Origin of the sequence: Methylobacterium aerolatum (genome assembly GCF_022179085.1) — a bacterium.
In the GTDB taxonomy this organism is placed as follows: Bacteria; Pseudomonadota; Alphaproteobacteria; order Rhizobiales; family Beijerinckiaceae; genus Methylobacterium; species Methylobacterium aerolatum.
Window position 1 is genome coordinate 1 of sequence record NZ_BPQE01000013.1, and the last position, 57,671, is coordinate 57,671.

Consider the following 57,671-nt stretch of genomic DNA (forward strand, 5'->3'; position numbering starts at 1 on the left):
AAGCCCGACGACAACGACCCGATCTGGCTCGCCTGAGAGCTCAGGCCCGAGGACAGCGAGGCCACCGAGCTATTCGTCACGCTCAGGCCCGACGACAGGGAGCCGATCTGGCTCGCCTGAGAGCTCAAGCCCGAGGACAAAGACCCGATCTGACTTCCCTGAGAGCTGAGACCCGACGACAGAGAAGCCACCGAGCTGTTCGTCACGCTCAAGCCCGACGACAGGGAGCCGATCTGGCTCGCCTGCGAACTCAGGCCAGAGGACAGCGACGAGACTTGGCTCGCCTGTGAACTCACGCTGGAGGACAGCGAGGCCACTTGGCTTGCCTGCGAGCTGACGCTGGTCGAGAGGGACGAGGCCGTGCTCGCGCTGGTATTGCCGATGGCCGTCGACAGCGAGGCCACCGAGCTGTTGGTGGCGTAGAGCTGCGAGCCGTTCACCGCGTCCGTCGAGGTCGCGCTGATCGTCCCGTTGGCGACGTTGGTGATCTTCTGCGGCGAACCGCTTCCATGGCTCGCGTCATAGGCGTTGAGCGACGAGTTCCACTGCAGCGCATCCTGCTTCAGCGAGGACACGCCCGTGGAAATCGATGCGATCTGGCTCCCCTGGGAGCTGACGCTCGTCGACAGCGACGACACCGTGCTCGCCTGCGAGCTCACGCTCGAAGACAGCGACGAGACGGTGCTCGCCTGTGAACTCACGCTGGAGGATAGCGACGAGACTTGGCTCGCCTGCGAGCTGACGCTGGTCGAGAGGGACGAGGCCGTGCTCGCGCTGGTATTGCCGATGGCCGTCGACAGCGAGGCCACCGAGCTGTTGGTGGCGTAGAGCTGCGAGCCGTTCACCGCGTCCGTCGAGGTGGCGCTGATCGTCCCGTTGGCGACGTTGGTGATCTTCTGCGGCGAACCGCTTCCATGGCTCGCGTCATAGGCGTTGAGCGACGAGTTCCACTGCAGCGCGTCCTGCTTCAGCGAGGACACGCCCGTGGAAATCGATGCGATCTGGCTCCCTTGGGAGCTGACGCTCGTCGACAGCGACGACACCGTGCTCGCCTGCGAGCTCACGCTCGAAGACAGCGACGAGACGGTGCTCGCCTGCGAGCTCACGCTGGTCGAGAGGGACGAGGCCGTGCTCGCGCTGGTATTGCCGATGGCCGTCGACAGCGAGGCCACTGAGCTGTTGGTCGCGTAGAGCTGCGAGCCGTTCACCGCGTCCGTCGAGGTCGCGCTGATCGTCCCGTTGGCGACGTTGGTGATCTTCTGCGGCGAACCGCTTCCATGGCTCGCGTCATAGGCGTTGAGCGACGAGTTCCACTGCAGCGCGTCCCTCTTCAGCGAGGACACGCCCGTGGAAATCGATGCGATCTGGCTCCCCTGGGAGCTGACGCTCGTCGACAGCGACGACACCGTGCTCGCCTGCGAGCTCACGCTCGAAGACAGCGACGACACCTGGCTCGCCTGCGAGCTGACGCTCGTCGAGAGGGACGACGCCGTGCTCGCGCTGGTGTTGCCGATGGCCGTCGAGAGCGAGGTCACCGCGCTGGCGGTGCTGCTGAACCCGGTCGAGAGCGAGGTCACCGCGCTGGTCTGCGTAGAGGCGACAGAATAAAGCTGGCTGCCGTTGATCGCGTCCGTAGAAGTGGACGACACCCGGCCCGCCGCGACGTTCTGGATCTGCCGTTCGCCGCCGGACGTGCCGACGGACACTGAGCCCACCGGCGAATTACCGGCGAAGCCTCCGTAGGTGACGCTGCCGATGGTGACGGAGGACACGTTCGTGGCGGCCGTGGCGACCGATCCGGAGCCGAGAGCGACGCTGTTGACGACGTTGACGTTCGCCCCGGAGCCGAGGGCGACGCTGCTGTCGGGCGTGGCGAGCGCCCCGCTGCCGATCGCCACGGCGTTCGCCCCGGCTGCGATAGCGCCGTTGCCGCCGGCATAGCTTGCCATTCCGGATGCGTTCGCGCTGAAGCCGACGGCGGTGGACACGAGACCTGCCGCGTTGGAACCCGAGCCGACCGCCGTGCCGAAGCGGCCCGTGGCGTTGGCGAAGGAGCCCAGCGCCAAGCCGGCGACATCCGTGGCATTGGCTCCGAGACCCAGAGCGATGGCGGCCGAGCCCGTCGCGTTCGCGGCGGGGCCGATGGAGATGGCGGCCGACGCCGTGGCATTGGCGCCCGCACCCAGGGCGATGGCGGCGGAATCTGTCGCGCTGGCGCCAACGCCCAGGGCCGCAGAGAAGGTGCCGGAGGCCAGTGTGTGCCCGCCGAGCGCCGTGGCGTCCTGCCCGGTCGCCGTCGCCGCGTTGCCGTGGCTGCTGGAGCCGACCGCAGTGGAACCCGAATTGCTGGCAACGGACTTGTAGCCGATCGCCGTGGCGTAGCTGTTGGACGCGTTGGCCAGGGTGCCGACGGCGATCGCATTGCTGTTGCTGGCGTTCGCATTCAGGCCGAAGGCCACCGAGTCGGTGCTCGTGGCGTTGGCGCCGTTGCCGATGGCGTTGATGTTGGCGAGCTTTTGCGGCTGGCCGGTGCCGTGGGCGCCGTCCCAGGCGTTGATCGCCGAATTCCATGGCAAACCGCCGCTGCCGCCGGTGCTGCTGCTCAGCGTGGCAATCACCGAGTACAGCTGGCTGCCGTTCACCGCGTCCGTCGACGTGGAGGTGATCCGGCCGGCCGCGACGTTCTGGATCTGCCGCTCGCTGCCCGCGCTGCCCACCGAGACGACGCCGACCGGGCTCGTGCCGGCGAAGCCGCCATAGGTCTGGCCATTGATGACCGCCTGGGACGTCGCCGTCGCCGTCGTAGTCGTCGCCCCGTTGCCCAGCGCGACACTGTTCGCCACGCTGGCGACCGAGGCACCGCCGAGGGCGAGGCTGTCCTGGGCGGTCGCATTTGCACCAACGCCGCCGCTGCTGCTGCCCAGCGCCGCGGCCCCAGAGGCCAGCGCCCAAGCGTTCCGGCCGACGGCAACCGCAAAACCAGCGGTCGCATTCGCCCCGGTCCCTAAGGCAGTCGCGTTTGAGCCGGAGGCTAAGGCGTTTGTTCCAACAGCAACCGTGAACGAACCAGAAGCATTCGAGAGCGTGCCAAGACCCGTAGAAAAGTTCCCCAGGGCATTCGCGGAATTGCCGAGAGCAGTAGCGCCCTGGGCGGTGGCCTTCGATTCGCCGCCGAGGGCGGTTGCATCCTGCCCCGTAGCGGAGGCTCCCACATTGCGCCCGCTCACACCAAGCGCGACCGCACCAGTTACGCTCGCGACTGTCCCGCGCCCGACGGCGGTCGTAAAATCTCCATACGCCTGGGCAGTGTCGCCTATTGCGACACCGCTTGATCCAGTGGCATTCGAATTCAAACCAATTGCTACTGAGTACATACCTGTGCTAGTTACATTAGCTCCAATCGCGACAGCAAAATTACCTGCACTCCGTCCAGTTGTTTGAGTGTTCCCCAGTTGCAATGAGTTACCACCTGCAACGTCTTGTACAATAATGCGACCACTGTTGACATAAAGTTGGCCACCAAGGCTGAGACTTGTACTTATTCTATTTGGATCATTGTTTGCCGCAAAACTAAAAAAAAGAGCCTCGTTTGTTTGTGCAGCAATATTCGGGCTGCACTTGGAAGCGTCTTTCACAGCGAAAGTTGGTGTATCGCTACCATTATCGCTAACTGTTTGACATTGCCCATCCAACCCATCGTTGAAATAGACCGTGACAGCTCCCGCGAGAGCCTGCGAGGGAGCCAGCAACCCCACCATCCCAAACGTCGCCGTCACCGCCCCCGCGCCGAGCGCCCCCAGCTTCGACCGCCGGCCGAAGGCCACGTAGAGCGAGGACAGCCGCAGGGCCGCCATGATGCGGCGGCGGAGGCCGTCGGTCAGCTCGCCGCGCAGGCCCACGGCGTTGCCGGCGTGGGAGAAGCGGCGATCCCGGCGGTTGGTGTCCCGGTCGTCACGGTGCGTGTTCATGGTGGCCCCGAATGGTTGTCGCGCCGACGGTCCGTCGCGCAAGGATGTCCGAAAATGTTCGTTTGTCGTTCAGGGCGGCTCCCCAGCCGCCAATGGTTCGTTCTCAAGATGACAGCGCGCTCTGCGCGACGTCGTCATTCGCGAAGGCGCGGATCGGGGGATCGGCGGCGCGTGGACATTGGGGCGAGCCGGCGAGCCCCGGCATTCAGCCCGTGCAATACGCTGCACACATCCCGCGCACCCATCCTGAGGTGCCGGAGCGCAGCGCAGGCCTCGAAGGAGACCTTCGGACCGCGCAGCGCCCTCTTGAGCCCTCCTTCGCGGCGGCTGTCGCCGAACCTCAGGATGAGGGGGGTGAGTGGAACGAGGGGCTTCTCGGTCAGGCTCTCGGGATGAGGGAGCCCGAGGGGACGGAGGGGCTTCTCGGTCAGCCTCTCAGGATGGGGTCGCGGCGGGGGAGCGAGAGCGTTTTCGGCTTGATCCAGGACGTCGGCTTGACCGTCTTCGCGAGCGAATCGAAGGAATCCAGGGATTCGCACCGTCCGGGCTGGTCCCGTTGCCCAGCTTTGCTTCGCTAGTGCCAGAGCGATTTCGTTCGAACCTGAATCGGCTTTGCACGACGCGCTCTCCTCCCCCTTGCGGGGAGGAGTGGGAGGTGGGGGTGGTGCCGAACGAAGCGCGGCGGTGCCTCCTGCACCACCCCCACCCCTTCCCCTCCCCGCAAGGGGGAGGGAGCCCGCGTTCCCCATTGGGGCGCGACGATCCGAGTCAAACCGAAACCGCTCCAGCACCGACGGGGGCGGCGCCCGATCCAAGTCCTTCCGAGAACGCCGCACGTGTTTCAGCCGGGCCTCGACCGGCTGCGGATCGACCCCGCGCCGAGGGGCGCGGGGGGCCGGCGCGGTCACGTCGCGGCCGGCGAAGGGCGTGGTGCGGACGGCGCGCATCACCGCAGCCCCCGCAGGACCCAGCCGGCGGTGCCGGCGACGAGGACGAGGGAGGCCACGAGGGCCGCGCTGGCCCAGCCCTCGTGCACCAGCAGGCCGACCACGAAGCCCGAGATCGCGCAGGCGGCGAAGCCGAGCACGGCGGGCGCACGCTCCTCCTCGCGGCCGGTGAGCCCATCGGCCACCGCCGCCTGATCGCCATCAGGCCGAACCATCCGACACCCCCAACCAACGCCCGCGATAACGCACGCAGGTGGCATTCCGAAGATCAGCGCAAGTCGTGATTGCCGTTCACGCGCTTTCGAAAGGCCGTGACAAAAAGGGTCCCTTGCGACATCAAGACTTCAGACGAAGAAGACCGATAAATTGCACACCGTAAGTTGTTGTTCTTCTTCTATACGCCCTTCGGTCGCGCCGCCAGCGGTTGCGCGGCCAGAAGGGACCCCTTCTGTCAACGCAAACGGAGTCCCGGAGCGGCAAAAGTTAAGAAATCCCGACCGAAGTCCAAAAATTAACGATTATGAAAGCACCAAATGACCACAAAACATCAGTCGTCAACGCCACATATTATTGGATATGCTCGGGTTTCTACCGAAGAACAAAGGCTCGATCTGCAGGTCGGGGCGCTGGAGCGGGCTGGATGCGAACGGATATACACCGATCACGGTGTATCCGGCTTTCGCTTTAGTCGTGGCGGGCTGAAGACTGCCATGAAGAACTTGCGACCGGGTGGCACATTGGTGGTGTGGCGGCTAGACCGGCTCGGCAGATCGCTATCCGGATTGGTTCTGTTGATGGAACAGCTGGGATCGCGCGGGATTCATTTCCGGTCAGTGACCGAAAATATTGATACGAGCTCCTCCGGCGGCCGGCTAATGTTTCATATGATGGCCGCTTTGGCTGAGTTCGAGCGGTCCCTGATCAGCGAACGGACCCGCGCGGGCATGGCTGCGGCCAAGGCGCGGGGGTGCCGGGTGGGGCGCCCGCGGGCGCTCGTTCATCAGCAGATCGTCGCGGCCCGGTGCGCGCTGCTCTGTCATGGGATGGCGGCCGGGGCGCTGGCGCGGGATCTCGGCGTCTCCCCGCGCACGCTTCAACGGTCTATCGCCGCGCTGGATGGCGGGATGTGCCGGGATTGTCCCGGCGCCGGGGTGGACGGCCTGGGCGATGGGCGCCGCCAAACCAGTCTATCGGGGGAAACGGGGGGGCCTTGATCGGGGTCCGGCGGGAGCGCTCCGGCGGTGTATCCGAACTGCAACAAGCCCGAGTTTTGAAGTTTTCCACATCTCTGTCGGGCGGCGTGGAAGGCTTTTCGCCGCCGCGCCCCGTGGAAGCCCCGGTCTTCGGCGCGGTTCCTCTTGGACGGGCCGGAACGACACTTCGGCCGGGGCCGCGTGGCCGCGGTTCCACTTGCCGGGGGAGTCGGGTGATTCTCCCGGGTCTCGCGCCCGCGGTCTCAGGCCGCGTTGGTCATGCCCTCCTCCGACCAGACGATGGTGCGCCCCGCCCCGTGGATGTAGCGGGTGAACCGCTCGATCGGCTGCGGCTTGCCGACGAGGTAGCCCTGCACCTCGTCGCAGGATTCGTCGGTGAGGAAGCGCATCTGGTGCGGCGTCTCCACGCCCTCCGCCACCACCCCCATGCCGAGGCTGCGCCCGAGGCCGAGGACCGCGCGGACGATCACCGCCGCCTGCGGGCTGCCCTCCACATGGCCGACGAAGGCGCGGTCGATCTTGATCTTGTCGAAGGGGAATGCCTGCAACGTCGCCAATGACGAGTATCCGGTGCCGAAATCGTCCATCGCGATGGAGATGCCCAGCGCCTTGAGGCGGCGCAGGATGCTGAGCGCCCGCTCCATGTCGTTGATGATGACCGATTCGGTGATCTCCAGTTCGAGCCGCGTGGGCGAGAGGCCCGCCTCGGCCAGGATCGCCAGCACCCGCTCCGCGAGGTCCGCCTGCTGAAATTGCAGGGGCGAGAGGTTCACCGCGATCTTCAGGGGCCGGGTCCAGGTCGCCGCCTCGCGGCAGGCCGCCCGCAGCACCCACTCCCCGAGGGGCATGATGAGGCCGCACTCCTCCGCGAGGGGCACGAAGGTGCTCGGCGGGATCAGCCCGCGGGCGGGGTGCTGCCAGCGCACCAGCGCCTCGAAGCCCACGAGGTCGCGTCCGCCGGTCGTCACCTGCGGCTGGTAGTGGAGCGTGAGCTCGTTCTCCTCGATGGCCCGGCGGAGGTCGCTCTCCAGCTCCCGGCGCTCGGCCGCGGCGGCGTCCATCGCGGCGGCGAAGATGCGGTGGGTGTTCCGGCCCTCGGCCTTCGCCCGGTAGAGGGCGAGGTCGGCGCGCTTCATCACCTCCTCGCCGTTGGTCCCGTGCCGGGGCGCCAGGGCGATGCCGATGCTGAGGCCGACCTCCACGGCCTGCCCCTCCACGCGGATCGGCTCGCCCACGGAGGCGATCAGGCGCCCGGCCAGCCCTTCGAGGGCGTTCATGTCGGCGGCCTCCGCGATCAGCACGGCGAACTCGTCGCCGCCCAGGCGGGCCACCGTGTCCTCCGCCCGCAGCTCCAGGCGGATGCGGTGGGCGACCGCCCGCAGCACGGTGTCCCCCGCGAGGTGCCCCAGCCGGTCGTTCACGGCCTTGAACCGGTCGAGGTCGAGGCACAGCACCGCCGCCGCCCCGCCGCGCGCGCGCAGCTCGGCCAAGCGCTCCTCCAGCCGGTCGTAGAACAGGGCGCGGTTGGGCAGGTCGGTGAGGCCGTCGTGGCGGGCCATGTGGGCGATCTGCCGTTCCGCCGCCTTGCGCGCGCCGATGTCGATCTGGGTCGCCACGAAGCGCAGCGGCGTGCCGTCCGCCGCGCGGTCCACCACGCGGCCCCGGGTGAGGAGCCACGCCCAGGTGCCGTCCTTGCGGCGCATCCGGTGCTCGACCTCGTAGGTCGCCGCCCGGCCCTCCAGGTGGTCGGCCAGCACCCGCTCCGTCAACGCCGCATCCTCCGGGTGCAGGAGGCTACGCCACGTGCGGGCGTGGGCCTCCATCTCGCCCGGCTCGTAGCCCAGGAAGCGCCACCAGCGCTCCGAGCACCACGCCGCCCCGGTGGCGAGGTCGCAATCCCACAGGCCGTCGCTGCCCGCATCCAGCGCCAGGGCGAGGCGGGCCTCGCTCTCCGCGATGCGCCGCTTGCCCTCACGCAGGCTCCGGTTCGTCTGGCGCAGGTGCTCCGCCACGAGGGACAGGGCCAGGATCGCGAGCACGGTGAGCATCCCCACCGCGATCCCGCTCGCCAGCATCGCCTTGGGGAAGTCGCCCGCCTCGGGGGCCCGGGACGGGTCCGGCTCGATCACCACGGCGGTCATGGCGATGAAGTGCAGGCAGGCGATCGCCCCGGTCAGCACCGTCGCCGCCTCCAGTTGCAGGCGGCGCCCGCCGGGCCGCGTCGCCAGGAGCAGCGCCGCGCCCGAGAGGCCGCACCCGGCCGTCACCGCCGCCGCCACCAGGGGCCAGTGCCAGCCGATCGTCCCGGCGAGCCGGATGCCGGCCATGCCGGTGAAGTGCATCGCCGCGATGCCGAGGCCAAGGACGATCCCGGCGCCGACCGTGGCGGCCGCCCGCCGGGTGGTGCGCGCGAGCGCCAGGGCACCGCAGGCCGAGGCCGTGCCGACGACCAGCGAGAGCACCGTGAGCGCCGGATCGTATCCGATCCCGAAACCGGGATCGTAGCCCAGCATCGCGATGAAGTGGGTGCTCCAGATGCCGATGCCGGCGGTAATCCCGGCGCCGCCGACCCAGAGGATATGTCCCGCCGAACTCTCCGAGCGCGACTGCCGCAGCAGATACACGGTGGTGACGCTCGATAACCAACACACCAGGGCGGCCAGGGGCACGGCCCAGAACGTATGCTCTTGCGTCAGGCAGGTGATGGCACGGTACATTGGAACGTTCGCGCGAATCCCGATGCGCTCACCATCCCCCGCCACAACTTTCGGATGTGTTTACGTACAACCTGTAAGCGAAATAGCCGACTTCGGATCGAAAGCGGATGCGCATCCGGCCGAGCCCCGGCGGCGCGTCGCCGTGGCCGGGAACGGACCGGTCGGTCCGACGCTTGGACCGGGGACGCACCGGCCCCCCTCGCTCCGGATCACCCATGGCCCGCACCTCGCCGCTGATCGCCCTCCTCCTCGCCCTCGGCTTCACCGGTCCCGCCCTCGCGCAGGAGCCGACGGCCGCCGGGTCGGAGGCCCTGAAGCCCGTGCTCCAGAGCGACAGCCTCGTCTTCAACGGCGTCACCCGTTCGAAGGACGGGAGGGTCTTCTCGCCCTTCCAGCGGCAGACCAAGGACACGGGGATCGAACTCGGGGAGTGGAAGGACGGCAAGGTGGTCGCCTATCCGGACGAGGCCTGGAACGGCTGGAAGACCGGCGACGATCCCACAAAGGCTTTCGTGACCGCGAACGCCATCCGCATCGGACCGGACGGCGATCTCTGGGTGGTGGACAAGGGCTTCCAGGGCATGGGCGAGACGCCGCTCCCCGGTGGCGCGAAGCTGGTGCAGATCGACCTCGCGACCAACACCGTGCGGAAGGTCTACCCCCTGCAGGCGATCATCCGCGAGAAGAGCTTCATCGACGATTTCCGCTTCAACGGCCGCAAGGTCTATCTCACCGATGCCGGAAGCCCGGGGATCGCCGTGCTCGACCTCGACTCGGGACAGCTGCACCGGGTCCTCGACGGGCATTGGTCGACGGTCGCCCAGCGTCCGCTCACCGGCCAGGGCCGGGTGCTGCGCGACGACAAGGGCCGGCTGCTCGCGATCCACGCCGACCAGCTCGAAGTCTCGCCGGACGGGAAGACCTTCTATTATCAGGCCTGCACCGGGCCGCTCTACAGCATCGAGACCCGATGGCTCGACGACGAGACCGCGAGCGACGACGAGCGCGGCAAGCACGTGAAGCTCCACGCCGCCACGGTGTCCACCGGGGGCACGGCAATCGACGCCGCCGGCAACATCTACGCGAGCGACACGGATGGACTCCGCGTCCTCAAGATCGCGCCGGACGGGACCATGAGCACCCTGGTGCAGGACCCGCGCCTCGTCTGGGTCGATGCCATGTGGATCGACGAGTCGGGCGGCCTCTGGATCCCCGCCGCGCAGATGAACCGGACCCCGGCCATGAACGGCGGCGAATCCTCGGCGGTGAAATTCCCCACGACGATTTTCCGCCTGGAAATCGGCGCCAAGCCGGTACCGAACTGACGCCGCGATCCGGCGGTGGATGGCCGCACCCGTCCCCCTCGTTCGAGCGCAGGTTGTTCGGGTAGATGGAGGTTCCGCGGCGACTCGACCGCCGCCCCATTCTGCGCGGGACGATGGCAGGACACGGATCTGGTGACCCGACCGAGCGCCTCGCTCAGGTCCAACGCCTCGCGACGGAACTCGCCGCCCGGGTCCGCTACGCGCAGATCGTTGAGCGTGCCATCCCGCCGGAGCAGATCACGGCCCTCGTCGAAGCCGCCCGCCTGCTTCAGGAGCGCGGCGAGCCCTGGCCGCATCTGGTGGCCGAGGTGCTCCAGCGGATCGTGGACGAGATGGAGCAGGCGCCGGAGGACGGGACCGGAGCGTCCTGAGAGTCCGGCCGGAGGGGTCGTCGCCCCGCTCGCAAAGACGAAGTGGCCTTCAGGGGCCGCCGGGGGCTTTCCGACCAGACACTGAGGGCAGCGGCCTCGGGTGGCGCCGCGCCGCAGCACGGAGCGTGGCACCGTTGCAAGCCCGGCGCGTTGCTGTCCGTCACGACAGAAGGCCCACGATGTTCCGTTCCGAAACGCCCCCGCCGCCCGGCAATTTGGAAGTCGCCGAGCCACCGCCCTCCGAGTCGCCCACCGTCGCCCAGCTCAAGGGCGACATCGACAGCGGACGCACCGGTGACAAGGTCCCGCATCTCGACGTGGGCGCGGCGATGCTCGGCACCTGCGAAGAGGCGGGCGGCGCCCCTCCCACCCCGCAGCAGGTGAAGCTCGCGCGGGCCAACGAGGCGGCCTCGCCCCGTGTGCGCGCGGCGGCTGATCCGCATGGGCAGCGCGCCTGGACGCTCCCGCTGTTTCTCGGAATCGTCGGGACCATCGGCGCGGTCCTCGTGGCGGGTGTGTGGGCAATCCACTGATCGGCCGGCGTCGGCACCCGGTTCTTTAGTACCACCCGGCGGTCTAGCGGATCGCCGTTCGCCGTATTCGCGACTGTCGCGCGCCCTGACGCCGCCTCGCGCCGCCCTCGAATGGCGCGCCAAGCTTGACCATGACGAGATTCCTTGGAAAGGTTACTCACTACCGAGGGGGGACGTAGCGGCGTCTCAGTAGTTTTCACCGACCCTTAACCATTGCCTTTTCTGCGCCTGGTGAGTTTGACATAAACTCGTGAGTTCAGTGTCGAGCACGCTTCCGATGCCCTACCTCCGCACGTCCTTCCTGGCCCTGGCCTTCGTCAGCCTCGCGGTTCCGGCCGCCGCGGCGGGTGCGGATGATCTCGACCCCAAGGTCCTGGTCGCCGACACCAAAAGCTGCGGATCGGCCAAGACCGGGAACGGCCCCTCGGACACCATCGAATTCAAGGCGCTCGGCGGCTCCATGGCCCTCGAAGGCGCCAAGAACCTGTGCTTCGGCAACACCTCGAACTCGGCGATCGCCGTCGCCGCCCCCGTCGGCGGTCCTTCGGCCCAGGGTTCGATTACGCCCACCGCCATCGTCGGCGGGACCGCGGGCGGCGGTGGCGGCGGTGGTGGCGGCACCAGGGACGCCACCCCCACCACCGGCAGCCCCGCAGGGTCCGGCCAGTCGACGCTCGCGAACCTCCTGTCGAGCGACACCGGCAGCAGCTCCTCTCTGTTCGGCAGCAGCAACTCCCCCTCGACCTTCTTCGGTGGCGGCGGCGGTGGTGGCGGCTCGAATGTCGGCGCCCCTGGCCCCGAGGCGGGTGCCGGCCTTCCGTTCCTGATCGGCGCGGGCATCTACGCCCTCGTGCGTCGCCGTCGCGCCCGCATCCGTTCCTGATCGACCGGGGCCCGCGATGACCCGCATCCGCGCCATCGGCCGGATCGACGCGCTGTCCAGGCTGGCCATCATCGGATTCCTCAACGCCATCTCCTTCAACATCGAGAAGGCGGTGCTGGAACTGGGCGTCACCGGCGCGATCACCAGTACCTTCGGCATCAGCGTCATCGTCTGGGTCGCGGCCTTCGTCGCGGTGACGGAGTTGCGCAAGGAGCCTGACCGGCCCCTCGCCGCCGGCGAGGAATGGCGGCTGATCGCCCTCGCCGTGTTCTTCATCCTGCCCGTCAAATACGTCAGTTGGGTCGGCCTGACCCTCCTCGCCCTCGACATCCTGTCGGCCTCCGAACGGGATTCGGCGGCACGGCGGGCGGGCTGGATCCTGCTCGCGGTGACGTTCCCGATGTTTTGGAGCAAGCTGATTTTCTCGCTGTTCAGCGATCTGCTTCTCCAGGCCGACGCGATCCTCGTGAGCACCGCCCTCGGCTTGCCGAGGGAAGGGAACGTGATCACCCTGTCGGACGGCGTGAGCCATCTCTGGATCGCGGCGGGCTGCTCGTCCATGGCCAACGTCTCGCTCGCGGTCCTCGGCTGGACGCTCTTCCTGCACATGCGGCGGGAGACGGGATCGCCGGGCCTGCGCTGGGGCCTGCTCTGCTGCGTGGTGATCGTTGCGCTGAATGTCGGGCGCATCAGCCTGATCGGCCTGTACCCGGCGCATTACGATCTAATCCACGGCGCGGTGGGTGCGAGCATCGCAAGCTGGCTCATGGTGGCCGCCGTCTTCGGGACGCTGAGCTACGGGGCCCGCCATGCGGCTTCGGCCTAGCAGGGTCCTCCTGCCCGTCGTCGCGCTGGGCCTGCTGGTCTCCGTCCCCCTCAAGGCCTGGACCATTGTCTCCAACCATTCGCAGCAAGGCCCGGAGGCCGAGGTCGCCCTAGCGGACGCCCTGGAGCAGGCGGGCTACCGTACGAGCTACGAAGACCGCGTCCTCGGCCGGAGGGCGGTGGTGGCCGAGGCAGGGTCCTGCCGCATCTGGCTGGGCATCGTCTCCGGCGAGGGCTGGCACAGGGACATCGCCGTGAAGAGCGCGTCGCCTCAGGAGGAGGTCGCGTTCTTCTTCAAGGGGCACGCCTACCCCGACCAGCCGATCTGGGACACGTGGCTCGACGAGAAGGCCGCCGTGCTCGCCCGCTCCTTCGCCTTGCCCCTGCACCCCTCGCCCGTCGTTGCCGCCCATCTCGGCCCCGGCTGCGCCATCGACAGGGAAGGCTTGGCGCAGCGCCTGAACGCGCCGTCCGGCGGGCAGGGCAAGGGTCCGGCCGAGCGGATGTGACGGGGCGGGCCCGCCGCCCGCCATTCCAGCCCCGTCTCCGCAGCACAGATCCCCTCTCACGACGAGCGAGGAATTCGGTCACACCGGAGGAGCCGGCTCGGCATGCCCGGCAACTCGAAGCGGGATATTTCGGCACCGACAGGCCGCCGGACGAGACGTCCGCACCGCCCGAGACAGGAATACCGGCATTGGTCTAGATCAGCGAGAATGCATTTTCTTGCATTATTCCGGCAAGCCTCTCCGGGACCACGGATCACATCATCTTGAGTGATCGCGAGCTAAGCAAATATCCGCATTCACAAGCAAAGAAATTTAATTTACTTGCCGGGTCCAGTCACGCTTGGCAGCTATCTTGAGCCGCGATGGCCGGCACGAAACCGGGAAGAAATGGAATGTCCGAAGAATTCGAGGCCACGTCTCCGTCGCTGCACCTCATCGTCGCCGATCTCGTGGCAGCCTACGTGTCGAACAACCGCGTGCCCTCCAACGAGCTGCCCGCCCTGATCGCCTGCGTGCGCGACGCCCTGGTCAAGCTGAGCGCGCCCGTCGCCGAGGCCGAGCGCGAGACCGTGGCGAAGCCGACGGCGGCGCAGATCCGCAAGTCGGTCCAGCACGGCGGGATCGTCAGCTTCCTCGACGGACGGAGCTACAAGACGCTCAAGCGCCACCTCGCGACCTACGGGCTGACCCCGGACACCTACCGCGAGCGGTTCGGACTGCGGGACGACTATCCGATGGTCGCGCCCGCCTACAGCGAGCGGCGCTCGCAACTCGCCAAGGATTTGGGCCTCGGCATCCGGGGCGGTCCCGCGGCGCCGAAGGCGGCGCAGCCCGCGAGCCTGCGGAAGCGCAGCCAGGCGGCCTGAATCCTTCCGCCGAACGGGCTAAGGAATAGCGCCGGTCCGACTTGGTCGGCTCCGCCCTAAGGGCAGTTCCGATCGGATTCGGATCGCCGCTCTCCCGTCATGGCTTCGCTCGCAATGACGACGGAGCGGAGGCGGCCCGGAGATCCCGGACAAGGTCCTATCCCTGCAGGCTTTCCACGAAGTCGTCGGGGATTTCGCCCCACGAGCCGAGGACGGTGACGCCCTCCAACTCGCCGGTCTCGTCATCAGCAACGACCTTCAGGGCGGCGGCGCCCGGCATCCGCTTGGCCAGATTCTCGGCCTTCTTGATAGCGCCGCTCTCCGTCGAGGCCGACTCCTGTCGCCCCGGCCGGAGCCGTTTGCGGTGAAGTTCGAAGGGCTGCACCACGTAGCTCGTTCTCATCGCCATGGCGGGACTCCTTCGACGCCCCGCGCGGCGGCACCCGTCCAAACTCCCGTAAGAAGGGGGCGACGCCTTGCGGACCCCCGCCCTATAGGGCCGCGACGCCCGCCGCGCCATCGGCCGGGCGCATGAAGGCGCATCGCCCGCGAGGGACCGATGGCTGGGCCGCTACAGGCTGCCGGGCCCCCGCGCCGCGCCCGCCAGGGTGAACAGGTCCACCGACAGCTTGGCGCCGATCACAAAGGCATCGGGGATGTTCTTGCGGTAATAGGGAAACCGTGTCTGGTCCGGATTGACGATATACTGCAGGTTTGGCGTCAGTCGGATGGCCGGCGTCACCTGAATACCGTAGTTCAACTCCATCATCACCTGCTGCTTCGGAATGCTACGAAACAATCCAAGGGTGTTCTGTGCCAGAGCGATGTTCGAGAGGGCCAGCGGGCTGAAGGCCTGCGTGTTGACGACGAAGCCCACCGTGTCGAAGGGCCGCCCGGCGAAGGTGCCGGTTTGTACGGCGCCGAGTTCAAGGAAATAATCCTCGACGAGGCGGCCCGAGGTGCCCGCCATCGCCACGCCGAAGATCGTCAGGCCCTGGATCCCGGTGGGATCGGGGCGCCAGACCATCTGATCGAAGCGCGCGAAGACGCCGGAACGGCCGAACCGGGTCTGAGCCGGCAGTCCGGTGAGCACCGAGGGGCGGCCGGTGACGTCGCGCACCGGGTCGGCGTAGTCGGAGGCGTCGTACCAGCCGCCGATGCCGTAATTGCGGGGCAGCGCGTCGTTGGCGAAGGTCGTGGTGTAGCCGAGCTCGAAGGGCATGATCGCCCCGGTCGCGCCCCGGAGGGAGAAGTCGAGCCCGTTGTCGCCGGGCTGCTGGTGGCGCGGGTTCACCTCGTAGGCACCCGCATGGAAGAACACCTTGTCGGTGAGCCACGCCTTGGCATGCGCCCCCCAGCTCGAGACCGGCCAGAACGTGAAGTTCGAGGTCTTGAACACGAATGTCGGGTTGCCGCAGGCTGAATTCGACTGGAAATTGCAGTACAGCGGCGAGTTCAGGAAGCTGATGTTGGCGACGAGCCGCCCGATCTCGACATCCAGGCGATTGTCGAACAGCTTCTGCTGGTACGACAGCAGCGTCAGCCGCGTGGTCTGACCGCCGCCGAAGATTTCCTGCACGCTGGTGTTGTTGCCGATGAGGTCGTTCGACAGGCTGCGCCCGTGGCGGTTCGTGACCGCGATGTGGAACGAGCCTCCGTCGATGCCCGCCAGCCGCTGCAGGTCGCCGTCGATGCCGAAGAAGAGTTGCCCCGCATAGGCCGAGCCCTGGCGGATGCCGCCGATGGGGTTCCCCGCCGCCTGCCCCGTGTAGTTCAGGAGGAAGCTCAAGCCGTTGCCGAGGTCGAGGGTACCCGGCGGCAGGGTCGGCGGCGTGGCGGTCTGGCCCAGCGTGTCGGCCGCGCCGGCGGCGCTCTCGGCCCCGCTGATTCCCTGACCGTCGGTCCTCGGTGGGGGCGGAGAGCGGCGGGCGAGGCGCTGCCGCAGGACCGGCGCGACGGCGGTGGCGGGCAGGCCGATCCCGATCCCGGTGCCGGCGGCGGCCGGCGTTTCCTGGGCGAAGGCCTGTGGGCCGGCGGCGAGGCCGAGGCCGAGCAGGGCGAGGCGTGTCAGCAATGTGGTCATGATGAAAGTCCCCCCTGTCGTCTTGCTCGTTGCGCGGATGCTCCTCGGAGCCTGGCCGGAAGTCCCGTTTTCCGATCCCTCCTCCTCATCCTGAGGTGCGGCGGAGCCGCCTCGAAGGAGGGTCCGGGGAGCACCGCGCTGTCTGGAGGGCTCCTCCGAGGCCTCCGCTGCGCTCCGGCGCCTCAGGATGAGGACAGCGATAGAAGAACGGCCGAATGTCCGGCCATGCTCTCAGGCCGCGCGCCTCTTCAGGAATCCGGCCACCAGCGCCGTGACCGCCGTCCCCGCCACGAGCGCGAGGACCGCACCCAGCGGGTTGCCGACGGCATTCGGGATCGGCAGGACGAACAGGCCGCCATGGGGCACCTTGAGGGTCACGCCGAGCGTCAGCGCGAGGGCGCCCGCCGTCGCCGACCCCGCCACGAGGGCGGGGATGATCCGCAGGGGGTCCGCCGCCGCGAAGGGGATCGCGCCCTCGGTGATGAAGGCCGCGCCCAGCACCGCCGCCGCACCGCCCGCCTCCCGCTCGGGGGCCGAGAACTTCGCGGGGAACAGGCGGGTCGCCAGGGCGAGGCCGAGCGGCGGGGTCATGCCGCCGAGCATCACGGCCGCCATCGGGGCGTCGACGCCCGAGGAGAGCAGGGCCGCCGCCGAGGCGTAGGCCGCCTTGTTGATCGGCCCGCCCATGTCGATGGCCATCATGCCGCCGAGGACGAGGCCGAGCACCAGGGCGCTCGCCCCCTGCATCCCCTTCAGCCAGCCGGTGAGGGCGGCGAGCACGGCGGCGACGGGCACGCCGACCACGTAGATCATCAGGAGACCGGTGATCGTGGTGGCGAGCAGCGGCAGGATGAGGACGGGCTTTAACCCTTCGAGGTTGCGGTGCAGGCGGATGTGACGGTTCAGGAACGAGGCGGTGTAGCCGGCGATGAAACCCGCCGCGATTCCGCCGAGGAACCCCGCCTGCAGGTTGGCCGCCAGCATCCCGCCGACCATGCCGGGGGCGATGCCCGGCCGGTCCGCGATGGAATAGGCGATGTAGCCGGCGAGCGCCGGGACGATGAGCGCGAAGGCCCCCTTGGCGCCGATCTGCCCGAGGGCATAGCCGAGGGTTCCCTCGTGGCCCGGCGCCATGGCGTCGATGCCACCGACGGCGAAGGCCAGCGCGATGAGCAGCCCGCCCGCCACCACGAAGGGCAGCATGAACGACACGCCGGTCATCAGGTGCTTGTAGGCGCCGGCCTTGCGCTCGGCTGCCTCCGGCCGGGCGGCGCCCTCGGACGCGGCACCCGCATCGGCCGCCTGCACCGTCGCCTCGGCGAGGGCCGTGGCGATCAGGCCCCTGCCGTCGCGGATCGCGGCCTTGGTGGTGGTGGCATAGACCCGCTTGCCGCCGAATCGCACGCGGTCCACGCCGGTATCGGCGGCGATGAGCACGATGTCGGCGCTCGCGATCTCGGCCGCGGTGAGGGTGTCGCGGGCGCCCACCGACCCTTGGGTCTCGACGCGGATCGCGTGGCCCAGCGCCTCGGCCGCCGCCTGGAGCCCCTCGGCGGCCATGAAGGTGTGGGCGATGCCCGTGGGACAGGAGGTGATCGCCACGATCCGGCGCGTGCCCGAGGCGGCCTGGGCCGTGACGTCCGGCGCAGGGGCCGTGTGGGACAGGGCGCGGTCGAGCACCGCGTTGGCATCGGCCAGCACCTCGTCGATGGCCGCCCGCGCCTTGGCGAGCGCGCCGAAGCGTCCCTCGCCCAGATCGCCGGAGCCGACGAGCAGCACCGCGCCCGCATCGCGCACCGCCTCGTCGGGCAGGGGGTTCGAGCCCGCCGGGCCGCGCAGCTCCAGGGCGATGGGCTGGTTGCGCCGCCCGGCCGCCTTGCGCAGCGCCTCCAGCGCCAGCACGGCCTGGGTCGAGAATTCACCGCCGCCGACCACGGCCAGTAATTGCGTCATCGTCCCCTCCCCTCCTCATTCGTTGGTCGGCTCGTCTTTGCGAGCGCGGCGAAGCCATCCAGGGTTAGCGGGCCCTCGCCGAATGGAGCGCGCTCCTGGATGGCTTCGCTCCGCTCGCAATGACGGCAGGTTCGTTCAGGCCGGCACGACCCGCACCGTCCCGGCGATCCGCTCCACCTCCGGCCGGGGGGGCAGGTTCGCGCCCTCCCGCGTGAGCTTGGCGGCGGCGAAGGCCAGCGCGAGGCGGGCCGTCGACGGCAGGTCGAGCCGGGCCGCGAGGGCCGCGACGAGACCCGCCACGAGGGCGTCGCCCGCGCCGACCGTGCTCGCGACCTCGATCGGCGGCGGGGAGGCGTGGACGGCACCCGCCTCGGTGAGGAACAGCGCGCCCTCGGCCCCGAGGGACACCACCACGACCGGGATCCCCCGGCCGCGCAATTCCTCCGCCGCCGCGCGCACGGCCTGGAGTGTCGGCAAGCGGTGCCCGGCCCATTCCTCCAGCTCGTGCCGGTTCGGCTTGACGGCGTGGGGCAGCCCCTCGGAACCCGCCGCGAGGGCGGCCTTCAGCGCCGGACCGGAGGCGTCGAGCACCACCCGCGCGCCCGCCGCGTTCAAGCTGGCCGTCAGGTCGGCGTAGGCGTCCGCGGCGATCCCCTCGGGCAGGCTCCCGGCGAGGACCGCGAGGTCGCCCCGCCCCGCCCTGGCGAGAAGCTCCGTCCTTACCGCCGCAAAGGCATCGCCCGCGGGCAGCCCCGGCAGGTTGATGTCGGTCGTGTCGCCCGAACCGGTATCGAGGAGCTTGAGGTTGGTCCGGGTCTCGCCCGGCACCCGGATGAACCGGTCCTCGATGCCCTTCGCCGCGAACACCTGGCGGAAGGCCGCGTCGTTGTCGGCGCCCAGCAGGCCGGTGACGGCGGCGGCCAAGCCCCAGTCGGCGAGGCAGCAGGCGACGTTGACGCCCTTGCCGCCCGCATGGCGCGCCACGGCCCGCGCCCGGTGGACTTCGCCCGGCGCCAGCGCGCCGAGGACGACCGTCTGGTCGATGGCCGGGTTGAGGGTGAGGGTGACGATCCGGCTCATGCGGCGGCTCCCTCGGCGTCCAGGACGCGGACGCCGGCCGCGTCTTCCTGCTCGCAGGCCCGCAGGGCGAGGGCCTTGAGGGCGGCGATCTCGGCGCCGCGCAGACGCGCCTTCACGCCGGGCAGGTCGCGGGGCGTCATCGAGAGCTCGTGGACGCCGAGCCCCGCCAGCAGGCAGGCGCCGAAGGGATCGCCCGCGATGCCGCCGCAGACGCCGACGAAGCGCCCGTGCCGGGCGGCGCCCTCGCAGGTCATGTGGATCAGCCGCAGCACGGCCGGATGCAGGGAATCCGCCTCGGGGGCGAGTTCCGTGTTCTGCCGGTCGATGGCCAGCGCGTACTGGGTGAGGTCGTTGGTGCCGATGGAGAAGAAGTCGCAGTGCCGGGCCAGTACGTCAGCCTGGATCGCGGCGGCCGGGACCTCGATCATGATGCCGAGCGGCACGTAAGGCGCGCCGATCTCGGCCCGGATACCCTCCGCGATGGCGCGCAGGCGCAGCACCTCGGGCACCGAGGTGATCATCGGCATCATGATGGAGAGCGGCGCGTGCGCCCCCGTCGGCGCGTCGGCGGCGACGTGGTCCTTGGCCGCCCGGTAGAGGGCGCGCAGTTGCGGCTCCAGCAGGTCGGGCCGCCGCAGGAGCAGGCGGGCGCCGCGCACGCCGAGGAAGGGGTTCTCCTCCCGGGGCAAGTTGAGGTGGGCGACCTGCTTGTCGCCGCCGATATCGAGGGTCCGCACGATCAGCGGACGGCCGCCGAGCGCCTTCAGCATCCCCGAATAGGTGGCGTACTGGTCATCCTCGGAGGGCGTGTCGCCCCGTTCCAGGAACAGGAACTCCGTGCGCATCAGGCCGACGCCCTCGGCGCCCTGATCGAGGGCGAAGGGGACCTGCTCGGGATTGTTGACGTTCGCCCCCACGGCGACCGCATGTCCGTCACGGGTGCGGGCGGGGAGTGCGCGTTCCCGCGCCTCGGCCTCGGCCTGCGCCCGCTGCTTCCGGCGCCAGTCTTCCGCGGAGGCGACATCGTCCGGGCTCGGGTCGAGGTAGAGGCGTCCCGTGCCGCCGTCGAGGATGGCGGTGGCCTGGTTGGCCAGGGCGAGGAGGCCGGGGCCGCCCGCCACGATGGCCGGGATCCCCAGCGTCCGAGCGAGGATGGCGGTGTGGGAACTCGGGCCGCCCTGGGCGGTGGCGAGCCCGATCACCCGCGCGGGATCGAGCCCGGCCGTGTCCGAGGGCGCGAGGTCCGGTGCGATCAGGATGCAGGGGCTGTCCGGCAGGTCGTGGCCGCTCTTCAGGGCGGGATCGATCTGCGCCAGCACCCGGCGGCCGACATCGCGCAGGTCGGCCGCGCGCCCGGCGAGGACGGGATTGCCCAGCGCCGCGAGCTGCCCGGCGAGCCGCGAGACGGCCTCGTTCCAGGCGAAGGCGACGCCGTGGCCCTCCACCATCAGCTGGCAGGCGAGGGTGATGAGGTCCGTGTCCTGGATGAGCTCGGCTTGCGCCTGGAAGATCGCCGCGTCCGCCTTGCCGAGGCGCCGCTCGGTATCGTCGGCCAGCGCCTTGAGCTGGTCGGCCGTGGCGCCGAGCGCCCGGTGCAGGCGGTCGCCGCCGGTGGTCAGGGGCTCCGGCTCGTCCGGCACCGCGACCTCGGCGCTCGCCAGCACATGGACCGGCCCGATGGCGATGCCGGGGCTCGCCCCGATGCCGGCCATGATCGTCGGCCCACCGGCCGGGTTCCAGCCGGCCACGGGGCCCGCCGCCTTCGCCGCCGCCTCGGCCGCCCGCTGCGCCGCCGCCTTCTCCCCGGCGCTCAGGCCGGTGACCGCCGCGCAGATCCTGGCGAGCGCCCCGGCCTCGTCGTCGCCCTCGGCGGAGATCGTCACGGCGTCGCCGCAGCGCAGCCCGAGTTGGAGCAGGCCGATCAGGCTCTTGGCGTCGGCGACCTGCGCACCGGAGCGGACCTGGATCCGCGCCCGGCAGCTCTTGGCCACCTCCACCCAGTGGGCCGCCGGGCGGGCGTGCAAGCCGGTGGGATAATCCACCGTCCAGTCGAAGCGCTGGCGCAGGTCCGTCGCGGGACCGGAGACGCCGGTGGCGGAGTCGGCGCTCAGGGCCTCGACGATGTCGGCGTCGCGCTCCGTCGTGCGCAGGTGGGCGAGGCGCGCCTCGTCCTGGATGAGCCGGGTCAGGCGGCGCAGGATCGTGATGTGCGTGTCCGACTGCGCGGCGATGGCGACCACGAGGTGGGCCGACTGCCCGTCGTGCCAGAGCACGCCGTCCGGCACCTGCAGCACGGCGATGCCGCTCGCTCGGACGAGGTGGCGGTCGTCGACCATCCCGTGGGGGATCACGACGCCGTGCCCGAGGAAGGTGTTCGCCACCGTTTCCCGGCGGAGCATGCCGTCGCCGTAGGCCGCGTCGATGCAGCCCGCCGCCGTGAGCAACTGGGCGGCCTCGCGAATCGCATCCTCCTTCGAGGCGGGCCGCGCGGCCCGTCGCACGAGGATCTGCGGTGCGAACGAGGGTGTCGGTGCGAGCATGGCGTGCTCTCCTCCCGTCAGACTGACGGTCGTTTCACCGTCTTACTGTGGATTGCACTGAAAACGTTTTCACATCGATTGTCAATCGTCCCCCGGCGCAGAGGAGTCGGTCGCCCCTTGTGCAGGGGGACGAACGGTGGCAATCACGCTGGGGAGACTGAAAACGTTTCCCAGCAGAGGCGGGCGCAGGGACATGAAGGTGGGCATCCGCGAGGTGGCGCGGGCGGCGGGCGTCTCGACGGCGACGGTCTCCCGCGCCCTCGGACGTGGACCGGTGAGCGACGCCCTGCGGGAGCAGGTCGCGGAGGCGGTGCGGGCCACCGGTTACCGGCCAAACCTGTCGGCCCGGCGCCTGCGCTCCCAGGCGGCGCAGACCATCGGCCTGATCGTGGCCGACATCCGCAACCCGTTCTTCACGGCGGTGAGCCGCGCGGTGGAGGATGCCGCCTTCGCCTCGGGGATGCGGGTGATCCTCTGCAACACCGACGAGGATCCCGCGCGCGAGGCCATGTATCTCCGGCTCATGGAGGAGGAGCGCGTCACCGGCGTGATCTTCGCGCCGACCGTCGCCACCACCGCGACGCTGGGGGACGAGCCGCTGGACTATCCCGTGGTGCTGATCGATCGGGCCGGACCGCCCGGCGCCCATGACAGCGTGATCCTCGACAACCCGACCGCCGGCAGCGCCCTCGTCGATCACCTCGTCGCCGGGGGTTACCGGAGGATCGGCGGCCTGTTCGGCTCCACGAGCTCCACCGCCCGGGAGCGGCGGGCGGGTTACGAGGCGGCCATGGCGCGCCACGGCCTGACGCCGGCGGTCCGCGCGGTTCCGCCCAACGCCGCCGCCGCGGAGGCGGAGATCGCCCGCTGGTTCGCCGGGCCCGCGAGACCGGAGGCGCTGATCGCCTCGAACGGCCTGATCCTGATGGGAGCGGTGCGCGCCGCCCGCGCCCTCGGCCTTACGATACCCGGCGATCTCGCCCTGGCCGGCTTCGACAACGAGCCCTGGACCGACCTGGTCGAACCGGGGTTGACCGTGATCGAGCAGCCCGTGGCCGAGATCGGCACTCAGGCGATGCGCCTGTTGTTTGAGCGAATCGCCAACCCCGACCAGCCCATCCGCAAGGTGGTCCTCAGCGGGCGCATGGTGAGTCGCGGATCGACCCTGGCACGGTGACCGGGTGGCGGGATCGCCGCCTGTCCGACAGCCTGCCGGAGATGCCCTCGCCCTTTCCTGCGGGCACAGGGGGAAGATGACGGCGCGACCGTCGAGACGCCACCGTTCCCCTAATCCGGCCCCCGAGGCACGTCGCGCCATGGGCCGAAGGACGTCCCGCCGCCAGCCCGGATGGGCGACATCTCGTTCCCGGGATCGCGGCGGCGCTCCAGTGCGCTCGCTTGCGCCCCCGTTGTCGTGCGCGTCACGCACGGATCCGACGACGACCGTCGTAATATTTCATTTCTAGCCGAAAAGACCGGAAAAGACGCTGAATTAGACCACTCAGCTTGATATCGACTGCGAAGTTCTCAACGCCGTCGAGGAACGGCAAAACATACCATTCATCAATTTCCACTTGGTGGACAGCCGCGACGGCAAGCATCCATTCGCGGTTCATTCTCCTTGCGCCAGCGCGATATTCGCGTATTTTGATGACGTAATGACATTTATGAAGCCATTTTCATTCTTTCGAGAGAAAGATCGTGGCTTCTCCACCGCCGGGGCCGCAACGAACGGACAAGGGAGCAGGCGATGCCGACACGGTCATTGATGCGCAAGATGCCGGAAGGGGAGATCGTCATCTCCCAGCGGGCCGTCTCCTCGCGCCACTTCCTCAAGCTGATCGAGGATACCGGGAAGGTCGGATTCTGGTCGGCGGACCTCGAGAGCGAGATGATCGAGGCGTCGCCGGGGCTGTACCGCATCCTCGGCCTCGACCCGGACGAGGATATCTCGTTCAGCATCATCATGGACATGATCCATCCCGAGGATCGGGCGGCACACGGGGACCAGATCTCGGTCCTGCGGGCCGGGCAGTCGGTCTGTCGCGAGTTCCGCGTCATCCGGCCGGATCGCACGCAACGCTGGCTCTTGCACCAAGCGGACGCGATCATCGGGCCCACGGGCCGGGCGAGCCAGGGCATCGGCGTCATTTTCGACGTGACGGCGCAGCATGATGCCATCAATTCGCTCATGCAGCGGCACGATCGGCTGAATGCACTCATCACTGCCACCGCCTCGGTGTTCTGGATCAACAAGGCGAACGGCGAACCGAGCGAGATGCCCCAATGGATGGCGCTCACCGGGCAGAGCTACGGAGAAATGCAGGGGCTCGGCTGGCTCGATGCCGTCCACCCGGACGACCGCGCCCGGACCTTCGCCGCCTGGACGACGGCGGTGGAGCACACCGCCCCCTACAACACGGAATACCGCGTCCAGTGCGCGGACGGCATCTACCGCTGGTTCAACGCCCGGGGCGCCCCGGTGCTCAACAGGGACGGCTCGGTGCGGGAATGGGTCGGCGTCTGTCTCAACGTCCCGGGCCGCAACCGCTACGGCGCGCCGGTCCCGGAGACCGGCGGGTCGGGGACGGTCACGCCGGATCTGCCGGTCAGCGACGGCGTGTTGACGCCGGGACAGGTCCGCGCGGCCCGGGGACTGACCAACCTGTCGAAGGACGAGTTGGCCGCGCGGGCGAACGTCTCCGTCTCGACAATCAACCGGCTGGAGGATCCCGGCTCGTCGGTGCGACCCCGCGCGGACACGATTCTGGCGGTGCGCTGCGCCCTCGAGCGGGCCGGCGTCGAGTTCACCTTCGAACCCGGCCGCAAGCCCGGCATCCGCGAGGTCTGATCGCGGGCCACCCGCCCCGGCAGGCCCACCCCTCGCCCCTCGACGGAGGCGGCGGATGGGCCTTCTTCGTCCCGCATCCGGCGGGGCCGCAGTTCCATGCGGTCCCGGGCAACGCCCGTTGACGCGGACCTCGCCGTCCCGGCGAGAGCGGACAGACCATGAGAGAAGTCGCGCGCCCTGAGAGCCCGACCGGGCTGGTCCTGACGGCTTACGACCTCGCGTCGTCTTCGCAGGCGCACGCGAGGACGACGGGCGCGTGTGCATCCTCCCGCAGCGACTCTTGAGGGCTCCATAGTCCCGGATCGCTCCGCCGCCTCTCGGAAAGCCGGTTGAGCGGGTGCATGCCGGACACCGCGATCGAGTCCCCCGACCGGCGCGCTGCGGACCGGAGCGTCGCGACTGCCTCCCGCAACGGCGTCGGCGAGGCCCTCACGCCTCAATTGCCGATTACTCCCGCCTCTTCCTGCCAAACTTGCTTATTTTTCGTTCCTAATTGTCACATATAGTATTTCCTAAATACCCCACAACGGAGGACCGTTACTTTCCTGCAACCGATGAAAATTTTGTGAGATCTACCCGTCCAATAGTATGGAGCGAATACGACACGTATGTGTATCTGAGCTGACTTGAGGTCGGAGCCCTTCCATCGGCGGAGGAGATGCTTCGACGGATCGAGTCAGTATCGGGGGAACGTGCCGTGAATAAGCCTGGGCGCGCAGACACTCTGCGCCATTCGCTCCTCGTGAGTTTGCCGGTCTGGGCTGCGGCGATCTCCGGCGCCCACGCCGCCTGCGCCCCCGCCGCTCCCAACAGCGGCGATACGGTCACCTGCTCTGACACGACCACGACCGGCTTCGTCGCGCCCGCCGGCGTCACCGGCCTGACCGTCAACATCCTGCAGGGCGCGACGGTCACCGGCTCGAACCAGACCGGCGGCAACGGCGCGAACCTCGCCTATTCCACCGTGCGCGCGAACGACGACAGCACGATCAACAACGCGGGCACGATCGCGATCACCGCGCCGCGCACCCGCGACAACTTCGCGGTGAGCCTCTACGGCAGCGGCGTGACCCTCAACAACACCGGCACGATCTCGGCGGCGGCCACGACGATCGGCAACACGTTCCGCGTCTACGGCGTCTACACCGGCGCCGACGGGGTGCCGGCCGGCACGGAGTTCGACGACCTCAGAGTCGTGAACAGCGGCACCATCGCCGTCACCCAGGCGGGCAACGGCCGGGCCCTCGGCATCTATGCGGGCGAGGACATCGACGAGTTGGTCGTCGTCAACAGCGGCACCATTTCGGCGACCCGCGCCGCCACGGCCACCGCGACGAACCAAGCCGTCGCCGGCATCGATTCCGACGACGACGTCGAGTCCCTCACGGTCCGCAACACGGGTCGGATCACCGCCTCGGGGGTCAACACCCGCGCCATCAACGGGCGCGCCTCGTCCTATACGATCGTCAACAGCGGGACGATCGAGAACCTGGGCACCGACTCCGGCTCGGCCGCCATCGCGACCTATTCGGGCACCACCGTCCAGCCCTACAACACCTCCATCACCAACACGGCGACGGGCGTCATCAACGGCAACATCCGCATCACGGATGTCGACCAGCAGACCGCCGCGAGCAACGTGATCAACCGCCGGAACGGGCAGATCACCAACGACGGCACGATCAACGGCAGCCTGATCTTCGGCCAGGGCAATCAGACCATCGCCAACAACGGCACGATCAGCGGCAACATCTCTTTCCTCGACGTCGGGACGGCCGGCCAGGTTGCGGGCTCGGTGAACACCATCACCCTCGGAACGGCCTCGGTGATTGGCGGCGCCATCACCGCGCGGGGCCTCGGCACGAACAGCCTCGTCCTGACGGACGTGGCCGGGGGAGCCGGCAACGGCGGCGGCGCTCCTGACGACGACGATGACGACGACGGGCCCGCCCCGGCGGCTCCGACGACCGGCAGCGGACGCGGCACCCTCGCGAGCAACGTGAGCGGCTTCACGACCCTCACGGTGACGGCCGGCGACTGGACCCTCTCCGCGGGCACGACTCAGACCTTCTCGCAGGGCGCCGCCATCAACGGCGGCTCACTCACCGTCGATTCCACCCTCAACGCCGACACCACCGTGGGCCAGAGCGGCACCCTGGCCGGCAACGGCCAGATCAACGGCTTCGTCTCGAACTTCGGCGTGGTCATGCCGGGTTCGGCCGCGGTGCCCTACGGCACGCTCACGATCAACGGCGGATACCAGCAGGACGGCGGCGCGCAGCTCACCATCGCCGGACGGGCCGACGGCAGCAATTCCAAGCTCCTGGTCAACGGCGCGGCCACGCTGGGCGGCACCCTCCAGTTCGTGGCGGCGGCGGGCGCCTATGCGCCGGGCACGCGCTACACCGTGGTGACGGCCACGGGCGGCTTCGACAACACCCGGTTCGACCTCGTCACGAAGGTCGGGCTGCCGACGCTCCTCGCGCCGGTCGCCTCCTACGACGCCAACAACGTCTTCCTGACCCTGCAGCAGCAGAGCTTCGGCCTGGTGGCGCAGACGCCGAACCAGCGCGCCGTGGCGCGCGGCCTCGATGCCCTGCTCGCCAACAACGTGGGCGCCCTCACCTTCCTCGACAACCAGAGCGACCGGGCCCTCTCGGCCATCCTCGAACGGGTCGCGGGCCAGGGCTACGCCTCGATGGCGGACCCGCAGTTCCGGGTGGGCCGGGCCTTCACCAACGCCCTCATGGCGCGGGCCTATACCGGTGTGTTCGAATCCGGTGCGACCGGCTTCACCCTTCCCCCGGCCACCTACGCGGCGGACGTGCCGAACCGCGGCCCGGTGCCGGAGCCCCGCTTCGTCACGACCAATCGCGGCTACGGCGTGTGGGCCACGGGCTACGGCCAGACCGGCACCGTCACGGGCACGGCCGTCGCCTCGGCGCGCGACGAGACCATCGGCGGCGTCGCGGCCGGCATCGACATGCACCCGGGGACCGGCAGCTTCATCGGTCTCGCCGCCGGCTACGGTTCGGTGGACGTCACCCTGAAGCAAACGGGCGAGCGCGCCCACACCGACAACGCCCAGGTCGGACTCTACGGCGGCATCGCCAGCGGCCCGCTCTACGCCACGGCGGCGGTGGGCTACGCCCATGCCGACGGTCAGCTCAACCGCTCCCTGGCCGGCCTCCAGACCCTCCAGCCGGGCGGCGCCCGGGGCAAGCTGACCGGCGACCAGTTCCTCTCGGCCGGCGAGGCGGGCTACCGCTACATCTACGCCCGCGATGCGTCGCTGACGCCCTTCGTCGGGTTCCAGGTCTCGACCTTCAGCCAGGACCGGGTCACCGAGACAGGAGGCCTGTTCGCGCTCAACGTCGGGGCCAGGGACTTCCTCTCCGCGCGGTCCCAGATCGGCGCGCGGGTGGAGCATTTCGCGGATCTCAACGGCGTTCCGGTGACCTTCGCAATCAAGGGCGCCTACGTTCACGACTTCGCCGACGTGGCCCGCACCATCCAGTCGAGCTTCAGCTTGGCGCCGACGGTGCCGTTCCTCGTCCAGGGGCGGCGCCTCGACCGGGATCGCGCCCTGGTGGGAGCCGGCGTCTCCGCCGCCCTCGCCCAGGGCTGGATCGGCTTCCTCAGCTACGACGCGGAGATCGCCGCCACCGACACGATCCAGGCCGGACGAGCCGGAGCGCGCTACAGCTTCTGAGCCCGATCCTCCGGGGACGACCATGGCCGGGGCGGAGCTTTCCGCCCCGGCCATTTTGCCGACGGGTCCCGTCTCAGCGCGGGGCCGGGCGAGCCGGGGCGAGGCGCAGCACCAGCGCGCCGGCGACCATGCAGGCGAGCGAGCCGACCAGCACGCCGACCTTCGTCTCGGCCTCGAGTTCGGGGGTCTTGGCGAAGGCCAGAAGGCCGATGAACAGGCTCATGGTGAAGCCGACCCCGCACAGGAGCGACACGCCGTAGACCTGCCACCACCCGGCATGGGCTGGGCGCTGCGCCAGCCCGAGCCTCACGGCGGCGAGCACGAAGCCGAACACGCCGACCTGCTTGCCCACGAACAGGCCGAGCGCCACGCCCAGCGTCACCGGATCGAGGAGCATCCGCGGTGTGATCCCCGCCAGCGACACGCCCGCGTTGGCGAAGCCGAAGACCGGCAGGATCAGGTAGGCCGACCAGGGCTGGACCGCGTGCTCCAGGACGTGCAGCGGCGAGGTCGGATCGTCCGGCTTACCGGCGCTGAGGCGCAGCGGGATGATCAAGGCCAGCAGCACCCCGGCGATGGTCGCGTGGATGCCTGAGGCGAGAACGAACATCCAGAGGACGACGCCGAGACCCAGGTAGGGCCACAGGCGCGCCACGCCGGCCCTGTTGAGTCCGTAGAGGATGGCGAGCGTCACCCCGGCCCCGCCCAGCATCGGAAGCGACAGTTCGGCCGTGTAGAACAGGGCGATGATGAGCACGGCGCCGAGGTCGTCGATGATGGCGAGCGCCGTCAGGAAGATCTTCAGGGAGACCGGCACACGGGGTCCGAGCAGGGCCAGCACCCCGAGCGCGAAGGCGATGTCGGTGGCGGCCGGGATCGCCCAGCCCCGCAGCGTTCCGGGCGAGTTCCAGTTCACGGCGGCGTAGACGAGGGCGGGCGTGGCCATGCCGCCGAGGGCGGCGAGCCCCGGCAGCACCCGGTCGGGCCACGTGCGCAGGCGCCCGTCGAGCACCTCGCGCTTGATCTCCAGCCCGACGAGCAGGAAGAACACCGCCATCAGGGCGTCGTTGATCCAGTGCAGGAGCGACAACGGGCCGAGATAGGTCTTCAGGGCGGCGAAGTAGGTCTCGGCCAGCGGCGAGTTGGCGACGGCCAGCGCCAGCGCGGCGCTGCCCATCAGGACGAGGCCGCCGCCTGCCTCGCTCGTCAGGGCGTGGCGCAGGGCGGACAGGGGACGGCGGCGCGTCCGCTGGACGGCGTGGTGATGCGATGACACGGACACGGGTCTCCCGCGCTGGCGGCCCGACCAGCGCTCGACCTGCCGGCCCGACCGACGGACCGCGCACCCATGGCGGCCTATCGCACCGAAATCACGCGGGCACAACCCGTATCCGCCCCGCCGCCCGGGTGGAAAGCCGGGCGTGCATCCCACCCGATGATCTTAAATTGAATTTTACAATACCGCCGACAAGCACCCTTGCATCGATTTCAGCAATTCAATAACTTTCGGACCAACAAAGGAGGATACGATGCGCGGTTGTATTTCTATTCCTGTTGTTGCCATCGCGATGTCGATCTTCGCAAGTTCCGTCTTGGCGGATACGCTGCAAACCGACGCTCAAAATGCCGCGACCAAGTGGGACGAAGCCTACAACAGCGGCGACATGGAAACCCTGGGCAAACTCTATACCTCCGATGCCATCGTCATCACCAAGGGGATGCCGCAATCGGGCGAAGGCATACGGACGTTCTTCTCGGGCCTCAAAGCAAAGGGCTGGGAGGACCACAGGACGACCGTGAAGACGGCCCTTCCGAAGGACAACCTGTTGATCGTATCGGGCCGCTGGGAGATGGCCGGCCCGGCCGAGGGCGGCGCCAAGAAGAAGTTCGAGGGCAACTGGGTCAACGTTCTGGAGAAGCGCGACGGCGCTTGGCGCACGGTCCTGCACACCTGGAACTGACCGCGGGCGCGCAAGCCGCCTTGCGTCGTTTCCCACGCCGTCCCGTGCGCGGAGGGACGCGATCCGGGCCGCCTCCGATCGTGCGTGGCGCCGCCCCGGATCGCCTCGCTCCGCCCGCAGGGACGGCGGGAATCGTCCCGGCGTCCCGTCAGACCTCCGCCACGACGATCCGCGCGCCCGCCCCGGTCAAGGCGTGCCGTGCGGCCTGGGAGGCGCGGGCGTCGGTCACGAGCGTCCAGCGACGGGGCAAGGGCGCCCAGGCCATCTGCTCCGCGCGGCCGAGCTTGCCGGCGGTGGCGAGCACGATCATGTCGCCGGCCTGCGCCATCATCGCGGATTTGAGGGCGACTTGATCGAGGCTCGCCTCGCACAATCCGCGTCCCGCCACGACCCCGTCCGCGCTCGTCACCATGCGGTCGGCCGTCAGCCTCCGGAGCGCATCGACGGCCAGGGGTCCGACGGTGCTCATGCTCGTCGCCCGCAAGCCGCCGCCGAGGACGATCAGGTCGATGCCGGGGGCGCGGGCGAGATAGGGTAGCAACGCAAGGTTGTTCGTGATGATGCGAAGGCGCCGGTCCAGGAGGAGGCGGCCGAAGGCCGTCACCGTGGAGCCGGCATCCAGGATCAGGGTTTCGCCGTCCTCGATCAGCGCCAGGGCCGCCCGCGCGATGGCCTGCTTCTCCGGCCCGTCGATGGCGAGCCTCTGGTCCAGGGTGGTTTCGAGGGGGCTTCCTGCGAGGATGGCGCCGCCGTAAGTCCGCCGAACGGCCTTGGTGTCCGACAGGTGCTGGAGGTCCCGCCGCACGGTAGAGGCCGAGACGCCGAATCGCCGTGCGAGATCGTCCACGTCGATCTCGCCGAGCTCCAGCGCCGCCAAGAGCCGCGCACGGCGTTCCGTCCCCCGCATCCCGGTGTCGTCTCCCCCCGCCCGCGACGGGCGGCCGCCGATTAATGCCGGGGCAGAGGTCAGGCCGCCAGCGATTTCGGCGCGAGGTCCACTGCCTGCCGCAGGGCCTCGATCAGGCTCCGCTCGTCCGCTTGGCCCGTGCCCGCGATGTCGAAGGCGGTGCCGTGATCGACCGAGGTGCGGATCACGGGCAGGCCGACGGTGATGTTCACCCCGGCTTCGAGGCCGAGGACCTTGATCGGGCCATGGCCCTGGTCGTGATACATGGCGACGACCATGTCGTAGTCGCCCCGCCCCGCGAGGAAGAACAGCGTGTCGGCCGGCAGCGGGCCGCGCACGTCCCACCCCCTGGCCCGGCACGCCTCCACCGCCGGGGCGATCTTCTCCGCCTCCTCGCCGTGGCCGAACAGCCCGTTCTCGCCGGCATGGGGATTGATGGCGCAGACGCCGATCTTCGGGTCGGCGATTCCGGCCTTCACGAGGACGGCGTGCCCCCGCGCGATGACCCGCTCCACGAGACCCGGTTCGATCCGGGCGATGGCGTCGATCAGGCCGATATGGGTGGTGACGTGGATCACCCGCAGCTTGGGCGAGACCAGCATCATCGAGACCTCCGGCGTGCCGGTCAGGTGCGCCAGCATCTCGGTGTGGCCGGGGAACTTGCGGCCCGCGGCGTGCAGCGCCTCCTTGGACAGGGGCGCCGTGCAGATCCCCTGGGCCGCGCCCGCCTGTACGATCTCCACCGCCTTCGCGATGCACCGGTAGGCCGTCTCGCCCGCCACGGCCGAGACGCGGCCGAAGGGCAGGTCGGCGGGGACGCATTTCAGGTCCACGCACTGCACGGCGTTGACGCCGAAATCGGCCTCGGCCGCCGCGCCCAGCGACGCGACCGCGGTGTCGGCCCCGACGATGCGGCCCGCCTGCCGCAGGCGCTCGGCATCGCCGATCACCAGCGGGCGGCAGAGGTTGTGGACGTCCTGGTGGGCCAGGGCCTTCATGATGATCTCCGGCCCGATGCCGGCGGGATCGCCCATGGTGATCGCGATGGTCGGACGGGTCATGTCAGACTTCCTTCGGTTCGCACTGCGCGCAGGCGGTCTCGGATGCGGAGGAGGCTGTCGGCGTCGCCGAAGGCGCCCGCCTTGGTCGCGATGGGGATCGAGAGCCGCCCCAGGGTCAGGCCGAGCGAGACGCCGGGCTCGATCTCGTCCGCGAGGTGGATGCCCCGGATGTCGAGGCGTGTCAGGAGGGCGGCGGCGGTCTCGCCACCGGTGGCGGCGAGGGCGCCGATCCGCCCGGCGACGGGCGCGAGCGCCTCGGCCAGGGCGTGGGCCAGCCTCGGGCCGAGGCTCATGTCGGGCTCGCCCGCGAGCACGATCTCCACCAGGGCATCGTCGCCGGACGCGAGCCGCGCCGCCACCCTTGTCGCCAGCTCCGCCCGCCCCTGCGGTTCCGCGAGGAGCGTCTGCGGCGTGACGGGCAGGTGCAGGACGGCGCCGCCGGACACGAGGCGCCGGGCGGCGGCCCGGGACACTTCCGACATCGAGCCGACCACGAGCAGCGTGCCGCCCCCGTTCGGCCCGGTGCGAACCGGGTCGGCCGCCCGGGGCGGCAGCGCGGCGGCGAGGGCATGGGCCAGCCCGGCGCTGCCGATGAAGAAGGCCGTGTCTCCCATCGCCAGCCCGGCTTGCGCGATGCGGCGCAGATCGTCGTCGGTCTCGGCGTCGCAGACGGCGATGTGGCCGCCCGTGGCGCCCGCCTCCGCCAACGCATCGTCCAGCGCTCCGTCGCGGATCGTCGCCAGCGGCAGCGTCCGCGACGCGAGGCCGGCGGTGGCGAGCATCGCGCCGAGGTCGGCGCTGTCGTAGCGATGGTCGCGCCGCCAGACCTCCGTCTCCTCCAGCGGGCGCCCGCCCACCCGGACGCGACCGCCGACCGTGGTCCGGCCGGTGCCCGGGAAGGCCGGCGCGAGGATCCCGAACGCCGATCCATGGGTGCGCCGGAGGTGGGCCAGGGTCGCCGCGATCTCGGCGGCGGGCTGCCCCCGCAGGGTCGAATCGATCTTCTTGAACACGCGGCGGCCTTCGCCGGGGAGCTGCCGCAGCAGCGCCGCATGGCGTCGCGCGGCCTCGGCCTCGGCGAGACCGCGGCTGTCCGCATCGTAGGACAGGACCGGGACGGCCTCGTCCCACGCCGCCTGACCCCAGACGACGGCGGCGGCGCGGCCGCGTCGCCGGAACGCGATGGCGCAGTCGGCGGCGCCGGTGAGGTCGTCGGCGAGGATGAGCCACCGCGGATCCATGTCAGGCCCGGCCGGCGGGTGCGGGCTCGACCACGGGCGTCTCCGCCTCGTCGGCGCCGGGGCCGACGATCCTGGATGTCCAGGCCGTGGCGATCGGGACCAGGATGGCCGTGACGACGACGCAGGCCGCCACCAGGATCGTCGCGGGGCCGGCGGCGTCGGCATAGGCCGGGTTCGCGGCGGCGACGATGGCCGGCACGGCGGCCGCGTTTCCGGCGGTCGAGGCGGCGGCGACGCCCGCCACGCCGGTCCCTCCCGTCAGGCGGTCGGCCAGAAACAGGGGGATGCCCGTCAGCACCACCACGGCGACGCCCATGGCGAGCCCCAGGAGGCCGGCCTGCCAGACCTTGGTCAGGTCGAGGCCCGCGCCGAGGGCGAAGGCGAAGAACGGGATCATGACCGGGATCGCCCGGCTCAGGAAGTCCCGCATCTCCCGGTCGAGGTTGCCGATGATCATGCCCACGAACAGGGGCAGGATGGCGCCGACCAGGGTCTGCCAGGGAAAGGCCGAGAGCCCGGCGACGCCGAGGGTGACCATGGTGAGGAACGGACCGCTTTCCAGGGACATGATCGTGTAGGCGCCCACGTCCCGCGGGCGGCCGTACTGGCCCATCAACGCCATGTAGAGGCCGCCGTTCGTGTCGTTCAGGCTGGCGACGATGGCCAGCGTCGACAGCCCCGCGAACATGCCGGCGGCGACCGGCGCCTCCCCCAGGAAGCGCCCGAAGACCAGGCCGAGGACGAGGGCGATCCCGACCTTCACGACGAGAAGCGTGCCGCCCTTCTTCACGATGTACGGGGTCGCCCGGAAATCGATGCTGGCGCCCATGCACACGTAGAACACCGCGAGGATCGTCAGCGCACCGGAGAACAGGGCACCCGTGAACGATCCGAAGAACTTCGGCGTGCCGGGAAAGAAGGTGGCAATCAGCGCGCCGGCCAGGAGGGGGACGACCATCATGCCCCCCGGAACGCGGTCAATGGTCCGTTTGATCGGCAATTGCATCGCCGCGTCCTCCCTGCATGGTTTGAGCAATTATGTTCTGCGGCCCGCCAGGCCGATCGAGGCTCCTTAACATTTTTTGCGCAATACGCGCATTCAGTCAATTATTATGCGCATTGTGCGCAATCATGCGCCGGAGCCGCACAGATTCTTCGTCGTCGGTGCGGGCGGAGCGAGGCAATCCGGGCAGCGGGACGCCTGAGGACGGGACGGCTCCCTCGATCGCTTCGCCGCGATTGCGGGAACGGGGAGCGCTTCGATCCAGGGCCGACCGGGAAGGCCCTAACAGCCGGGCGGGTGGGCCTTGACGTAGATGGCGTAGAGCGAGGTCTGTGCGGTGATGTACAGCCGGTTCCGCTTCGGCCCCCCGAAGCACAGGTTGGAGACGATCTCGGGGATACGGATGCGGCCGATCTGCGTGCCGTCGGGCGCGTAGACCCGGACGGAATCGGCGCTGGAGGTCCACAGGTTGCCCTCCCGGTCGAAGCGGAACCCGTCGAACAGGCCCGCTTCGCTCACGGCGAAGTCCCGGCCCGGCCCCAGCCGTCCGTCCGCCACGGGATAGGCACGGATGACCACCGGCAGGCCGGGCACATGGGTGACGCCCGTCTCCGCGACGTAGAGGGTGCGCTCGTCGGGCGAGAAGGCCAGGCCGTTGGGCCGGACCATATCGCTGACAACCGCCGTGAGCCCGCCCGTGGCCGGATCGAGGCGGAAGACGTGGGCGTGGCCGATCTCGCTCTCGGCCGCCTCGCCCTCGTAGTGGCTGTCGATCCCGTAGGTCGGGTCGGTGAACCAGATGCTGCCATCGGACCTGACGACGACGTCGTTGGGCGAGTTGAGGCGGCGGCCCTCGAACCGGGTGGCCAGGGCCGACCATCGCCCGTCATGCTCGAGGCGGGAGACCCGGCGTCCGCCGTGCTCGCAGGCGATGACCCGGCCTTCGCGGTCGAGGGTATGCCCGTTCTGATACCCGCAGGGCGACTCGAAGACGGAGACCGACCCGTCTGTCTCGTCGAAGCGCATCAGCCGGTCGTTGGGGATGTCGGACCAGAGGACGGATTTGGCGGCCGGAACGTAGACCGGCCCCTCCGTCCAGCGGCCGCCGGTCCACAGACGCTCCAGCTTGGCATGACCGATGATCAGGCGGGCGAAGCGAGGATCGAGGACATCGTAGTCGCTCACGGCCGCATCCCCCGTGACCGCGAGCGCAGCGGGGCGGATCTCGACTCCCTGCTGCGGAGGTGCGCGGTCTCCTGCGTCACGGCCCGGCCTCCCCTGCGACGTGGTGTCGATCACTTAAACACAGGACCTCGCGGCGGTTCCCGCACCGACGGCGAAGCCCGGCGCCGGGGCTCCGGCCGTGCCGTGGCTCGGACCGGTCGAATGCTATTTTTCCGGTCAATGCAATAAAATAGAGAACGGCGAAAGATAACGCTCCAGATAGACATCCGGACTATTAAGAAGATATGTGTTAGACCGATGCGGTATTTCAAATGAAGGAAAGTCGCCGCCCCGTCGATCCATGCTGCGTCTCGCCTGGAACACGGATCGGCGCGAACGCAAGGCGCGAGAATGCGGACGGGATCGGTGCGCGGCGGACGGGCGTCGTGATCCGGGGATCGCGGTCGTGATCGCCCGCCGCCTCCGGGCGCGGGCGCTCCAGCGGATCGCCCGGAGGCGCGGTGTCGCGCCTTCGGCCTGGACCACGGTGGCCGTCCTGATCGCCGGAGTCGCCCTCGCGGTCTGCGCCGCGTGGCTCACCCAACTCCGCAACGATCAGCTCGCCGAAGCCCGCTACGTGCAGATGGCGGATCACGCCGTCTCCGCGATCCGGGAGCGGATGGCGTTGTACGAGAAGGCCCTGCGCGGGGTCCGCGGGGCGATCGCGGCGGTCGGCGTCGATGTGGTCACGAAGGAAGAGTTCGACCGCTACGCCGAGAGCCGGGACGCCGATACCGAGTTCCCGGGCATGAGGGGATACGGCTTCATCCGGCGGGTGGCGCGCCGCGACGAGGCGACCTTCCTCGGCCGGGCGCGGACCGAGGGCGATCCCGCCTTCGCGCTCCGGCAACTCTCGCCGCAGGACGGGGATCGTTACGTCATCGAGTTCGTCTCCCCGCACGACCGCAACGCGGCGGCCCTGGGGCTCGACGTGGCCTCCGAGGAACACCGGCGCGCGGCCGCAGACCTCGCGATGGAGACGGGGAAGGCCGTCCTCACCGCCCCGATCACCCTCGTCCAGGCATCCGGCCTGAACGGGCGGGGGTTCCTCCTGCTCCTCCCGGTCCTCAGGACCGCCGCGAAGGCCGATGGGCCCGATGACCGGAGGGCTGCGACGGTCGGCTGGGCCTACGCTCCCCTCGTGATCGACGAGATGCTCGCGGGGCTGAACATCGGGCACGGCACCGTCTCCGTCGGCATCCGGGACACGGGGTCCGGCGAGGGCGAGTTCTTCGCCTCGGACGCGCCGGACGGGGCGGTACCCGGCCTCTCCCGGACCACGTCGATCGCCGTCTACGGCCGCGAATGGCACGTCACGACGTGGGCCAAGCCCGCCCTCGTCGCGGAACTGGGTCTCCTGCCGCCCCTCCGCCCGGCCCTCGCCGTGGTGGCGCTGACGGGTCTCCTGGCCTGCCTCACGGCAATGCGCGCCTACGGCCACCGCGTGCAGCGGGCGGCGGCGGCCGACAACAGCCGCCTGGCCGCCATCGTCGAGAGCGCGCAGGACGCCATGGTCGGCAAGACGCTCGACGGGGTGATCACCGACTTCAACCCGGCGGCGGAGCGCCTGTTCGGCGTTTCGGCGGCGGAGGCGGTGGGCCGGCAGGCGGCGGAGGTGATGATTCCCTCCGGCTTCCAGGCGGAGGAACGGTGGTGCCTGCTGCGGGCGCGCCGGGGCGAGCCGACCCCACCCTTCGCCTCCTGGCGCGAGAGGCGGGACGGCACCCTCTTCCCCGTGCAGGTCAGCGTCGCCCCCATCCGCGCGCCGGAGGGGCACGTGATCGGCGTCGCCACGGTGATCCGCGACAGCACGGAGCAGGTCGCCGCCGACGAGCAGATCCGGACCCTCAACGCCACGCTCGAACGGCAGGTGGCGGAGCGGACGGCCGCCCTCCGGGCCAGCTCCGCCCTGCAGCGCGCCGTGGTCGAATACGCGGGCCACTCGGTCATCGCCACGGACCTCGGGGGGACCGTCACCCTGTTCAACCCGGCCGCCGAGCGCCTGCTCGGCTACGCGGCGGAGGAAGTCGTCGGCCGGATGAGCCCGGCGGCATTCCACGACCCCGACGAAGTCGCGCGCGGCGCCGAGGTGCTCTCCGCCGAAACGGGCACGCCGGTCGCGCCCGGCATCGACGTCTTCGTCACGCGTCCCAGGCAGGGGCGGCCCGAGACCCGCGAGTGGACCTACGTCACGAAGGGGGGCGAGAGGCTGCCGGTGCTCCTCAGCGTCAGCCTGCTGCGCTCCGACGACGGGCAGGACCTCGGCTACCTCGGCATCGCCATCGACCTGAGCGAGCGCTACCGGCACAAGGCCGAGATGCGGGCCGCCGAAGCAGGCATCTGGAGCTACGACGTCGCGACGGGCCGGGTGCTGCTCTCGGGCGAATGCGCCCGCCAGCACGGGCTGCCCGACCGGGAGGTCGAGATCGATGTCGAACGGGAGTGGCGCGCCCTCGCCCATCCCGACGACGTCCCCCACGTGCTCGCGGACCTCGCCCGCGCCGTCGCGCATGGCGGCAGCTACACCACAGAGTTCCGGGTGCCCCTGCCGGACGGCGGCCTCCGCTGGATCAACGCGCGCGGCCGGGTGGAGACCGACGCCGCGGGCAGGACGGTCCGCGTCCTCGGGCTGACCCTCGACACGACGGCCCGCAAGGAGGCGGAGATCGCCCTGATTGCGGCCAAGGCCGAGGCCGATCGGGCGAACCGGGCCAAGACGGACTTCCTGGCCACCATGAGCCACGAGATCCGCACCCCGCTCAACGCCGTCCTCGGCTTCACCGACCTGATGCTCGCGTCGGGGCGCCTCGACCCCGCCACCCGGCGGCAGGCGAACCTCGTGCGGTCCTCGGGGGCCGCGCTCCTCACCGTCGTCAACGACATCCTCGACTTCTCCAAGGTCGAGGCCGGCGCGGTGGAGCTGGTGGAGCGGCCCTTCGCCCTGCATCCGCTCCTCGACAACTGTATCGCCATCGTGCGGGGGTCGGCCGAGGCCAAGCAACTCGCCCTGCACCTGCGGGTGGATCCCGCGCTCCCGCGCTGGGTCCTGGGCGACGAGAACCGCCTCAGGCAGGTCCTGCTCAACCTGCTCAACAACGCGGTGAAGTTCACGGCAACGGGCTCCGTGACCCTCGCCGTCGCGCCGGGCGAGGATCCCTCGGGCGAGGGGATCGCGATGCGAGTCGTCGACACCGGCATCGGCATCCCCGCAGACAAGCGCGACCGGCTGTTCCGGCACTTCAGCCAGCTCGACGGCTCGATCCAGCGGGACTACGGCGGCACGGGCCTCGGCCTCGCCATCTGCCACCGCCTCGTCGGACTCATGGGCGGCACGGTCGAGGTCACGTCGGAGCCGGGCGCCGGATCGACCTTCGCCTTCACGATCCGCCTGCCGCCGACCGCCCCCGCCTCGGCGGAAGAGACCGTCGCGACGGCCCCGCCGTCCCGCCGGGGGCGCCTCCTCCTCGTCGATGACTCGGGCGTGAACCGGGAGCTGGCCGAGGCCGTGCTGGCCGGGGCGGGCCATTCCGTGCGCTCCGTCGCCGACGGCGCCGCCGCCGTCGCGGCGATCGAGGCCGAGCGGTTCGACCTCGTCCTCATGGACGTGCAGATGCCGGGCATGGACGGGATGACGGCCACCCGCGCGATCCGCGCGCTCCCCGCCCCCGCCGCCTGGGTGCCGGTCGTAGGGATGACCGCCAACGTCCTGCCCGAGCAGATCGAGGCCTACCGGGCGGCGGGGATGGACGCCCATGTGGGCAAGCCCTTCGACCGGACGGAGTTGCTGGCGACCGTCGCCCGCCTCCTGCCGGCCGGCGGGTCGGACGGGGGCGTGCTCCATCCCGGCCTCGACCGGACGACATACCTCGCGACCCGGCGGACCCTGTCGCCGACCCGCCTGCGGGAGGTGCTCGCCATCTTCACGACCGAACTGAGCACGAGCTTCCGGGGCGAGTCCGGCAGCGCGGCGTCGCGGGCCGCGCATCGGCGCAGCGCCCACACCCTCTGCGCCTCGTCGGCGATGATCGGCTTCACGTCCCTGTCGGACGCCTGCCGCGAGGTCGAGGGCTTCGACGAGGCAAGGGTCGCGCGGGACGGCGTCGAGGCCTACGCGGCGACCCTGGAGGCCGCCCGCGCCCTGGCCGCGAGCGCCGAGGGCGCGGTCGAGGCGCTGATCCGGGACATGACGCCCCCGCGGGACGAGGCCGCGCCGCGCCCCGCGTGACGGGCCGCCCCTCGGGCGGCCCCGCCCGACGGTGGCGGCGCGGCGCCCGGCGGATGCGCGATCCTTGCGCTAAATCAAGGCATCGCCCCGCGGCTTCGCCAGGATGCTCCCGTGTTCGAGACAGGGAGATGGCGATGTCGACAGTCGTGGGTGTCACCTCGGTGACGGTGGTGCGGGATGTCCGGATGCCGCGCGGTTCCGCCGTGCGCGCCGTGCCCGTGGCTGCGGGTGCCGGAGGCGTGATCGAGGACGGGTACCGGTATCGAGCCCTCGGAAGCCTCCAGGCCCTGGGCCTGGCGGTCGCCGCCTCGGCGGTGCTGACCGGTCTGCTCTTCCTTCTTTCCTGAACTCCGGACGCCGGGGTCCGGCTGAGGCGACCCCACGGGGAGGCCGACATGGGCTACGGCACGATCCTGGTAACGGTGGACACTGAGGAGGGCGCCCACGGACGGGTGCGCATCGCGGGCCATCTCGCCGACGCCTTCGGGAGCGGGCTGCTCGGGGTATCCGCCCGGATGCCGCCCTGCATCCAGCCCGCCGGGGGGCCGGTCGTGGATGCCCGCACGCTCACCCTTCTCCAGGAGTCCTGCCTGCTCGGCCTGGCCGACGCCCATGCGCTGTTCGAGGTGGCGGCGGCGGAGTGGAGCAGTCGGGAGTGGGCGTCGGACATCGACGATCCCCTGTCCTTCGTCATGCGCCAGGCCGCCCGCGCGGGCTTGGTCGTCACCGGTCGCCCCGATCCCGGGGGGCTGCGACACCTGTCGGCCCATCCGGGCGACCTGGTGATGGATCTTGGTCGGCCGCTGATGGTGGTGCCCCCTCGGGTGGACCATCTGGACGCGCGGCGCGTCGCGGTCGCCTGGCGCGACACCCGCGAGGCGCGCCGTGCCGTGACCGATGCAATGCCGTTCCTGAAGCGGGCCGCAAAGGTCGTCGTTTGCACGATCGAGGAGGGGCGCCCCCGCGATCCGACACCGCTGATCCGCTACCTCGCGGCGCACGACGTCGAGGCGGTGGCCGCGACGCGACCGCCGGAGGGTGCGTCCACCGCCGAGGCGCTGATCGAGCTTGCCTGCGATGAGGCCGCCGACCTCCTCGTGGCCGGGGCGTACGGCCATTCCCGCCTGAGGGAATGGGCCTTCGGCGGCGTCACCCGCGACCTCCTGAACGCCTGCCCGATCTGCTGCCTCCTCAGTCATTGAGGCCGCATGCGTCATCCCGGGGCCGCCCGGCCGCCCCGTCGCGGCGAGGGAGGTGACGTCATCGGGCGACGCCGTGTCTGCGCGATAATCCGCGATGGGGCCGGAGGGTTTTGCTATGGTCGCGGCGAAGGACGCTCGTCGCTCCAGAGGGTGCAGGCCATGACATACCGCCATGACGCGATCTACGCGTCGCGTCGCTCCCCGGTCTTCGCCCGCAACCTCGTGGCCACGTCGCAGCCCCTGGCGACCCAGGCGGGACTGGTGATGCTGGAGCGGGGCGGCAACGCCCTCGATGCCGCCATCGCCGCCGCCATCACCCTCACGGTGGTCGAGCCGACGGGCAACGGCATCGGATCGGACGCCTTCTGCGTCCTGTGGGCGGAGGGAGAACTCCACGGGCTCAACGCCTCCGGGCACTCACCCGCGGCCTGGACGCCGGAGCGCTACGCCCGCCACGCGACGTTCCCCGTGCGGGGTTGGGACACCGTCACGGTGCCGGGGGCGGTCTCGGCCTGGGTGGAGTTGTCCCGCCGCTTCGGCCGCCTCCCCTTCGAAACGCTGTTCGAGCCGGCGATCCGCTATGCCGAGGGCGGGTTCCTCGTCACGCCGGTCATTGCGGAGCTGTGGCGGCGCGGGGCCGCGGAGCTGAAGGACCAGCCGGGCTTCGCCGAGACCTTCATGCCCGGCGGCCGTGCCCCGGCGGCGGGGGAGCTCTTTCGCGCGCCAGGCCATGCCAGCACGCTCCGCGCCATCGCCGAGACGCGCGGCGAGGCGTTCTACCGCGGCGCGCTGGCCGAGACGATGGCCGACTTCGCCCGCCGGCACGGGGCCGCCCTCACCGAGGACGACCTCGCCGCGCACGAGGCCGACTGGTGCGGCACCCTCAGTCAGGATTTCGCGGGCGCGAGCCTGCACGAAATCCCGCCGAACGGCCAGGGCATCGCCGCGCTGATGGCGCTCGGAATCCTGCAGGCCGCCGGGATCGAGGACCTGCCGGTGGACAGCGCCGCCGCGCTCCATCTGCAGATCGAGGCGATGAAGCTCGCCCTCGCGGATGTCTACGCCTACGCCGCCGACCCGCGTCACATGACCCGCGTCACCCCCGCCCACCTGCTCGATCCGGCCTACCTCGCCAGACGCGCCGCCCTGATCGACCGCTCGCGGGCGCAGGTCTTCGGGGCCGGCGCGCCGCACGAGGGCGGCACGGTGTGCCTCGCCACCGGCGACGCCGAGGGCATGATGGTGTCCTACATCCAGTCGAACTACGCGGGCTTCGGCTCGGGCGTGGTGGTGCCGGGAACCGGCATCAGCCTCCAGAACCGCGGCTTCGGCTTCACCCTGGCCGAGGGACACCCCAACAGGGTCGGCCCGCGCAAGCGTCCGTTCAACACCATCATTCCCGGATTCGTCATGCAGGACGGCGCGCCGCTGATGGCCTTCGGCTGCATGGGCGGTCCGATCCAGGCCCAGGGACACCTGCAGATCCTCGTGCGCACGCAGCTCTGGGGCCAGGACGTGCAGACCGCCGCGGATGCGCCGCGCTGGCGCCACGTGGCCGGCCAGCAGGTCGCGGTCGAGGTCAGCTTCCCGGCCCCGGTCCTGTCCGGACTCGAGGCGCTCGGCCACGAACTCATCCGCGAGCCGCCGGATTCCGCCTTCGGCTTCGGCGGCGCCCAGCTCGTGCGGCGGCTTCAGGACGGATACGTGGGCGGGTCGGACCCCCGCAAGGACGGCCAGACGGGCGGCTTCTGACGATCCGGGAGGCGCACGCCAGCCCGGTCCGGCGCGCCCGTCAGTCGACCCTGTACAGGGCCACCTGTCCGATGCCGTCGAGGCCGATCTTCCTGGCGCTGGCCCGCGACAGGTCGATCGCGTAGTCGCGCTTCGTCTTGGTGCGCTCGTTGGTTCGGTCGGTGATCTCGACGACGACCGACCGGCCGTTCCTCTTGTTCACCACCTTCACCTTCGTGCCGAAGGGCAGGCTGTGGTGCGCGGCGGTGAGCCGGTTCGGATCGAAGAGCTCACCGCTCGCGGTCTTCCCCGGGTGCTGGTACCAGCTCGCCCGCCCGCTTCCGATCGGTCTCGCCGCGGCGTCGCGGGGCTGCTCGCGCTCCGAGGGGATGACCGTGAGGCCCGCCCGCGCGGGCTCGGCGGCCACCGCCTCGCCGAAGCGGCCCATCAGGCCGGCCGGACCGGGCGCGGGCGAGGCATCGGACAGCGGCGATCGCGACCGGGTGGGGAGGCTGAGCGCGGAGGTCTCGCCACGGTCTGCCCCGGCATCGGCATTCACCGGGACCGGCGAGGGCGGGGGGAGCCTCGATGTCAGCTCCCTGTAGGTGAAGGCGGGGGCCGGACGGCTCACGGGTGCATCCACCTCCGCCGTCTGCGCCAGCGCGATTCCCGGGCCGGCACACCAGCCGGCGGCGGTGGCGAGCATGCCGTGAACCAGCCGACCCCGTCTCCGCCAAGCTTCCCCGATCATCGCGCCTGCCCCGACTTGAACCGTCCGAACGACCGACAAATCACGACTGTTGATTCGGTTCCGTATCGCACACCAAGACTGTTGTTCTGCGTAATTTGCGCTCAGACCAACCAGCGAAGACAAGCCTGGCATTTCCGGCAGGGCTTGGATCATATTGCGAGAGCCGTGGGCGAGCGGATCGAGCCGGCCCGGCCGTGGATCCATGATCGTCCATACAAGCTCAGAGAAGCGATAATCGAGGCACGAGAGCCGACTCGGTCGAATACGGCCGCCGGGATGTACTCGGGCAACAAACTGAAACATTCGGCATGACGTCGATGCCACACCCTGCTCCCCACAGGCCGGGAAGACGGGACAACGTCTCGCAAGGCCGCGCCATCCTTCCTTTTCGCGCGCCGATCCGCAATAAAAGCGGCCTACCGGTAGACGGCAACCAGTGACATCGCCGCCCAGCGCACTATCTCACGTTGTACAGCGGCGCCGACCGGACGGGTGGCTCCCGAAGATCCGTCCGTCACCGCCGGGTCGCACCGCGCCTGTCGCGGTTTCCGGGGCCGTCCGGGCCTAACCCAATCCCCTGGTTGTATCGGCGCCCCCGTGCCCCAGGGCGCCCGATACCGCCGCGCGGCCGGGCCTCCCGAGTCCCAGCCCGTCGCCACACGCGAAGCGAGGAGTTTCAATGGATCCCTACGGCGAGACGGCACTTCGCGAGGCGACGGAAGCCGGATTGATGCCGCGGGAGATCGATGGCTTGCTCGAAGGCCGCCCGATGACATCGCTGGTGCCGCCGCTTCCGGCCGAGACGATCGACGCCTATGCCGACCGGGCCACGAGCGAGTTGTTCATGCGGTATCTCGTAGAGGGCGCCGGGGCGCCGCCGCCCGTCGCGTGACGGGCGGTGCCGGGACGGAACGCTCTCAGGCGGTGAGCCGGCGGGTGTTGTCGGCGACCAGTTCCCGGTAGCGCGCGAGGACGTCCCCGGCGCTGCCACCGGTCATCAGCGTATTGGTCGCCTCCATCGCGGCCAAGACCTTCTCCTCGACCATGGACACCATCTCGGCCTGGGCCTCGGCCCCGCCCCACGCGATCCGCACGAGCCGCAACTCCACCACCTTCTGCGCTTCGACGGCGAGAAGGAACGCGGCGTAAAAGGGATTCAGCATGGGGACTCCGTCAGCGTGACCGTACGCGACAACGCCGGCGGCACGGCATGGTCCCGGCCGCCGGTGACGCAGGGCGCGCCGCGCCCCGCGCCGGAAACGCGGAGCGCCCGCCCCGTCACGCCCGGTTGATCGGACCCGGCGGCTGCGGCGCCGGAGGCTCGCCCGGCGGATCGCCGATGGGAGGCGCCGGATCGGGCGCCGGGACCGGATCGGGCGGCGGATCGCCGATGGGCGGCAGCGGATCGTCAGGACGCGGTGTGTCGGACATGGTGGCAGGCCCCCCGGATAGGCTCCCTCGAGCGGGAGCCGGCACCAACGCGTGGCGGGCCGGAGGGATGCGACGCGTCGGCGCCGGTCCCCGATCGAGACGGCTCGAAGGGGTCCGGTCGCGCCTCAGGCGTCCTGCGCTGCGGCGGCCCGCGCGGGCAGCACCCAGTTCGGCCGGATGAAGTGGCAGGTGTAGCCGTCCGGGCGGCGCTCCAGGTAATCCTGATGCTCCGGCTCGGCCTCCCAGAACGGCCCGGCGGGCGCCACCTCGGTCACGACCTTGCCCGGCCAGAGGCCAGAGGCGTCGACGTCGGCGATGGTGTCCTTCGCCACGCGGCGCTGCTCCTCGTCGCCGTAGAAGATCGCCGAGCGGTAGCTGAGGCCGCGGTCGTTGCCCTGCCGGTTCGGCGTCGTCGGGTCGTGGATCTGGAAGAAGAATTCCAGCAGGCGCCGGAAGCTCGTGCGCGACGGGTCGTAGACGATCTCGATCGCCTCGGCGTGGGTGCCGTGGTTGCGGTAGGTCGCGTTCGGAACGTCGCCGCCGGTGTAGCCGACCCGGGTCGACACAACACCTTCCTGGCGCCGGATCAGATCCTGCATCCCCCAGAAGCACCCGCCCGCCAGCACTGCCGTCTGCGTCTGCATCGTCATCATCCGTCGATCGTTGCGCGTCTCAGCCGGATATGGTGCCGCAGACGGCGCTTGTCAGGCGGGCGGACAAAATCGCGCGCCGGCGAGGGTGTGGCGGTCGCAGCCCCGGAACCCCGTCTGGCTTTCGCACGGGAGGCCCCTACCCTGATGATCGTCCGCCGCGCACCGGAGACCGGTTCATGCTGTCGCGATCTGCCTTTTTCAGCCTTGTCGCAGGGGTGCTGCTCGCGGCGCCAGTCCAGGCGCAGCAGCCGACGGGCCAGATGGAGATGGACTGCTCGCGCTTCACGCACAATCCCGACGGATCATGGAGCGTGAAGCAGCCCCTCGAACTCTTCAGCGATACCGGCCGCGTCCGGATCTCCCCCGGGCCGCCCTTCAAGCGCGGCATGTCCCTCGGCGGGCTCGACATCGCGAAGATGCTCGACCAACAGTGCCGCTAGGGTTCTGGATCGGACGCCACCCCCGTCTTTGCGAGCGTCGGCCGGGACTGGTCGATTGGTGCAAAAACAATACGTTCGTGCGGGCACGCAGGAACCGAGTGAGTGCGACACTTCACTGAGGCAGCGGTCTCGGCCCGTCGGAGCGGAGCGGCGACGTGATGGCGGGTGAGGGTCCGAGCGTCGCCTGTCTCGGCGAATGCATGGTGGAGCTGCGCACCCGGCCGGACGGGCTGCTCGCCCGCTCCTACGGCGGGGACACGCTCAACACGGCCCTGTACCTCGCACGGCTCGGCGTCTCCACCTCCTACGTCACCGCCCTGGGCGACGACGATTTCAGCGCCGACATGGTGAGGGCCTGGGAGGCGGAGGGCATCGGGACGGGGCACGTCCTGCGGCTGCCCGGTTGCCTGCCCGGCCTCTACATCATCGAGACGGACGAGTCCGGCGAGAGGCGGTTCCTGCACTGGCGGGACAGCGCGCCGGTGCGCCGGATCTTCGATCCGCCCCATGTCGCGGCGGTGCGGACCGCGCTCCTGGCGGCCGACGTGCTGTATCTCTCGGGAATCACCCTCTCGCTGTTTGGGGCCGAGGCCCGGGAGCGGCTGATTGCGGCCCTGGCCGACGCCCGAGCGGCCGGGCGCCGCGTCGTCTTCGATACGAACTTCCGCCCCCGGGGTTGGCCCGACCGCGAGGAGGCGATGCGGACCTATGCCCGCGTTCTGCCGCTCTGCCACACGGTCCTCGCCGGTATCGACGACGTCCGGCAGATGGGTGAGGACACCACGGCGTCGCGGCTCGCGGCGCGGCTGTGCGAACTCGGGGTGACCGAGGCCGTGGTGAAACTCGCCGAACCGGGCTGCCTCGTGCGCCATGCCGGCGTCGAGGACATGGTCCCCATCCCGGCCCCGGTGGTCCCCGTGGACACCACCGCCGCGGGCGACAGCTTCGCCGCCGCCTACCTCGCCGCGCGACTGGCGGGCGAGGCCCCCGCCGCCGCCGCGCTCGCCGGCCACGGGTTGGCGGCCTGCGTGATCCGCCACGCCGGAGCCATCATTCCCCGGGAGGCGATGCCGGTGGCGGGCCGATGAGGAGGCTGGCTTCACCCTCGCGGAGATGGTGGTTCCCCCGACCCTGGCGGGGCTGGTCGCCCTCCTGCTTGTCCAATCGCTCCAGGCCACGGCGATGATGCCCCGGGGCGCCCGCAGGCTCGCCGCGCAGGAGAACGTGCAGATCGTCCGCGGCCATCTGGGCCGCACCCTCGCGAACGCCATGCTCCGTCGCCGGGACGGACGGCGGGTGACCTTCCTCCGGCAGGGCGGCCACATGGTCGCCACCATCGCGGCGGACCGCGGGGCGGGGCGCGTCTCGGAGATGCTGGTCGGCCTGCTCGCGGCGGAGACGCCGGGCGCCACCGGGCTTTCGCCAGTCGAGACCGCCCACATCGCCTCCGGCGGCGGCGCGATCCGCTTCGCGGTCCAGGATGAGGCGGGGCTGATCGACCTGACCGCATGGCCGCGACCGCTCCCGGAGGACGCGTTCCGCGCAACCGGTGGCCGTCCCGCACCCCGCCTGCGCCGCGATCGGCCGGACGATCGCGGACGAGGGTGGCGCCCGCTGACGCGCCGGTATTGATGGAATCCTTATAAGATCCCGCTCCGTCCCGTCTCGAACCCTAACGCGGTTCCGGGCCATCGTCCGCATCGGCCGGGACCGGTCGCGGCTCCCCGCGTCCGGCCCGCCGAACCGGACCGACCACCATGCCCGATCTCCTCTTCACCGCCGGGGGCCTCGCGTTCTTCGCGCTCACCGCCGGCTACGTCGCGCTCTGCGACCGCCTCTGAGGCACACCGCCATGACCCTCGACCTCGCGCTGGGCGCCCTCGTGACGGCCGGCCTCCTCGTCTACCTCACCTACGCCCTCGTCCGCCCCGAGCGGTTCTGAGCGGCGCTGACGGACCCCACCCCGGAAAACCCTGCCATGACAACCAACGGCTGGATCCAGATCGCGCTCTACTGCGCGGTCGTTCTGGCGCTCGTGAAGCCGCTCGGGGCCTACATGACCCGCGTCTTCACCGGTGAGCGCACCTTTCTCTCGCCCGTGCTCGCGCCGATCGAGCGCGGGCTCTACCGCGTGGCCGGCATCGATGCCCGCCAGGAGCAGACCTGGCTCGCCTATGCGGGCGGGATGATCGTCTTCAACCTGCTGGGCTTCGTGCTGCTTTACGCGATCCTGAGATTGCAGGCGGCGCTGCCGTACAATCCGGCCGACCAGTCGGCGGTGGCCCCGGACCTCGCGTTCAACACGGCGACGAGCTTCGTCACCAACACGAACTGGCAGTCCTACGGCGGCGAGACCACGCTCTCCTACCTCTCCCAGATGCTGGGCCTGACGCACCAGAACTTCGTGTCGGCGGCCTCGGGCATCGCCGTGGCGGTGGCGCTGATCCGCGGGTTCGCCCGGGCCTCGACCAAGACGCTGGGCTCGTTCTGGGTCGATATGACCCGCGCCACCCTCTACGTGCTCCTGCCGGTCTGCATCGTCTTCACCCTCGTCCTGGTCTCCCAGGGAATGCCGCAGACGCTCGGCGCCTACGTGGACGCGACCACGCTGGAGGGCGCCAAGCAGACCATCGCGGTCGGCCCGGTGGCGAGCCAGGTGGCGATCAAGATGCTGGGCACCAACGGCGGCGGCTTCTTCAACGCCAACGCCGCGCACCCCTTCGAGAACCCCACCGCGCTGTCGAACTTCCTCCAGATGATCTCGATCTTCGTGATCGGCGCCGCGCTCACGAACGTCTTCGGCCGCATGGTCGGGGACGAGCGCCAGGGCTGGGCGATCCTGGCGGCGATGGGCCTGCTCTTCGTGGCCGGCGTCGCCGTCACCTACTGGGCCGAGGCGAACGCGACCGGCGTCCTGTCCCAGCTCGGGCTGACCGGCGGCAACATGGAGGGCAAGGAGACCCGCTTCGGCATCGCCGCGTCGGCGCTGTTCGCGGTCATCACCACCGCGGCCTCCTGCGGCGCGGTGAACGCCATGCACGACTCGTTCACGGCGCTCGGCGGCCTGATCCCGCTCCTCAACATGCAACTCGGCGAGGTCATCATCGGCGGCGTCGGCGCCGGCCTCTACGGGATGCTGATCTTCGTCATCGTGGCGATCTTCGTGGCGGGCCTGATGGTCGGCCGCACCCCCGAGTATCTCGGCAAGAAGATCGAGGCGAAGGAAGTGAAGATGGCCATGCTCGGCATCCTCTGCCTGCCGCTGATGATGCTGGGCTTCACCGCGCTCGCCACAGTGGTGCCCGCGGGCCTTGCCGGACCGGCTAATGCCGGGCCGCACGGCTTCAGCGAGATCCTCTATGCCTACACCTCGGCGGCGGCGAACAACGGCTCGGCCTTCGGCGGGCTCACGGCCAACACCCTGTTCTACAACACGACGCTCGCCATCGGCATGCTGGTCGGCCGGTTCTTCGTGAAGATCCCGGTGCTCGCCATCGCGGGCTCCCTCGCGGCCAAGAAGACGCTTCCCGCCTCGGCGGGCACGTTCCCGACCCACGGCGGCCTGTTCGTCGGGTTGCTGGTCGGCGTGGTGCTGATCATGGGCGGCCTGACCTTCTTCCCGTCCCTGGCCCTCGGCCCCATCGTCGAGCACTTCGCCGGGGCCGCCGGTCAGACCTTCTCGACGGGGGGCTGAGATGCCACGCTCCCACCCGACCCGCCGCGTGCCGCGCCACCACCTCGCGCTTCACCGGCCCCCGCAGCGGCGCGACAGCGCCGGTGCCCAGGCCCTGCGGACCTCCGACCTCATCCTGGCGCTCCTCGGCGTCGTGATGCTCGGCGGCCTCGCCCTCGCCGCCGCCTTCGTCCTAGCCGCCGGCGCGACCGCCCCCTGAACCCGGCAGGCCCGGCCCTCGCGGCCGGGCCCCACCGCCCCTTTCCGGACACCTCACACCATGTCCCGCCAGACCTCATCCCTGTTCAGCGCCGCCCTCGTCGGGCCGGCCCTCCTCGGCTCGATCAAGAAGCTCGACCCCCGTGCCATGATCCGCAACCCGGTCATGTTCGTGGTCGAAGTGGTGGCCGCGCTGACCACCGTGCTTTTCATCCGCGACCTCGCCACAGGCGGAGCCGACCTGCTCTTCTCCGGCCAGATCATCCTCTGGCTGTGGTTCACGCTGATCTTCGCGAACTTCGCCGAGGCGCTGGCCGAGGGGCGCGGCAAGGCCCAGGCCGACAGCCTGCGCCGCACCCGCACCGAGATGACCGCCAAGCGCCTCACCGGCCAGGGCCGGGCCTTCGAGACGGTGCCCGGTACCTCCCTCAAGGTCGGCGACGTGGTGCTCGTCGAGGCGGGCGACCTGATTCCCTCCGACGGCGAGGTGATCGAGGGCGTCGCCTCCGTGAACGAGGCGGCCATCACGGGCGAATCCGCTCCCGTGATCCGCGAATCCGGCGGCGACCGCTCGGCGGTCACCGGCGGCACGCAGGTCCTGTCCGACGAGATCAAGGTCCGCATCACGGCCGCCGCCGGCTCGACCTTCGTCGATCGCATGATCGCGCTGGTCGAGGGCGCCTCGCGCCAGAAGACCCCGAACGAGATCGCCCTGAACATCCTGCTCGCCGGGCTCACCCTGGTCTTCGTCTTCGCCGTGGCCTCGATCCCGAGCTTTGCGAGCTACGCGGGCGGATCGATCCCGGTGATCGTGCTGGTCGCCCTGTTCGTCACCCTGATCCCGACCACCATCGGCGCCCTGCTCTCGGCGATTGGCATCGCCGGCATGGACCGGCTGGTGCGGTTCAACGTCCTCGCCATGTCGGGCCGGGCCGTCGAGGCCGCGGGCGACGTCGATACGCTGCTCCTCGACAAGACCGGCACAATCACGCTCGGCAACCGCCAAGCGACCGAGTTCCGCCCCGTGCGCGGCGTCACCGAGCAGGACCTCGCCGACGCAGCGCAGCTCGCCTCGCTGGCGGACGAGACGCCGGAGGGCCGCTCGATCGTGGTGCTCGCCAAGGAGAAGTACGGCATCCGCGCCCGGGACATGGCGAGCCTGAACGCGACCTTCGTTCCGTTCACCGCGCAGTCGCGCATGTCGGGCGTCGATCTCCAGGGCACGTCGATCCGCAAAGGCGCGGTCGACGCGGTCATCGCCTCGGTCTCGGGCCAGCCGGTCGCGTCGCGCGGCTCGAACGTCGCCCTGGCGGTCCGCCCCGAGGCTGAGACCGGCGTCGTCGGCGAGATCCGCGCCATCGCCGAGGAGATCGCGAAGGCCGGAGGAACCCCGCTGGCCGTGGCCAAGGACGGTCGCCTGCTCGGCGTGGTCTACCTCAAGGACATCGTGAAGGGCGGCATCCGCGAGCGGTTCGCGGAGCTCCGCCAGATGGGCATCCGCACGGTGATGATCACCGGCGACAACCCGATGACCGCCGCGGCCATCGCGGCGGAAGCCGGGGTGGACGACTTCCTCGCCCAGGCGACCCCGGAGGACAAGCTGGCACTGATCCGCAAGGAGCAGTCGCAGGGCAAGCTGGTCGCCATGTGCGGCGACGGCACCAACGACGCCCCGGCCCTCGCCCAGGCGGATGTCGGCGTCGCCATGAACACCGGCACGGTGGCCGCCCGCGAGGCCGGCAACATGGTCGATCTCGACAGCGACCCGACGAAGCTCATCGAGATCGTCGGCATCGGCAAGCAGTTGCTGATGACCCGCGGCGCGCTGACCACCTTCTCCATCGCCAACGACGTGGCGAAGTACTTCGCGATCATCCCGGCGATGTTTCTGACGCTGTACCCGCAGCTCCAGGCGCTCAACGTGATGCACCTCGCCTCGCCGCAGAGCGCCATCCTGTCGGCGATCATCTTCAACGCGCTCATCATCATCGCGCTGATCCCCCTTGCCCTGAAGGGCGTGGCCTACAGGGCCGTCGGCGCGGCCTCGCTCCTGCGGCGCAACCTGCTGATCTACGGCCTCGGCGGCGTCCTCGTGCCCTTCGCCGGCATCAAGGCCATCGACCTCGCCGTCAGCGCCCTGCACTTGGCGTGAACGCTCTTCCCCTCCCCCCTGCGGGGAGGGGCAGGGGTGGGGGTGGTACCGGATGGGGCTCGACGGCCCCTCCCGAACCACCCCCGCCCCCCTACCCCTCCCCGCACGGGGGAGGAAAGACCCCAGCGAAAGCCCCCACCATGCTCACCCAGATCCGCCCCGCCCTCGTCCTCCTCGTCGCCCTGGCGGCGGTCACCGGCATCGCCTACCCGCTGGCCATGACCGGCCTCGCCGGGGCCATCTTCCCGGCCAAAGCCGCCGGAAGCCTGATCGAGCGCGACGGCCACGTCGTCGGCTCGGCACTGATCGGCCAGAACTTCACCGGGGCCAACTACTTCCACGGCCGCCCCTCCGCGACGACGGCGACCGATCCGGCCGACGCCACCAAGACCGTGCCGGCCCCCTACAACGCGGCGAACTCCTCGGGCTCGAACCTCGGCCCGACGAGCGCAGCCCTGGCCGAGCGAGTGAAGGGCGACCTCGACGCGCTCAAGGCCGAGAATCCCGGCCAGCCGGTTCCCGTCGATCTCGTGACCACCAGCGGCTCCGGCCTCGACCCGGACATCTCGCCCGACGCCGCCCTGTTCCAGGTGCCGCGCATCGCCAAGGCGCGCGCCCTGGCGGAGGATAAGCTCCGCGACCTCGTGGCGGCGCAGGTGCAGGGCCGGACGCTCGGCGTGCTGGGCGAGCCGCGCGTCAACGTCCTGGCGCTGAACCTCGCCCTGGACGATATGGGCAAGCGCTGAGGAGAGAGAATGCCCGAGACCGGCCGCGATCCGAGCCGCCCCTCGCCCGACGCGCTGCTCGAAGCGGCGCGCCGGGAGGAGCGCACGCGCGGCCGGCTCAAGGTTTTCCTCGGGGCGGCCCCGGGCGTGGGCAAGACCTACGAGATGCTCACCATCGGCCGCGCCCGGCTGAAGGCCGGCGCCGACGTGGTGATCGGCGTCGTCGAGACCCACGGCCGGGCCGAGACCGAGGCCCTCCTCGACGGGTTCGAGGTGGTGCCCCGCCGGGCCGTGCCCTACCACGGCACCGTCCTTCAGGAGATGGACCTCGACGCGCTGCTCGCCCGCCGCCCGGCCCTGGCGCTGGTGGACGAACTCGCCCACACCAACGCGCCGGGCTCGCGCCACCCCAAGCGCTACCAGGATGTCGAGGAACTGCTCGATGCCGGCATCGACGTCCTGACCACCCTCAACATCCAGCACGTCGAGTCCCTCAACGACGTCGTGGCCTCCATCACCCGCATCCGCGTGCGCGAGACGGTGCCGGACGGCGTCCTCGACCGGGCCGACGACATCGAGGTGGTGGACCTCAACCCCGACGACCTGATCGAGCGCCTGAAGGCGGGCAAGGTCTATGTCCCGACCAACGCCGAGCGCGCCCTGAAGCACTACTTCTCCCGGGGCAACCTGACGGCCTTGCGTGAACTGGCCCTCCGCCGCACGGCCGACCGGGTCGATGACGAACTCCTCGGCCACATGCGGGCGAACGCGATCCCCGGCCCCTGGGCGGCGGGGGAGCGTGTGCTGGTCTGCGTCAGCGAGGATCCCCGCTCGGCGGGCCTCGTCCGCTACACCAAGCGCTTGGCCGACCGCCTGCACGCCCCCTGGACGGCCCTCGTGGTGGAGGGGATGCGCGCGGCCTCCTTGAGCGAGGCGCAGCGCGACCGCATCGCGGAGGCCCTGCGGCTGGCCGACAAGCTCGGCGGCGACGCCGTGACCCTGCCGGGCGGCCGACGCATCGCCGAGGACGTCCTGGCCTATGCCCGCTCGGCCAACGTCAACCACATCGTGGTCGGCAAGTCCGAGCGCTCCCGCCTGTTCGAGCTCGTGAACGGCTCCGTGGTGCACGACCTCGTGCGGGACGGGGGCGCCATCTCCGTCCACGTCGTGCCCGGCGAGGCCGCGCAGCCCGAGAAGCCGGCCCGGCGGGCGGTGGCCACCGCCGCGCCCCGCGCAACCGTCGATGCGCGGCCCTACCTCGTCGCCCTGGCCGCGGTGGCGGCGGGGCTCGGCACGGCCATCCTGGCCCAGCCCTATGCGGGCGTGGAGAACGCCGACCTGTTCCTGCTGACCGCGGTGGTGGGCGTCGCCGTCAGGTTCGGGCTCGGCCCGGCGCTCGCCGCCGTGGTGGCCTCCTCCCTCGCCTACAACTTCTTCTTCCTGCCGCCGGTCTACACCCTCACCATCGCGGACCCGACCAACGTCGCCGCCTTCCTGCTCTTCACCCTGGTGGCGGTGCTGGTCTCGAACCTCGCCGCACGGGCGCGGACCACGGCGGTGATCAGCCAGGGCCGGGCGCGGGCGACGGAGCGCCTGTTCGGCTTCTCCCGGAAGCTCGCCGCCTGCGGCACCCTCGACGACGTGCTCTGGGCGACCTCGGCCCAGGTCGCGGCCATGCTCAAGGTGCGCGTCGTGCTGCTCCTGCCCGAGGGCAGGGCCGTCACCGTCCGGGCGGGCTACCCGCCGGAGGACATGCTGGACGAGGCCGACGTGGCCGCCGCGCAATGGGCCTTCGACAACGACCGCCCAGCGGGCCGGGGTGCCGACACCCTGCCCGGCGCCAAGCGCCTGTTCCTGCCGATGCGCACGGGGCGCGGCACGATCGGGGTGATCGGCCTCGACGCGGACGGGACCGGGCCGATCCTCACGCCCGAGGGCCGCCGCCTCCTCGACGCCCTGGCCGACATGGGGGCGCTGGCCATCGAGCGGGTGCGCTTGGTGGAGGACCTCGACCGGGCGGAGCGCGCCGCCGAGACAGACCGCCTGCGGCAGGCCCTGCTGACCTCCATCAGCCACGACCTGCGCACGCCGCTCGCCTCGGTCCTCGGCGCCGCCAGCACCCTGCGCGATCTGGAGGCCGTCCTCGGCGCGGAGGCGAAGGCGGACCTGCTCGGCACGATCATCGAGGAATCGGAGCGGCTGAACCGCTTCATCGTCAACCTCCTCGACATGACCCGCCTGGAGGCCGGCGCGGTGGCCCCCAACCTCGCGCCCCAGGACGTGGCAGAGACGGTCGATACGGCGCTGCGCCGGGTGGAGAAGGTCCTCGCCGCCCACCGCGTGGTCGTGGACCTCGCCCCCGACCTTCCGACGCTCAGGCTCGACGCGGTCCTGTTCGAGCAGGTGCTCGTCAACCTCCTCGACAACGCCGCCAAGTACGCGCCCGAGGACACGAGCGTGACCGTGCGGGCGCGCCGGGAGGGCGGCCATGTCCGCATCGAGATCCTGGACGAGGGGGTAGGCCTGCCCGAGGGCGACATCGAGCGGGTGTTCGACAAGTTCTACCGGGTGCGCAAGAGCGACCGGGTCCGGGCGGGGACCGGGCTCGGGCTCGCCATCTCCCGCGGGTTCGTGGAGGCGATGGGCGGCACCGTCACGGCGGCCAACCGGAGCGACCGGACCGGCGCCGTCTTCACCGTCACCCTTCCGGTCCCCGCCCGAACGACGAAGGACATCGCCGCATGAGCCCGACCGTCCTCGTGATCGACGACGAGCCGCCGATCCGCAAGCTGCTGCGCACGGGGCTCTCCACCCAGGGCTACGCCATCCTGGAGGCGCCCAACGGCGCCACCGCCCTCGACGTGCTGAAGCGCGAGGGCGTGGACCTCGTGATCCTCGATCTCGGCCTGCCCGACATGCGCGGCCACGACCTGCTGCGGGCGATCCGCACCAGCCATCCGGGCCTGCCCGTGGTGGTGCTGTCCAGCCGGGACGACGAGGGCGGCAAGGTCGAAGCGCTCGATCAGGGGGCCGACGACTACATCACCAAACCCTTCGGCATGGCCGAGCTGCTGGCCCGCCTGCGGGCGGCGCTGCGCCACCAGCTCGCCCAGCGCGGGGAGCGGCCGGTCTTCCAGGTGGACGGCCTCTCGGTCGATCTCGTCCGCCGGATCGTCAAGGTCGACGACGCCGAGGTGAAGCTCACCCCGCGGGAATATGATTTCCTCCGCGTGCTCGTGCTCCATGCCGGCAAGGTGCTCACCCACGCCCAGCTGATGCAGGCGGTGTCCGTGTCGTCCGAACCGCAATACCTGCGGGTCTACGTGCGCCAGCTCCGCCAGAAGCTCGAGGCCGACCCGGAGCGCCCGCGCATCCTTCTCACCGAGACCGGCGTCGGCTATCGGCTGCGGGCGCCGGACGACGAGGCCCGGCCGCTTTCCACGGAGACGTCCAAGTGATGCCGCTGATGATCGCCCGCCGGCCGGCACCATGACGGTGGACGAGATCCTCGCGCCGGAGGACGCCCTGGTGGGCCTGCGCGCGGCGTCGAAGATGGCCCTTCTGGAGGCCGTCGCAGGGCGCGCCGCCGACAGGCTGGGACTCGCCGCCGAGGCGATCCTCGCCCCCGTCGCGAGGCGGGAGGGACTGGGCTCTACGGGGGTCGGCGACGGGGTCGCCCTGCCCCATGCGCGGCTGGAGGGCCTGGACCGGCCCTTCGGCCTGCTGGCGCGGCTGCGCGACCCGGTGGATTTCGACGCGGTGGACGACCGCCCCGTCGATCTCGTCTTCCTCCTGCTTCTCCCCGTCGATGGCGAGGCCCGGAACCTGAACGCGCTGGCCTGCGTCGCGCGCTGGCTGCGCGACCCCGGAACGGCGGCTTCCCTGCGCGCCGCCCGGGACGCCGCCGCCCTGCACGCCGTCGTCGGCGGCCGGGCCTGAGGCCGCCGGGTCGGGGGCCTTGGAGTCGAGGTAGGAGAACGATTCCCCGAACCCCTGCCCTTGGCGCGGCGTCAGAGGCGCAGCGCGATGCGCTCCCCCGAGAGGTGCACGGCGTCGGGACGGTGGCCGGTCTCGTGCTCGGCGTAATCGACGGCGTCCTCACGGCTGCGGAACAGGCCCCCGGCCCGCCCGTGAATCTCGAGGGCGACCCAGTGCCCCTCCGGGTCCTGGCCGACGATGAAGCGCGCCGCCTCCGGGCTCGGGGCCGCGGCGTGATGGGTGGCGACGTGAAGGGTGGGAGACATCGGGTGTCTTGGGGTTGGCGCGGCCTTCATGAGGACGCGTCCCACACCTGGGCCCTGACGCGTGAGGATTCGAGACGGACGCGGGCGGGCCCGCATCAGTAACTCGTGAGGATCGCGCCCCGGCGGCCTCCTAGGGCGCCCCCGCCGGGTTCGCCGCCTGCCCGAACGACGGGCCGCGCGTGCAATGGCCGCCTGTTCCTGATCCCCGCGACGGTCTAGAGAGTGTCGAAAGCGCGACCATCGAAGTCCTCGGACGTGTCGGTCGGCCTTGCGTGCAGCGGTGGGGCTCACCGAATGACAGTGATGACCGAGCTCACGCGCCCCCGCCACACCGATCATCTTGTGCCGGCGTCGCTCGATCTGTCGAGTGGGCGTGGCCCGGACACGGATGCCGCGCCGTCCGCCCTCTTCGCGCCCTTCGAGGCCGGAACGGTGGAGCGCCCCTTCGTGG

The 57,671-nt window shown here is 70.4% G+C and carries 48 protein-coding genes (1 of these 48 running past the window's edge); 29 read left to right on the forward strand and 19 right to left on the reverse strand.

Annotated elements, in window-relative coordinates; genetic code table 11:
- Both MFF06_RS09565 and MFF06_RS09570 read right to left on the reverse strand, forming a co-directional pair.
- A partial coding sequence (locus MFF06_RS09565; protein WP_238203228.1) for a beta strand repeat-containing protein occupies positions 1-3,968 on the reverse strand: 3,968 nt, incomplete at its 3' end.
- 946 nt (positions 3,969-4,914) lie between these two features.
- Positions 4,915-5,130 (reverse strand): hypothetical protein, encoded by a 216-nt coding sequence (locus MFF06_RS09570; protein WP_238203229.1) that lies wholly within the window; start codon positions 5,128-5,130, stop codon positions 4,915-4,917.
- 318 nt (positions 5,131-5,448) lie between these two features.
- On the opposite strand from MFF06_RS09570, the gene MFF06_RS09575 reads away from it, so the two are divergent.
- On the forward strand, positions 5,449-6,129 hold the full coding sequence (locus tag MFF06_RS09575) for a recombinase family protein (protein WP_238203230.1): 681 nt from the start codon (positions 5,449-5,451) through the stop codon (positions 6,127-6,129).
- A 242-nt stretch (positions 6,130-6,371) separates the two neighbouring features.
- Here MFF06_RS09575 and MFF06_RS09580 read toward each other — a convergent pair whose 3' ends face one another.
- The gene (locus MFF06_RS09580) at positions 6,372-8,846 is read right to left on the reverse strand and encodes a bifunctional diguanylate cyclase/phosphodiesterase (RefSeq protein ID WP_238203231.1); all 2,475 of its coding nucleotides are present in this window, start codon (positions 8,844-8,846) and stop codon (positions 6,372-6,374) included.
- A gap of 215 nt (positions 8,847-9,061) precedes the next feature.
- On the opposite strand from MFF06_RS09580, the gene MFF06_RS09585 reads away from it, so the two are divergent.
- The 7 genes from MFF06_RS09585 to MFF06_RS09615 all read left to right on the forward strand — a co-directional run bounded on the left by MFF06_RS09585 (position 9,062) and on the right by MFF06_RS09615 (position 14,158).
- The gene (locus MFF06_RS09585) at positions 9,062-10,171 is read left to right on the forward strand and encodes an SMP-30/gluconolactonase/LRE family protein (RefSeq protein ID WP_238203233.1); all 1,110 of its coding nucleotides are present in this window, start codon (positions 9,062-9,064) and stop codon (positions 10,169-10,171) included.
- Between the two features lie 113 nt (positions 10,172-10,284).
- Complete coding sequence (locus MFF06_RS09590) at positions 10,285-10,542, forward strand: hypothetical protein (protein WP_238203234.1); 258 nt, start codon at positions 10,285-10,287, stop codon at positions 10,540-10,542.
- Between the two features lie 179 nt (positions 10,543-10,721).
- Positions 10,722-11,075 (forward strand): hypothetical protein, encoded by a 354-nt coding sequence (locus MFF06_RS09595; RefSeq protein ID WP_238203235.1) that lies wholly within the window; start codon positions 10,722-10,724, stop codon positions 11,073-11,075.
- A 277-nt stretch (positions 11,076-11,352) separates the two neighbouring features.
- Entirely contained in the window at positions 11,353-11,958 is a 606-nt protein-coding gene (locus MFF06_RS09600) for a hypothetical protein (protein ID WP_238203236.1), read from the forward strand.
- Positions 11,959-11,974: 16 nt separating this feature from the next.
- The gene (locus MFF06_RS09605; protein WP_238203237.1) at positions 11,975-12,784 is read left to right on the forward strand and encodes a hypothetical protein; all 810 of its coding nucleotides are present in this window, start codon (positions 11,975-11,977) and stop codon (positions 12,782-12,784) included.
- Entirely contained in the window at positions 12,768-13,292 is a 525-nt protein-coding gene (locus MFF06_RS09610) for a hypothetical protein (RefSeq protein WP_238203238.1), read from the forward strand. The genes MFF06_RS09605 and MFF06_RS09610 overlap by 17 nt, the downstream gene beginning before the upstream one ends.
- A gap of 392 nt (positions 13,293-13,684) precedes the next feature.
- On the forward strand, positions 13,685-14,158 hold the full coding sequence (locus MFF06_RS09615) for a Ros/MucR family transcriptional regulator (RefSeq protein ID WP_238203240.1): 474 nt from the start codon (positions 13,685-13,687) through the stop codon (positions 14,156-14,158).
- 157 nt (positions 14,159-14,315) lie between these two features.
- On the opposite strand, the gene MFF06_RS09620 is transcribed toward MFF06_RS09615, so the two are convergent.
- The 5 genes from MFF06_RS09620 to ptsP form a co-directional block, all read right to left on the reverse strand.
- A complete protein-coding gene (locus MFF06_RS09620; protein WP_238203242.1) occupies positions 14,316-14,567 on the reverse strand; it encodes a hypothetical protein in 252 nt (83 codons plus the stop codon).
- A 162-nt stretch (positions 14,568-14,729) separates the two neighbouring features.
- Entirely contained in the window at positions 14,730-16,241 is a 1,512-nt protein-coding gene (locus MFF06_RS09625; RefSeq protein WP_238203244.1) for a carbohydrate porin, read from the reverse strand.
- Positions 16,242-16,472: 231 nt separating this feature from the next.
- Positions 16,473-18,194: a fructose-specific PTS transporter subunit EIIC gene (locus tag MFF06_RS09630; RefSeq protein ID WP_238203246.1), complete on the reverse strand. Its 1,722-nt coding sequence runs from the start codon at positions 18,192-18,194 to the stop codon at positions 16,473-16,475.
- Between the two features lie 135 nt (positions 18,195-18,329).
- Positions 18,330-19,274 carry a 1-phosphofructokinase gene (gene pfkB, locus MFF06_RS09635; protein WP_238203247.1) on the reverse strand — a complete coding sequence of 315 codons (945 nt, stop codon included), beginning with the start codon at positions 19,272-19,274 and terminating at the stop codon, positions 18,330-18,332.
- The gene (ptsP, locus tag MFF06_RS09640) at positions 19,271-21,814 is read right to left on the reverse strand and encodes a phosphoenolpyruvate--protein phosphotransferase (protein ID WP_238203249.1); all 2,544 of its coding nucleotides are present in this window, start codon (positions 21,812-21,814) and stop codon (positions 19,271-19,273) included. Before ptsP ends, pfkB begins: the two co-directional genes overlap by 4 nt.
- A gap of 193 nt (positions 21,815-22,007) precedes the next feature.
- Between ptsP and MFF06_RS09645 the strand changes: the two genes are divergently transcribed.
- A complete protein-coding gene (locus MFF06_RS09645) occupies positions 22,008-22,991 on the forward strand; it encodes a LacI family DNA-binding transcriptional regulator (protein ID WP_238203251.1) in 984 nt (327 codons plus the stop codon).
- A 244-nt stretch (positions 22,992-23,235) separates the two neighbouring features.
- Here MFF06_RS09645 and MFF06_RS09650 read toward each other — a convergent pair whose 3' ends face one another.
- Positions 23,236-23,430 carry a hypothetical protein gene (locus tag MFF06_RS09650; RefSeq protein ID WP_238203253.1) on the reverse strand — a complete coding sequence of 65 codons (195 nt, stop codon included), beginning with the start codon at positions 23,428-23,430 and terminating at the stop codon, positions 23,236-23,238.
- Positions 23,431-23,564: 134 nt separating this feature from the next.
- Between MFF06_RS09650 and MFF06_RS09655 the strand changes: the two genes are divergently transcribed.
- Together MFF06_RS09655 and MFF06_RS09660 are read left to right on the forward strand one after the other, a co-directional pair.
- Positions 23,565-24,665, forward strand: a complete 1,101-nt coding sequence (locus MFF06_RS09655; RefSeq protein ID WP_238203255.1) for a PAS domain-containing protein — start codon at positions 23,565-23,567, stop codon at positions 24,663-24,665.
- 697 nt (positions 24,666-25,362) lie between these two features.
- Positions 25,363-28,377 carry an autotransporter outer membrane beta-barrel domain-containing protein gene (locus MFF06_RS09660; protein ID WP_238203256.1) on the forward strand — a complete coding sequence of 1,005 codons (3,015 nt, stop codon included), beginning with the start codon at positions 25,363-25,365 and terminating at the stop codon, positions 28,375-28,377.
- 73 nt (positions 28,378-28,450) lie between these two features.
- Here the strand turns inward: MFF06_RS09660 and nhaA are convergent, their stop codons facing one another.
- A complete protein-coding gene (gene nhaA, locus MFF06_RS09665) occupies positions 28,451-29,653 on the reverse strand; it encodes a Na+/H+ antiporter NhaA (RefSeq protein WP_238203257.1) in 1,203 nt (400 codons plus the stop codon).
- Positions 29,654-29,906: 253 nt separating this feature from the next.
- Between nhaA and MFF06_RS09670 the strand changes: the two genes are divergently transcribed.
- The gene (locus tag MFF06_RS09670) at positions 29,907-30,338 is read left to right on the forward strand and encodes a YybH family protein (protein ID WP_238203275.1); all 432 of its coding nucleotides are present in this window, start codon (positions 29,907-29,909) and stop codon (positions 30,336-30,338) included.
- A gap of 148 nt (positions 30,339-30,486) precedes the next feature.
- On the opposite strand, the gene MFF06_RS09675 is transcribed toward MFF06_RS09670, so the two are convergent.
- The 5 genes from MFF06_RS09675 to MFF06_RS09695 form a co-directional block, all read right to left on the reverse strand.
- Positions 30,487-31,245, reverse strand: a complete 759-nt coding sequence (locus MFF06_RS09675) for a DeoR/GlpR family DNA-binding transcription regulator (RefSeq protein ID WP_238203277.1) — start codon at positions 31,243-31,245, stop codon at positions 30,487-30,489.
- Between the two features lie 59 nt (positions 31,246-31,304).
- Positions 31,305-32,306, reverse strand: a complete 1,002-nt coding sequence (gene pdxA, locus MFF06_RS09680) for a 4-hydroxythreonine-4-phosphate dehydrogenase PdxA (protein ID WP_238203279.1) — start codon at positions 32,304-32,306, stop codon at positions 31,305-31,307.
- Positions 32,303-33,547, reverse strand: coding sequence for a four-carbon acid sugar kinase family protein (locus MFF06_RS09685; RefSeq protein WP_238203280.1), 1,245 nt, complete (start codon positions 33,545-33,547; stop codon positions 32,303-32,305). Before MFF06_RS09685 ends, pdxA begins: the two co-directional genes overlap by 4 nt.
- A 1-nt stretch (position 33,548) precedes the next feature.
- A complete protein-coding gene (locus tag MFF06_RS09690) occupies positions 33,549-34,553 on the reverse strand; it encodes a 2-keto-3-deoxygluconate permease (RefSeq protein WP_283207261.1) in 1,005 nt (334 codons plus the stop codon).
- A gap of 279 nt (positions 34,554-34,832) precedes the next feature.
- Positions 34,833-35,735, reverse strand: coding sequence for an SMP-30/gluconolactonase/LRE family protein (locus MFF06_RS09695; RefSeq protein ID WP_238203281.1), 903 nt, complete (start codon positions 35,733-35,735; stop codon positions 34,833-34,835).
- Between the two features lie 445 nt (positions 35,736-36,180).
- Between MFF06_RS09695 and MFF06_RS09700 the strand changes: the two genes are divergently transcribed.
- The 4 genes from MFF06_RS09700 to MFF06_RS09715 all read left to right on the forward strand — a co-directional run bounded on the left by MFF06_RS09700 (position 36,181) and on the right by MFF06_RS09715 (position 42,953).
- Positions 36,181-39,999, forward strand: coding sequence for a PAS domain S-box protein (locus tag MFF06_RS09700; RefSeq protein WP_238203282.1), 3,819 nt, complete (start codon positions 36,181-36,183; stop codon positions 39,997-39,999).
- 134 nt (positions 40,000-40,133) lie between these two features.
- Entirely contained in the window at positions 40,134-40,346 is a 213-nt protein-coding gene (locus MFF06_RS09705; RefSeq protein ID WP_238203283.1) for a hypothetical protein, read from the forward strand.
- 48 nt (positions 40,347-40,394) lie between these two features.
- Positions 40,395-41,201 carry a universal stress protein gene (locus MFF06_RS09710; RefSeq protein WP_238203284.1) on the forward strand — a complete coding sequence of 269 codons (807 nt, stop codon included), beginning with the start codon at positions 40,395-40,397 and terminating at the stop codon, positions 41,199-41,201.
- A 159-nt stretch (positions 41,202-41,360) separates the two neighbouring features.
- The gene (locus MFF06_RS09715; RefSeq protein ID WP_238203286.1) at positions 41,361-42,953 is read left to right on the forward strand and encodes a gamma-glutamyltransferase family protein; all 1,593 of its coding nucleotides are present in this window, start codon (positions 41,361-41,363) and stop codon (positions 42,951-42,953) included.
- A gap of 40 nt (positions 42,954-42,993) precedes the next feature.
- On the opposite strand, the gene MFF06_RS09720 is transcribed toward MFF06_RS09715, so the two are convergent.
- Entirely contained in the window at positions 42,994-43,638 is a 645-nt protein-coding gene (locus MFF06_RS09720; protein WP_238203288.1) for a septal ring lytic transglycosylase RlpA family protein, read from the reverse strand.
- 724 nt (positions 43,639-44,362) lie between these two features.
- Here MFF06_RS09720 and MFF06_RS09725 point away from each other — a divergent pair.
- Positions 44,363-44,575: a hypothetical protein gene (locus MFF06_RS09725; RefSeq protein WP_238203290.1), complete on the forward strand. Its 213-nt coding sequence runs from the start codon at positions 44,363-44,365 to the stop codon at positions 44,573-44,575.
- 25 nt (positions 44,576-44,600) lie between these two features.
- Here MFF06_RS09725 and MFF06_RS09730 read toward each other — a convergent pair whose 3' ends face one another.
- Positions 44,601-44,846, reverse strand: a complete 246-nt coding sequence (locus tag MFF06_RS09730; protein WP_238203292.1) for a hypothetical protein — start codon at positions 44,844-44,846, stop codon at positions 44,601-44,603.
- Positions 44,847-45,239: 393 nt separating this feature from the next.
- Complete coding sequence (gene msrA / locus MFF06_RS09735; RefSeq protein ID WP_238203295.1) at positions 45,240-45,758, reverse strand: peptide-methionine (S)-S-oxide reductase MsrA; 519 nt, start codon at positions 45,756-45,758, stop codon at positions 45,240-45,242.
- 185 nt (positions 45,759-45,943) lie between these two features.
- On the opposite strand from msrA, the gene MFF06_RS09740 reads away from it, so the two are divergent.
- The 11 genes from MFF06_RS09740 (at position 45,944) to MFF06_RS09790 (ending at position 56,915) form a co-directional block, all read left to right on the forward strand.
- The gene (locus MFF06_RS09740) at positions 45,944-46,207 is read left to right on the forward strand and encodes a hypothetical protein (RefSeq protein ID WP_238203297.1); all 264 of its coding nucleotides are present in this window, start codon (positions 45,944-45,946) and stop codon (positions 46,205-46,207) included.
- A gap of 158 nt (positions 46,208-46,365) precedes the next feature.
- The gene (locus tag MFF06_RS09745; protein ID WP_238203298.1) at positions 46,366-47,295 is read left to right on the forward strand and encodes a sugar kinase; all 930 of its coding nucleotides are present in this window, start codon (positions 46,366-46,368) and stop codon (positions 47,293-47,295) included.
- Positions 47,296-47,323: 28 nt separating this feature from the next.
- Positions 47,324-47,839 carry a hypothetical protein gene (locus MFF06_RS09750; protein WP_238203299.1) on the forward strand — a complete coding sequence of 172 codons (516 nt, stop codon included), beginning with the start codon at positions 47,324-47,326 and terminating at the stop codon, positions 47,837-47,839.
- 220 nt (positions 47,840-48,059) lie between these two features.
- Positions 48,060-48,149: a K(+)-transporting ATPase subunit F gene (locus MFF06_RS09755; RefSeq protein ID WP_017484418.1), complete on the forward strand. Its 90-nt coding sequence runs from the start codon at positions 48,060-48,062 to the stop codon at positions 48,147-48,149.
- A 36-nt stretch (positions 48,150-48,185) separates the two neighbouring features.
- Positions 48,186-49,901, forward strand: coding sequence for a potassium-transporting ATPase subunit KdpA (gene kdpA / locus MFF06_RS09760; protein WP_238203300.1), 1,716 nt, complete (start codon positions 48,186-48,188; stop codon positions 49,899-49,901).
- A 1-nt stretch (position 49,902) separates the two neighbouring features.
- Positions 49,903-50,100, forward strand: coding sequence for a hypothetical protein (locus MFF06_RS09765; RefSeq protein ID WP_238203301.1), 198 nt, complete (start codon positions 49,903-49,905; stop codon positions 50,098-50,100).
- 60 nt (positions 50,101-50,160) lie between these two features.
- Positions 50,161-52,251 (forward strand): potassium-transporting ATPase subunit KdpB, encoded by a 2,091-nt coding sequence (kdpB, locus tag MFF06_RS09770; RefSeq protein ID WP_238203302.1) that lies wholly within the window; start codon positions 50,161-50,163, stop codon positions 52,249-52,251.
- 140 nt (positions 52,252-52,391) lie between these two features.
- Positions 52,392-52,997 carry a K(+)-transporting ATPase subunit C gene (locus MFF06_RS09775; RefSeq protein ID WP_238203303.1) on the forward strand — a complete coding sequence of 202 codons (606 nt, stop codon included), beginning with the start codon at positions 52,392-52,394 and terminating at the stop codon, positions 52,995-52,997.
- 9 nt (positions 52,998-53,006) lie between these two features.
- Complete coding sequence (locus MFF06_RS09780) at positions 53,007-55,721, forward strand: ATP-binding protein (RefSeq protein WP_238203305.1); 2,715 nt, start codon at positions 53,007-53,009, stop codon at positions 55,719-55,721.
- Positions 55,718-56,434 (forward strand): response regulator transcription factor, encoded by a 717-nt coding sequence (locus MFF06_RS09785; RefSeq protein ID WP_238203307.1) that lies wholly within the window; start codon positions 55,718-55,720, stop codon positions 56,432-56,434. Before MFF06_RS09780 ends, MFF06_RS09785 begins: the two co-directional genes overlap by 4 nt.
- A gap of 31 nt (positions 56,435-56,465) precedes the next feature.
- Positions 56,466-56,915 (forward strand): PTS sugar transporter subunit IIA, encoded by a 450-nt coding sequence (locus MFF06_RS09790; protein WP_238203309.1) that lies wholly within the window; start codon positions 56,466-56,468, stop codon positions 56,913-56,915.
- Between the two features lie 71 nt (positions 56,916-56,986).
- Here the strand turns inward: MFF06_RS09790 and MFF06_RS09795 are convergent, their stop codons facing one another.
- Positions 56,987-57,220 carry a hypothetical protein gene (locus MFF06_RS09795; RefSeq protein ID WP_238203311.1) on the reverse strand — a complete coding sequence of 78 codons (234 nt, stop codon included), beginning with the start codon at positions 57,218-57,220 and terminating at the stop codon, positions 56,987-56,989.
- 303 nt (positions 57,221-57,523) lie between these two features.
- On the opposite strand from MFF06_RS09795, the gene MFF06_RS09800 reads away from it, so the two are divergent.
- Positions 57,524-57,671, forward strand: the 5' end (the start) of a protein-coding gene (locus MFF06_RS09800; RefSeq protein ID WP_238203313.1) for a RibD family protein. 635 nt of this gene lie beyond the right edge of the window; 148 of the gene's 783 nt are visible here — the first part of the coding sequence; it begins with the start codon at positions 57,524-57,526; the stop codon falls past the right edge of the window.

Coding starts and splice junctions, on each gene's coding strand:
- MFF06_RS09570 (WP_238203229.1), bottom strand. CDS start 5,130: ATGGTTCGGCCTGATGGCGATCAGGCGGCGGTGGCCGATGGGCTCACC.
- MFF06_RS09575 (WP_238203230.1), top strand. CDS start 5,449: ATGACCACAAAACATCAGTCGTCAACGCCACATATTATTGGATATGCT.
- MFF06_RS09580 (WP_238203231.1), bottom strand. CDS start 8,846: ATGTACCGTGCCATCACCTGCCTGACGCAAGAGCATACGTTCTGGGCC.
- MFF06_RS09585 (WP_238203233.1), top strand. CDS start 9,062: ATGGCCCGCACCTCGCCGCTGATCGCCCTCCTCCTCGCCCTCGGCTTC.
- MFF06_RS09590 (WP_238203234.1), top strand. CDS start 10,285: ATGGCAGGACACGGATCTGGTGACCCGACCGAGCGCCTCGCTCAGGTC.
- MFF06_RS09595 (WP_238203235.1), top strand. CDS start 10,722: ATGTTCCGTTCCGAAACGCCCCCGCCGCCCGGCAATTTGGAAGTCGCC.
- MFF06_RS09600 (WP_238203236.1), top strand. CDS start 11,353: ATGCCCTACCTCCGCACGTCCTTCCTGGCCCTGGCCTTCGTCAGCCTC.
- MFF06_RS09605 (WP_238203237.1), top strand. CDS start 11,975: ATGACCCGCATCCGCGCCATCGGCCGGATCGACGCGCTGTCCAGGCTG.
- MFF06_RS09610 (WP_238203238.1), top strand. CDS start 12,768: ATGCGGCTTCGGCCTAGCAGGGTCCTCCTGCCCGTCGTCGCGCTGGGC.
- MFF06_RS09615 (WP_238203240.1), top strand. CDS start 13,685: ATGTCCGAAGAATTCGAGGCCACGTCTCCGTCGCTGCACCTCATCGTC.
- MFF06_RS09620 (WP_238203242.1), bottom strand. CDS start 14,567: ATGGCGATGAGAACGAGCTACGTGGTGCAGCCCTTCGAACTTCACCGC.
- MFF06_RS09625 (WP_238203244.1), bottom strand. CDS start 16,241: ATGACCACATTGCTGACACGCCTCGCCCTGCTCGGCCTCGGCCTCGCC.
- MFF06_RS09630 (WP_238203246.1), bottom strand. CDS start 18,194: ATGACGCAATTACTGGCCGTGGTCGGCGGCGGTGAATTCTCGACCCAG.
- pfkB (WP_238203247.1), bottom strand. CDS start 19,274: ATGAGCCGGATCGTCACCCTCACCCTCAACCCGGCCATCGACCAGACG.
- ptsP (WP_238203249.1), bottom strand. CDS start 21,814: ATGCTCGCACCGACACCCTCGTTCGCACCGCAGATCCTCGTGCGACGG.
- MFF06_RS09645 (WP_238203251.1), top strand. CDS start 22,008: ATGAAGGTGGGCATCCGCGAGGTGGCGCGGGCGGCGGGCGTCTCGACG.
- MFF06_RS09650 (WP_238203253.1), bottom strand. CDS start 23,430: ATGAACCGCGAATGGATGCTTGCCGTCGCGGCTGTCCACCAAGTGGAA.
- MFF06_RS09655 (WP_238203255.1), top strand. CDS start 23,565: ATGCCGACACGGTCATTGATGCGCAAGATGCCGGAAGGGGAGATCGTC.
- MFF06_RS09670 (WP_238203275.1), top strand. CDS start 29,907: ATGCGCGGTTGTATTTCTATTCCTGTTGTTGCCATCGCGATGTCGATC.
- MFF06_RS09675 (WP_238203277.1), bottom strand. CDS start 31,245: ATGCGGGGGACGGAACGCCGTGCGCGGCTCTTGGCGGCGCTGGAGCTC.
- pdxA (WP_238203279.1), bottom strand. CDS start 32,306: ATGACCCGTCCGACCATCGCGATCACCATGGGCGATCCCGCCGGCATC.
- MFF06_RS09685 (WP_238203280.1), bottom strand. CDS start 33,547: ATGGATCCGCGGTGGCTCATCCTCGCCGACGACCTCACCGGCGCCGCC.
- MFF06_RS09690 (WP_283207261.1), bottom strand. CDS start 34,553: ATGCAATTGCCGATCAAACGGACCATTGACCGCGTTCCGGGGGGCATG.
- MFF06_RS09705 (WP_238203283.1), top strand. CDS start 40,134: ATGTCGACAGTCGTGGGTGTCACCTCGGTGACGGTGGTGCGGGATGTC.
- MFF06_RS09710 (WP_238203284.1), top strand. CDS start 40,395: ATGGGCTACGGCACGATCCTGGTAACGGTGGACACTGAGGAGGGCGCC.
- MFF06_RS09715 (WP_238203286.1), top strand. CDS start 41,361: ATGACATACCGCCATGACGCGATCTACGCGTCGCGTCGCTCCCCGGTC.
- MFF06_RS09720 (WP_238203288.1), bottom strand. CDS start 43,638: ATGCTCGCCACCGCCGCCGGCTGGTGTGCCGGCCCGGGAATCGCGCTG.
- MFF06_RS09725 (WP_238203290.1), top strand. CDS start 44,363: ATGGATCCCTACGGCGAGACGGCACTTCGCGAGGCGACGGAAGCCGGA.
- MFF06_RS09730 (WP_238203292.1), bottom strand. CDS start 44,846: ATGCTGAATCCCTTTTACGCCGCGTTCCTTCTCGCCGTCGAAGCGCAG.
- msrA (WP_238203295.1), bottom strand. CDS start 45,758: ATGCAGACGCAGACGGCAGTGCTGGCGGGCGGGTGCTTCTGGGGGATG.
- MFF06_RS09740 (WP_238203297.1), top strand. CDS start 45,944: ATGCTGTCGCGATCTGCCTTTTTCAGCCTTGTCGCAGGGGTGCTGCTC.
- MFF06_RS09745 (WP_238203298.1), top strand. CDS start 46,366: ATGGCGGGTGAGGGTCCGAGCGTCGCCTGTCTCGGCGAATGCATGGTG.
- MFF06_RS09755 (WP_017484418.1), top strand. CDS start 48,060: ATGACCCTCGACCTCGCGCTGGGCGCCCTCGTGACGGCCGGCCTCCTC.
- kdpA (WP_238203300.1), top strand. CDS start 48,186: ATGACAACCAACGGCTGGATCCAGATCGCGCTCTACTGCGCGGTCGTT.
- MFF06_RS09765 (WP_238203301.1), top strand. CDS start 49,903: ATGCCACGCTCCCACCCGACCCGCCGCGTGCCGCGCCACCACCTCGCG.
- kdpB (WP_238203302.1), top strand. CDS start 50,161: ATGTCCCGCCAGACCTCATCCCTGTTCAGCGCCGCCCTCGTCGGGCCG.
- MFF06_RS09775 (WP_238203303.1), top strand. CDS start 52,392: ATGCTCACCCAGATCCGCCCCGCCCTCGTCCTCCTCGTCGCCCTGGCG.
- MFF06_RS09780 (WP_238203305.1), top strand. CDS start 53,007: ATGCCCGAGACCGGCCGCGATCCGAGCCGCCCCTCGCCCGACGCGCTG.
- MFF06_RS09785 (WP_238203307.1), top strand. CDS start 55,718: ATGAGCCCGACCGTCCTCGTGATCGACGACGAGCCGCCGATCCGCAAG.
- MFF06_RS09790 (WP_238203309.1), top strand. CDS start 56,466: ATGACGGTGGACGAGATCCTCGCGCCGGAGGACGCCCTGGTGGGCCTG.
- MFF06_RS09795 (WP_238203311.1), bottom strand. CDS start 57,220: ATGTCTCCCACCCTTCACGTCGCCACCCATCACGCCGCGGCCCCGAGC.